Origin of the sequence: Uliginosibacterium sediminicola (assembly GCF_039631295.1) — a bacterium.
GTDB lineage: Bacteria > Pseudomonadota > Gammaproteobacteria > Burkholderiales > Rhodocyclaceae > Viridibacterium > Viridibacterium sediminicola.
On the sequence record NZ_JBDIVE010000013.1, the window covers coordinates 1 to 57,671 of the forward strand.

At 62.4% G+C, this 57,671-nt stretch carries 45 protein-coding genes and 1 tRNA gene (1 of these 46 running past the window's edge); 26 read left to right on the forward strand and 20 right to left on the reverse strand.

What is annotated here, in order from left to right:
* Positions 1–4,282: beta strand repeat-containing protein (locus ABDB84_RS18080; protein ID WP_345921178.1), on the forward strand; the 4,282-nt coding region annotated here is incomplete at its 5' end.
* A 323-nt stretch (positions 4,283–4,605) separates the two neighbouring features.
* On the opposite strand, the gene ABDB84_RS18085 is transcribed toward ABDB84_RS18080, so the two are convergent.
* A complete protein-coding gene (locus ABDB84_RS18085) occupies positions 4,606–6,540 on the reverse strand; it encodes an EAL domain-containing protein (protein WP_345921179.1) in 1,935 nt (644 codons plus the stop codon).
* Positions 6,541–6,621: 81 nt separating this feature from the next.
* Complete coding sequence (locus tag ABDB84_RS18090; protein WP_345921180.1) at positions 6,622–7,296, reverse strand: transglutaminase-like cysteine peptidase; 675 nt, start codon at positions 7,294–7,296, stop codon at positions 6,622–6,624.
* Positions 7,297–7,546: 250 nt separating this feature from the next.
* Between ABDB84_RS18090 and ABDB84_RS18095 the strand changes: the two genes are divergently transcribed.
* The gene (locus tag ABDB84_RS18095; RefSeq protein WP_345921181.1) at positions 7,547–9,343 is read left to right on the forward strand and encodes a TolC family outer membrane protein; all 1,797 of its coding nucleotides are present in this window, start codon (positions 7,547–7,549) and stop codon (positions 9,341–9,343) included.
* Positions 9,344–9,469: 126 nt separating this feature from the next.
* Here ABDB84_RS18095 and ABDB84_RS18100 read toward each other — a convergent pair whose 3' ends face one another.
* Together ABDB84_RS18100 and ABDB84_RS18105 are read right to left on the reverse strand one after the other, a co-directional pair.
* The gene (locus tag ABDB84_RS18100) at positions 9,470–9,676 is read right to left on the reverse strand and encodes a SlyX family protein (protein WP_345921182.1); all 207 of its coding nucleotides are present in this window, start codon (positions 9,674–9,676) and stop codon (positions 9,470–9,472) included.
* Between the two features lie 43 nt (positions 9,677–9,719).
* A complete protein-coding gene (locus ABDB84_RS18105; protein WP_345921183.1) occupies positions 9,720–13,370 on the reverse strand; it encodes a DUF748 domain-containing protein in 3,651 nt (1,216 codons plus the stop codon).
* Between the two features lie 119 nt (positions 13,371–13,489).
* Between ABDB84_RS18105 and ABDB84_RS18110 the strand changes: the two genes are divergently transcribed.
* From ABDB84_RS18110 to ABDB84_RS18120, 3 genes are all read left to right on the forward strand, one after another.
* The gene (locus ABDB84_RS18110) at positions 13,490–14,335 is read left to right on the forward strand and encodes a 23S rRNA (adenine(2030)-N(6))-methyltransferase RlmJ (protein ID WP_345921184.1); all 846 of its coding nucleotides are present in this window, start codon (positions 13,490–13,492) and stop codon (positions 14,333–14,335) included.
* Positions 14,336–14,414: 79 nt separating this feature from the next.
* Complete coding sequence (locus tag ABDB84_RS18115) at positions 14,415–14,687, forward strand: hypothetical protein (protein WP_345921185.1); 273 nt, start codon at positions 14,415–14,417, stop codon at positions 14,685–14,687.
* Between the two features lie 80 nt (positions 14,688–14,767).
* The gene (locus ABDB84_RS18120) at positions 14,768–15,250 is read left to right on the forward strand and encodes a glutathione peroxidase (protein ID WP_345921186.1); all 483 of its coding nucleotides are present in this window, start codon (positions 14,768–14,770) and stop codon (positions 15,248–15,250) included.
* 12 nt (positions 15,251–15,262) lie between these two features.
* On the opposite strand, the gene ABDB84_RS18125 is transcribed toward ABDB84_RS18120, so the two are convergent.
* Both ABDB84_RS18125 and ABDB84_RS18130 read right to left on the reverse strand, forming a co-directional pair.
* Positions 15,263–16,246: a hypothetical protein gene (locus ABDB84_RS18125; RefSeq protein WP_345921187.1), complete on the reverse strand. Its 984-nt coding sequence runs from the start codon at positions 16,244–16,246 to the stop codon at positions 15,263–15,265.
* Between the two features lie 288 nt (positions 16,247–16,534).
* Complete coding sequence (locus ABDB84_RS18130; RefSeq protein ID WP_345921188.1) at positions 16,535–17,716, reverse strand: M20 aminoacylase family protein; 1,182 nt, start codon at positions 17,714–17,716, stop codon at positions 16,535–16,537.
* Positions 17,717–17,854: 138 nt separating this feature from the next.
* On the opposite strand from ABDB84_RS18130, the gene ABDB84_RS18135 reads away from it, so the two are divergent.
* From ABDB84_RS18135 to ABDB84_RS18160, 6 genes are all read left to right on the forward strand, one after another.
* Positions 17,855–19,702 carry an extracellular solute-binding protein gene (locus ABDB84_RS18135; protein WP_345921189.1) on the forward strand — a complete coding sequence of 616 codons (1,848 nt, stop codon included), beginning with the start codon at positions 17,855–17,857 and terminating at the stop codon, positions 19,700–19,702.
* 1 nt (position 19,703) lies between these two features.
* Positions 19,704–20,744 carry a microcin C ABC transporter permease YejB gene (locus tag ABDB84_RS18140; protein WP_345921190.1) on the forward strand — a complete coding sequence of 347 codons (1,041 nt, stop codon included), beginning with the start codon at positions 19,704–19,706 and terminating at the stop codon, positions 20,742–20,744.
* On the forward strand, positions 20,744–21,799 hold the full coding sequence (locus ABDB84_RS18145; protein WP_345921191.1) for an ABC transporter permease: 1,056 nt from the start codon (positions 20,744–20,746) through the stop codon (positions 21,797–21,799). The genes ABDB84_RS18140 and ABDB84_RS18145 overlap by 1 nt, the downstream gene beginning before the upstream one ends.
* Positions 21,796–23,379, forward strand: a complete 1,584-nt coding sequence (locus ABDB84_RS18150) for an ABC transporter ATP-binding protein (RefSeq protein WP_345921192.1) — start codon at positions 21,796–21,798, stop codon at positions 23,377–23,379. Before ABDB84_RS18145 ends, ABDB84_RS18150 begins: the two co-directional genes overlap by 4 nt.
* A gap of 41 nt (positions 23,380–23,420) precedes the next feature.
* On the forward strand, positions 23,421–24,227 hold the full coding sequence (locus ABDB84_RS18155) for a helix-turn-helix domain-containing protein (RefSeq protein ID WP_345921193.1): 807 nt from the start codon (positions 23,421–23,423) through the stop codon (positions 24,225–24,227).
* A gap of 359 nt (positions 24,228–24,586) precedes the next feature.
* The gene (locus ABDB84_RS18160; protein WP_345921194.1) at positions 24,587–26,038 is read left to right on the forward strand and encodes a GDSL-type esterase/lipase family protein; all 1,452 of its coding nucleotides are present in this window, start codon (positions 24,587–24,589) and stop codon (positions 26,036–26,038) included.
* Positions 26,039–26,099: 61 nt separating this feature from the next.
* Here the strand turns inward: ABDB84_RS18160 and ABDB84_RS18165 are convergent, their stop codons facing one another.
* From ABDB84_RS18165 to ABDB84_RS18175, 3 genes are read right to left on the reverse strand one after another with little or no spacing between them, the layout of a single operon-like run.
* Positions 26,100–26,384, reverse strand: a complete 285-nt coding sequence (locus ABDB84_RS18165; RefSeq protein ID WP_345921195.1) for a hypothetical protein — start codon at positions 26,382–26,384, stop codon at positions 26,100–26,102.
* Between the two features lie 38 nt (positions 26,385–26,422).
* Positions 26,423–27,355 (reverse strand): electron transfer flavoprotein subunit alpha/FixB family protein, encoded by a 933-nt coding sequence (locus ABDB84_RS18170; protein ID WP_345921196.1) that lies wholly within the window; start codon positions 27,353–27,355, stop codon positions 26,423–26,425.
* Between the two features lie 11 nt (positions 27,356–27,366).
* The gene (locus ABDB84_RS18175; protein WP_345921197.1) at positions 27,367–28,116 is read right to left on the reverse strand and encodes an electron transfer flavoprotein subunit beta/FixA family protein; all 750 of its coding nucleotides are present in this window, start codon (positions 28,114–28,116) and stop codon (positions 27,367–27,369) included.
* 216 nt (positions 28,117–28,332) lie between these two features.
* Here ABDB84_RS18175 and ABDB84_RS18180 point away from each other — a divergent pair, with 216 nt between their 5' ends.
* The 3 genes from ABDB84_RS18180 (at position 28,333) to ABDB84_RS18190 (ending at position 30,392) form a co-directional block, all read left to right on the forward strand.
* Entirely contained in the window at positions 28,333–28,893 is a 561-nt protein-coding gene (locus tag ABDB84_RS18180; protein ID WP_345921198.1) for an EF-hand domain-containing protein, read from the forward strand.
* 119 nt (positions 28,894–29,012) lie between these two features.
* Complete coding sequence (locus ABDB84_RS18185) at positions 29,013–29,531, forward strand: disulfide bond formation protein B (RefSeq protein ID WP_345921199.1); 519 nt, start codon at positions 29,013–29,015, stop codon at positions 29,529–29,531.
* A 45-nt stretch (positions 29,532–29,576) separates the two neighbouring features.
* Complete coding sequence (locus tag ABDB84_RS18190) at positions 29,577–30,392, forward strand: IclR family transcriptional regulator (protein ID WP_345921200.1); 816 nt, start codon at positions 29,577–29,579, stop codon at positions 30,390–30,392.
* Here ABDB84_RS18190 and pbpG read toward each other — a convergent pair.
* From pbpG to ABDB84_RS18230, 8 genes are all read right to left on the reverse strand, one after another.
* The gene (pbpG, locus tag ABDB84_RS18195; protein WP_345921201.1) at positions 30,389–31,354 is read right to left on the reverse strand and encodes a D-alanyl-D-alanine endopeptidase; all 966 of its coding nucleotides are present in this window, start codon (positions 31,352–31,354) and stop codon (positions 30,389–30,391) included. The two genes, ABDB84_RS18190 and pbpG, sit on opposite strands and share 4 nt — an antisense overlap.
* 209 nt (positions 31,355–31,563) lie before the next feature.
* Complete coding sequence (locus ABDB84_RS18200) at positions 31,564–33,831, reverse strand: NADP-dependent malic enzyme (RefSeq protein WP_345921202.1); 2,268 nt, start codon at positions 33,829–33,831, stop codon at positions 31,564–31,566.
* Between the two features lie 165 nt (positions 33,832–33,996).
* Positions 33,997–34,776 carry a transglycosylase SLT domain-containing protein gene (locus ABDB84_RS18205; RefSeq protein ID WP_345921203.1) on the reverse strand — a complete coding sequence of 260 codons (780 nt, stop codon included), beginning with the start codon at positions 34,774–34,776 and terminating at the stop codon, positions 33,997–33,999.
* 486 nt (positions 34,777–35,262) lie between these two features.
* On the reverse strand, positions 35,263–36,333 hold the full coding sequence (locus ABDB84_RS18210; protein ID WP_345921204.1) for a hypothetical protein: 1,071 nt from the start codon (positions 36,331–36,333) through the stop codon (positions 35,263–35,265).
* A gap of 192 nt (positions 36,334–36,525) precedes the next feature.
* The gene (locus tag ABDB84_RS18215) at positions 36,526–37,689 is read right to left on the reverse strand and encodes a ribonucleotide-diphosphate reductase subunit beta (RefSeq protein WP_428715105.1); all 1,164 of its coding nucleotides are present in this window, start codon (positions 37,687–37,689) and stop codon (positions 36,526–36,528) included.
* 401 nt (positions 37,690–38,090) lie between these two features.
* Entirely contained in the window at positions 38,091–40,964 is a 2,874-nt protein-coding gene (locus ABDB84_RS18220; protein WP_345921205.1) for a ribonucleoside-diphosphate reductase subunit alpha, read from the reverse strand.
* A gap of 329 nt (positions 40,965–41,293) precedes the next feature.
* Positions 41,294–41,851: a 1,6-anhydro-N-acetylmuramyl-L-alanine amidase AmpD gene (gene ampD / locus ABDB84_RS18225; protein WP_345921206.1), complete on the reverse strand. Its 558-nt coding sequence runs from the start codon at positions 41,849–41,851 to the stop codon at positions 41,294–41,296.
* Positions 41,848–43,341 carry an NAD(P)H-hydrate dehydratase gene (locus ABDB84_RS18230; protein WP_345921207.1) on the reverse strand — a complete coding sequence of 498 codons (1,494 nt, stop codon included), beginning with the start codon at positions 43,339–43,341 and terminating at the stop codon, positions 41,848–41,850. The genes ampD and ABDB84_RS18230 overlap by 4 nt, the downstream gene beginning before the upstream one ends.
* 169 nt (positions 43,342–43,510) lie before the next feature.
* Between ABDB84_RS18230 and cobA the strand changes: the two genes are divergently transcribed.
* Entirely contained in the window at positions 43,511–44,269 is a 759-nt protein-coding gene (gene cobA / locus ABDB84_RS18235; RefSeq protein ID WP_345921208.1) for a uroporphyrinogen-III C-methyltransferase, read from the forward strand.
* Positions 44,270–44,284: 15 nt separating this feature from the next.
* On the opposite strand, the gene ABDB84_RS18240 is transcribed toward cobA, so the two are convergent.
* Positions 44,285–45,241 (reverse strand): alpha/beta hydrolase, encoded by a 957-nt coding sequence (locus tag ABDB84_RS18240; RefSeq protein WP_345921209.1) that lies wholly within the window; start codon positions 45,239–45,241, stop codon positions 44,285–44,287.
* A gap of 68 nt (positions 45,242–45,309) precedes the next feature.
* Here ABDB84_RS18240 and ABDB84_RS18245 point away from each other — a divergent pair, with 68 nt between their 5' ends.
* The 4 genes from ABDB84_RS18245 to ABDB84_RS18260 all read left to right on the forward strand — a co-directional run bounded on the left by ABDB84_RS18245 (position 45,310) and on the right by ABDB84_RS18260 (position 49,339).
* Complete coding sequence (locus tag ABDB84_RS18245; RefSeq protein WP_345921210.1) at positions 45,310–45,909, forward strand: transglutaminase-like domain-containing protein; 600 nt, start codon at positions 45,310–45,312, stop codon at positions 45,907–45,909.
* Between the two features lie 548 nt (positions 45,910–46,457).
* A complete protein-coding gene (locus ABDB84_RS18250) occupies positions 46,458–47,444 on the forward strand; it encodes a TRAP transporter substrate-binding protein (protein ID WP_345921211.1) in 987 nt (328 codons plus the stop codon).
* A gap of 102 nt (positions 47,445–47,546) precedes the next feature.
* Positions 47,547–47,996: a TRAP transporter small permease gene (locus tag ABDB84_RS18255; protein WP_345921212.1), complete on the forward strand. Its 450-nt coding sequence runs from the start codon at positions 47,547–47,549 to the stop codon at positions 47,994–47,996.
* A complete protein-coding gene (locus ABDB84_RS18260; protein ID WP_345921213.1) occupies positions 47,987–49,339 on the forward strand; it encodes a TRAP transporter large permease in 1,353 nt (450 codons plus the stop codon). The genes ABDB84_RS18255 and ABDB84_RS18260 overlap by 10 nt, the downstream gene beginning before the upstream one ends.
* A 134-nt stretch (positions 49,340–49,473) precedes the next feature.
* On the opposite strand, the gene ABDB84_RS18265 is transcribed toward ABDB84_RS18260, so the two are convergent.
* Positions 49,474–50,220, reverse strand: a complete 747-nt coding sequence (locus tag ABDB84_RS18265) for a FadR/GntR family transcriptional regulator (protein WP_345921214.1) — start codon at positions 50,218–50,220, stop codon at positions 49,474–49,476.
* Positions 50,221–50,456: 236 nt separating this feature from the next.
* Positions 50,457–50,541, reverse strand: a tRNA-Leu gene (locus ABDB84_RS18270).
* 81 nt (positions 50,542–50,622) lie between these two features.
* On the opposite strand from ABDB84_RS18270, the gene queA reads away from it, so the two are divergent.
* The 7 genes from queA to ABDB84_RS18305 form a co-directional block, all read left to right on the forward strand.
* Entirely contained in the window at positions 50,623–51,678 is a 1,056-nt protein-coding gene (gene queA, locus ABDB84_RS18275) for a tRNA preQ1(34) S-adenosylmethionine ribosyltransferase-isomerase QueA (protein WP_345921215.1), read from the forward strand.
* A complete protein-coding gene (tgt, locus tag ABDB84_RS18280; protein ID WP_345921216.1) occupies positions 51,675–52,787 on the forward strand; it encodes a tRNA guanosine(34) transglycosylase Tgt in 1,113 nt (370 codons plus the stop codon). The genes queA and tgt overlap by 4 nt, the downstream gene beginning before the upstream one ends.
* Before the next feature lie 89 nt (positions 52,788–52,876).
* On the forward strand, positions 52,877–53,212 hold the full coding sequence (yajC, locus tag ABDB84_RS18285) for a preprotein translocase subunit YajC (protein WP_345921217.1): 336 nt from the start codon (positions 52,877–52,879) through the stop codon (positions 53,210–53,212).
* 73 nt (positions 53,213–53,285) lie between these two features.
* Positions 53,286–55,130 carry a protein translocase subunit SecD gene (gene secD / locus ABDB84_RS18290; protein ID WP_345921218.1) on the forward strand — a complete coding sequence of 615 codons (1,845 nt, stop codon included), beginning with the start codon at positions 53,286–53,288 and terminating at the stop codon, positions 55,128–55,130.
* Positions 55,131–55,151: 21 nt separating this feature from the next.
* Positions 55,152–56,090, forward strand: a complete 939-nt coding sequence (gene secF, locus ABDB84_RS18295) for a protein translocase subunit SecF (protein WP_345921219.1) — start codon at positions 55,152–55,154, stop codon at positions 56,088–56,090.
* A 182-nt stretch (positions 56,091–56,272) separates the two neighbouring features.
* Positions 56,273–57,229, forward strand: coding sequence for an AraC family transcriptional regulator (locus ABDB84_RS18300; RefSeq protein WP_345921220.1), 957 nt, complete (start codon positions 56,273–56,275; stop codon positions 57,227–57,229).
* Positions 57,230–57,376: 147 nt separating this feature from the next.
* Positions 57,377–57,671: the 5' portion of a (2Fe-2S)-binding protein gene (locus ABDB84_RS18305; RefSeq protein ID WP_345921221.1), read on the forward strand. The gene runs 164 nt beyond the window's last position; only the first 295 of its 459 coding nucleotides appear in the window; the start codon lies at positions 57,377–57,379; its stop codon lies beyond the right edge, outside the window.

Genomic DNA, 57,671 nt, shown 5'->3' on the forward strand with positions numbered 1-57,671 from the left:
GGCAGGTTCGGACTACAGCACGACACCAAGCTTCAGCAACAACGTGACCTACGCCAATGGCTTCGTCACTGTCCCGGCCAACGTATCCAGCTTCACCGTGAGCGTGCCGACGACCGACGATTCCATCATCGAATCGACCGAAACCTACACACTGAGTGTCGGTGGCAAGGTCGGTACCGGCAGCATCCTCGACAACGACACCCTGAGCGTCTCCTCGGTCAGCAGCGCCTCCGCTGTTGAAGGCACGGCAGTGATCCACACCGTCACCCTCAACAGTTACTCGACTGCAGGCAGCACCACCTTCGCGCTGAGCCTGGCCGATGTCAGCGCTACGGCAGGTTCGGACTACACGACCACGCCGAGCTTCAGCAACAACGTGACCTACGCCAATGGCTTCGTCACTGTCCCGGCCAACGTCTCCAGCTTCACCGTGAGCGTGCCGACGACCGATGATTCCATCATCGAGTCGACCGAAACCTACACGCTGAGTGTCGGTGGCAAGGTCGGCACCGGCAGCATCCTCGACAACGACACCCTGAGCGTCTCCTCGGTCAGCAGCGCTTCCGCAGTGGAAGGCACGGCCATCGTTCATACCGTCACCCTCAACAGCTACTCGACCGCGGGCAGCACCACCTTCGCGCTGAGCCTGGCCGATGTCAGCGCGACGGCAGGTTCGGACTACAGCACGACGCCAAGCTTCAGCAACAACGTGACCTACGCCAATGGCTTTGTCACCGTCCCGGCCAATGTATCCAGCTTCACAGTCAGCGTACCGACGGTCAACGACACCATTGTGGAGCAGACGGAAACCTACACCCTCAGCGTTGGTGGCAAAGTCGGCACCGGTTCGATCCTCGACAACGACACTCTGAGTGTCTCCTCGGTCAGCAGCGCGACCGTTACAGAAGGCACAGCAGTCGTCCATACCGTAACGTTCAATAGCACGGCAACGTACGCCACAAGCTTCGCATTGAGCCTCGCCGACGTGACCACGTCCGGTACGGCGGACTACACTGCGCCGACCTTCAGTGCTGGCGTGACCTTCGCCAATGGCTTCGTGACCGTCCAGCCCAATGTATCCAGCTTCACCATTACAGTACCGACAGTGGATGACACCATCCACGAATCGACGGAAACCTATACGGTCACGGTGGGTGGCGTAAGAGGAACAGGTACGATCCTCGACAATGACACGGCCAACGATACGGCTACGGTGAATGAAAGTGCGCTGTCGACCGGTACCGGTGGAGGAACCACGACCGCGATAGGTAATCTGCTGAGCAACGATGGCAGCGGCACCAGCATCACTAGCGTGGCCAGTGTGACTGATGGCGGCACCGGTGACCTCGACTCGCGTGCCGGCTACATTCAGGTAGCAGACGTTGAAGGTGGTAAAACCATCGGCTTCCTGACGGTCGATACCGCGGGCACTGGCGTGGGTGATTACACCTATACCTTGACTGCGGCTGCAGACAACAGTGCCACGGCCAACAACAGCAGCATCACCTCTAACTTCAGCTACGTTACGGACACGCTGACGGCTTCGCTCGGAGTCACCGTCGTGGATGACACCCCGTTGGCATACAGCCGTACGGTCGAAGTTGCTGCGACGACGGCCCCGAGCTACAACCTGGTTCTGGTTCTCGACATCTCGCGCTCGATGACTGAAGCGTTTGCCGGCGGTGAAGTACTTGAAGAGTCCTCCACTGCGGGTGTTGATGAGGTCACGACGCGTCTGGAAATGGCCAAGACTGCACTGATTGCACTGGTCAAGGCCTACTATGCCCTGACTTCTGACGTCTCGGTCAAGATCGTGACCTTTGCGGGTACAGCCAGCATCCTCAATAACAATACGGCCTACGCCAGTGAAGCTGCAGTCATCGCGGCCATCACCGCCATCACGGTCTCGACTGTAGGGGGTACCAACTATCAGGACGCCTTGGTCGACGCCACGACGGCCTTCGGCACCGTGGATAGCAGCGTAACTAACATTGCCTACTTCGTATCGGATGGTGCACCGACCGCATCGAACGGCAACAATGTGACGACAGATACCACGAGCGCAACATCCTCTTGGTCGACCTTCACGGCCACCAACAGCATTTCCTCGTACGCTGTCGGTATTGGTCAAGGCGTGTCGAACACGACTTACCTCAATGCCATCAACAATATCGACTCCGACAAGAACGGAACGAAGGACGCAGCAACCCTGGTGCCCGACCTGAACGATCTGTCCGAAACCCTGACCAACTCGGTCAACTCGACCTTGTCGAAGGGCAATCTGCTGACTGGTTCGCTGAACAGCACCTTCGGCGCCGATGGCGGTTATATCCAAAGCGTTTCGCTGAAGCTCGACACCAATGGAGATAGCGCTACGACGACGGCTGACGGTACGGTGACCTTCACCTACAACCCGACCACCAACCAGATCACCTGGACGACAGTTGGCAGCATCGCGGCAGGTACGGTCAGTGGCAGCACGCTCACGCTGGATGCCAGCAACGGCTTCACGCATGGCACGCTGACCATCAACTTCGCGACCGGCGATTACTCCATTGCAGCCACCACCGTGGGCGACAGCTATAGCGTCAGCTTCGTTGCCCGCGACAATGACGGTGACACATCCAGCGCTACGCTGAATGTCGGCGTGGTCAATGGCGCTCCGACGGCACGTAATGACTTTGACACCTTGCTGCCGACCGAAACCGCCTTCACCGGTAACGTGATCACCGGCATGAGCGAGGATCCGGGTCGCCCGATCAACGCCTCGGCAACGCTCTTTACCTCGACGACCGGCAATGGCGCTGACACAATCACCGACGATGCCAAGGTCACATCGATCACCTTTGCAGGTCAGACCATCAGCCTCACCAGCGCCAGCTCCGGAACCCTCAGCGGCGGCACCTACACAGTGACTGCAGCAGGCGTACTGACCTGGAGTAACACCACCACGGGCGCTTCGCTGACCTTCAACAAGGAAGGCTATTACAGCTACACGCCGGCCACCGCAGACCGTCCGACGCAAACCCTGGGTACGACGCATAGCGTATCGCTGACCAATTCCGCCACGGCCGCGACCAACAATGGTCTAACTGTCACCGCTGTGGGCATCAACACGGCAACCACACCCGACACGACGACGACCGGCACCGTAACGTACGGCAGCGTCGGGGTTGGCGTATCGGGTAGCGGGGTGACGACGACCAATGAGGACAACATCTCAGACAGCACCCAAGTAGACAATCTGGAGTCGCTGATCTTCACCTTCTCCAGCGCAAGTTACGCACAGGGCGTGGGCAACGTCGTCTTCACGATCAATGCCAACTCCAGCAATCTGGGCAGCACGACGGCCAACGGCGGCTCCTCGTCGCTGACCTACTCGATCTACTCAGTAGATGGCCACTTGCTGGGCCAGGTGACATCGACAGCCGAGGGAACCGTGGCACTGACTGGCTACACCAACATCGGCTATATCGAAGTGCAGACTTCGAGCGATGCGGAAGCCATCATCTCGGCCATCAGCTTCCAGGGCGTTTCGCTCGATACCACCACGACAGGTGTCACGCCGGTCGATATCACCTACACGCTGACCGACAGCACCGGTGACACATCGACCGCCACCCTGGAACTGACGACGATCAACAACCTCATCCATGGTAGTGACACCACAGCCAACACCATCACAGGAACCAGCGCCAACGACGAAATCACCGGCGGGGCTGGCAATGACACGCTCAGTGGCGGTGGCGGCCATGACATCATCAGCGGCAAGGCCGGCAATGACAGCATCACAGGCGGCTCTGCGGGTTACAGCAAGCTGTATGGCGACGAAGGCAACGACACTATCATCGCCCTCGGCGGTCACAACCACATCGAAGGCGGTGCGGGCAATGACACCATGACGGCCAGCTCGGCAGGTGCAGATACTTTCGTCTGGCACCTTGGCGACCAGGGCAGCGTGGGCACCCCGGCGGTTGACACCATCATCGGCTTCAACAGCTCGACCTCGGCAAATGTGCTCAATCTGCAGGATCTGCTGCAAGGTGAGTCGCACACCGGAACCAGTGCCGGTGACCTGACGAACTACCTGCACTTCACGGTCAGCGGTGGCAACACCACGATCCACGTGTCAACGGCCGGCGGCTTCGTTAATGGCTACAGCTCGGCACTGGATAATCAGCAGATCGTGCTGCAAGGCGTCGATCTGACCAATGGCGGAACGACAACCGACACCGCCATCATCCAGGCGCTGCTGACGGCCAACAAGCTGGTCACGGACTAAGCCACAAGCTGAACCCTGCTCAAACCGGACCACATGCTCACGCATGCGGTCCGGTTTTTTTATGTCTGCCCAATTGCCAGGCCCGATCAAGACGCACACTCAAAAGCCAGGCGCAGCGAGGCCGCAAAGACGCTGCACGCAACACTTGCACAGCAAGCCTACGCTACATCAGCAGCTTCACTCGAAGACCCACGTCATTCAGAGCAGCTCACTCAAACGCTCCGCTAGGCACTGCTCGACCCAGACGCGGGCAGAAAAAACCCGCCAGCAAACGCCGCAAGCATGCGGCGCCCAGTGGCGGGCCTGGATAAGCAGTGGAAAGATCAGGACGCTGCGGACAAGCGCTGTGTAACAGCCGGACCGGTGACGCCATAAACCCCCAAATCACGTAAGGCCTGCCATTCCGCCTCGCTACCCACACGCTCAGCGATCACGCGCATATCCATGCTGCTCGCGACGCTAACCACTGAGCGCACGAAGCGCTGGTTGCCCGCATGACTATCGATACCGGCGACAAATGCGCCGTCCAGCTTGACGTAATCGACTTGGATCTCATGCAGGCTGGGCAGCGCCGCAAAGTAGCGGCCAAAGTGCTCGACCCCCAGCTTGCAGCCACATTGCCGCGTTAGCTCAGACAGCGCCTTGAGCGCCTGCAGGCCGAGTTCGTCCATCAAAGTGCGCTCCGACACTTCAAGCCACAGCCGTTTGGCCTGTTCCGGTGCAGCGTTCAAACGCGTAGCAAATGCGCTCACAAAGCCAGCGTCATGCAATGAGGCTGGCGACAAATTCAGCGCGATATCGTGCGTCACACTGGCCAGGCGCTCAATCGCGAGATCCAGCGCCAGCAAGTCGATCTCGACCTGCCGCCCTTGGCGCAACACAGCGGGCATGAACAGGCCGGCCGACATCCTCACCCCATCATCGCCAATCAGTCGCAGCATCACCTCATCATGCAAGAGCTGACCGTCGATCAGCATGACAGGATAGGCCGACAGCTCGAAATGTCGATGCGCCAATGCCGTATCGACAGCCGTACGCCAGGCGGCGCCACTCAGTACGCCGGGACCATCCGAACGATCAACGCCCGCGATCGGCGGCTGCGCCGACTCTGCCATCATCAGCGCCGTATCCAGACGAGCCATGATGGCACTGACGCCGTCACCACGCGCATAAAGCGTCCAGCCCAGCGCAGCGGCGGGCAAGCGGTCAACCATTTCACGCTGGAACAAGCTCTCGACTTCGGCCAGCAGCGCCTTGCAGACGCTAGCAGCCTGCTCGGCATCCGCCCCAGTCAGCAGCAAGGCAAATTCAGCACCACCCAGACGCCCAAATACGGGCTCTTCTACACGCGTAGCGGCGCGCTTGAAAATATCGCCACAGGCCTGCAGGAGCGCATCGCCCCGCTCGCGGCCAAGACGACGGTTGATACCATCCAGATCCTGCACACGCATCGCACACAACACGCCGGACGGCGAGCGATCTTCATCCTCCACCATCTGACGCAGACCGGCGACAAAGAACTCGCGGTTCGGCAAGCTGGTCAGCGCATCGCGACTCGCCTCGGTACGCAGCTGATCGATACGCGCCGACTGCTCGGCAAACATCGCCTTGACGCGCTCAACCATCGCGTTCATGGCGCGCGAGACGATGCGCAGCTCCTTCACCGGCGGCTCCGGTGCGGTCAGGAAGCGCCGCTGGCCGATTTCTTCCGCCTGATGCACGATGACCATCAAAGGCCCCTTGAGCCAACGCATCAGGAAGGTCACCACCACGCCCAGCAGCAAGCCCACCACGGCCAGCGTCACGGCCAGACGCTGACTGCCTCGCCACAGGGCGCCATAGGCATAGCGTGCGCTGGCCCGCACCTCGACACTGCCAGCCTGCTTCCAGCCGTCGGACACATTGGCCAGACCCGGCTGCGCCACAATGGGCACCCAGCGCACAAAAACATCCGGAGCATCAGCCAGTTCGACGCGATTATGTCGCTCCACCACCACACGACCATTTACATCGCGAAACACGATGCTCTCGAAATGCCCGGAGTCGAACAGCGCCGACACCAGCAATTCACTCATCGCAGCATCCTTGCTTTGCTGCGACATCGACAAGGCCAGCGACGCGGCATTATCGGCGGCCTGTGCATACAGCTGCTGCGCGATGTAATCGCGAGCGGTCAGTACGCTCACCACGAAACTACCCGCCAAAGCGAGCAGCATGGCGCTCAGAACCCCAATCCACAAGCGCGTCAATAAAGACATGTGCACACCTCCAAAACATCAAAAACAACAAAAACGTCTTTTTCTATATTTAATTCATTCACAGAATCATTCACACCAAGCTCAAGGCGCATAACCCTCAGCCCGCATGCGCAGCAATAAATCCTTCCAGCGTGACAAGCGATCCACGGGCGCCGTAGGCTGTTCAGCCCCGGCCATCCACAAACCATCGGAATTGAAACTGAACACAGGCGTCAGATCTGTGCGCCGGCTGGCTGGCCGGATCTCCGCGAGCAAATTGTCCAGAATCAGCGGATCGGCCTGTGGCTGCGCGTAATAGCCCAGCACCATGTGGGCCACGCTGACCGTGCTGCCAGGGCCACCAAAACGCGCCCGAACATAAATCAGGCGCATGCGTGAAGCGGGCACCCCCAGTTCAATCAGGCTGAAATATTTGGCAATTGCGTAATCCTCACAATCACCGCTGGCACGACCGAGAAATTCCAGCGGTGTCGCCCAATAATCATCCTGCCCCCAGACGACGGTATCGTCTTGAAACTGGATATGACGGTTGAAAAAATCGTTGATCCCCTGCAAACGCTCCGACTCGCCCTGCCCCGTCAGGCGCGCCACAGACTCGCGCCAATCACGCACATTACGCACCGCCGCTGCGCCAAAACGCCCCTGAACATAAGTTCTCAGGCGATCTTCATCGATTGCGGCAATAGCCAATACGACTATGAAAAAGCTCGCAATAATAGTCAGCAGCCAGCGCGAACGGGAGCGCAAGTCAGTCATGTGTCTTAGCTGGCCTGGTTAAAAAAACTAAAATTCAGCAAAAAAATTTTCCGCACGTGTTCTAATCCAGCTCAAAGAAACTATAGAATCGTCTTGCAAAACATAAATTCTACGGGGACATCGGCCGGATATGACTTGCAAACCCCCCGTTTAGGCAAGCTTATCTTGCTAGCAGCACCTAGTCGCACGCGTAGTCCAGTTTAAAAAAATCAATTACTTGCTCAGAAAATCAGCCAGTCTGGAGAAACCGATGTATTCAAAACTGTATGTTGCTGTAGCACTTGCTCTCGCGCAAGTCGCCGTCGAAGCAGCCACCCTGAATGAAGTCACCGAACGCGCCCTGGCACGCAGCCCTGACGTGCAAGCCCGTTTGAGTGAATTTCTCTCGGCCTCCCAGGAACGGGATGCCACCACGGGTGCCCTGAAGCCGCGCGTCGACCTGGAGGGCTACTACGGCCGCGAACGTTTGGACGATAACATCGGTGGCGCTGTGAAGTTCAACCACCCCGGCGTTAATCTGCAATTGCGCCAGTTGCTCTACGATGGCAGCGCAACCCGCAATGAAATCCGTCGCGCCGGCCACACCAAGGCGACGCGCTATTACGAGCTGCTGGCTACCACGGATGACATGGCGCTCGAAGCCGCACGCGCCTACCTCGACGTGCAGCGCTATCGTCAGCTGACCCAGCTGGCACAAGACAACTGGGGCGTGCATAAGGAAACCTACGATCAGATCGAACAGCGCGTCAAAGCCGGTGTCGGCCGTCGCGTCGATCTGGAGCAAGCAGCAGGTCGTGTCGCACTGGCACAGTCCAACTGGCTGACTGAAACCAGCAACCTGCACGATGTCGGCGCGCGCTTCGAACGCGTCGTCGGTGAAACGCCGCCGGTGCTCGTCGACGCACCGAAGGTCACCGACAAGCTGCCGCCTGAGAAAGATGTCATCCTGACCTCGATCCAGAACAACCCCAACTTCCTGGCTGCGGTTTCCAATCTGCGTGCCGCACGTGCGCAAACCGCCGTGCGCCGTGCAGCCAATTCGCCGACCTTCGAACTGCGTGGCTCGCACAGCCTTGAGCGCAACCACAGCGGCGTGCCCGGCCACTACTCCGACACCGTCGGCCAGGTCGTCATGAACTACAACATCTTCCGCGGTGGCAGCGATCAGGCACGTATCCGTGCCGCGGAACAATCTTTTAATGCGGCGGTCGCCCAGCGTGACAAGTCCTGCCGCGATCTGCGCCAGACCGCCGCCATCGCCTGGCATGACATCGGCAAGCTGCGCGAACAGCTGCAATACCTGGAACAACACGTCCAGGCGACCGAAAAGGCGCGCGACGCCTATCGCCAGCAGTTCGACATCGGTCAGCGCAGTCTGCTTGACGTGCTGGACACCGAAAACGAACTGTTCGAAGCACGCCGTGCTCTGGTGCGCGCCCAGTACGATCTGAAGCTCTCCGAATTCCGCGTCCTTGCCGCCAGCCACCGCCTGCTGCCGGCGCTGGGTCTGGCATCGAGCAACGAGGCCACACTGGAGAGCCAGAACGACGAAAACGCCAATGATGCCGACGTCACCTGCAACACCGAGCTGCCCAAGTACGACGCGCTCGATACCGCTGCAGCCATGGCTGGCCGCACGCCGCGTCCGATCGTGGTGCCCCCGCCTCCGCCGGCCCCCGCTCCGGTGCAGACCCTGTCTGAGCAGTGCGCATTTGCCGCCAATGACTGGGCGGCAGCCTGGTCGGCCAAGGATCTGAACAAGTACCTCGGCTACTACTCGGACAACTTCCAGCCGCTGACCCGCGCTGACCGTGCTGACTGGAAGCGCTTCCGCGCCGAACGTCTGAACAAGCCGAGCATCTCGGTCAGTCTCGAAAAGCTGGGCGTGCGCCAGCTCAGCGAGAATAGCTGCGAAGTCTCGTTCAACCAGAGCTATCGCTCCAGCGACTACAACGACGATGTCGCCAAGAAGCTGGTGCTCGCCCGCGAAGGCAAGAGCTGGAAGATCATTCGTGAAATCGCGCCCAAGCGCGCCAGCACGAACTAAGCGTCCGACTCCGGCAAAATACAAAAGGCACCTGCGGGTGCCTTTTGTTTATCTGGCGAGCCGAAAATTGCCTGCTCGTCGAAGTGTTGATCGAATCAAATCCGTGGGCGTACGGTACAGGCCGTATTAATAATGCGGCGGGATATCCTCGCGCAGATCACGCCGCTCGGCGCTCCCCGCGCTGGCCGACTGCAATTGTTCATAGAGCACGCGGATCTGCTGCTGCAGACGGTCGATCTGCTCCTGCTGACGAAACACCGTGGTGTTGAGGGTTTCGAGCATATCCTCGGCAAAGGCGAGTTTGCTCTCGATGCTGATCAGACGTTGTTCCATGCAGAGGCTCCAGCTTGCCCAGCCCTGATATGGGCTGGACGATTTATTTGAGTGAAAAGATGACGCGCGCTGCGGCGCTCTCAGCCGAATTGGGCGAACTACCCACGACAAACACGCGCGCCAGGGCGACCTTGCCTTCGCCGACCAGCCAGTCGCGCACCAGAGCCGCACGGCGGCTGGCCAGCGCCTGCAAATCCTCCATGCTGACAGGGATATTGCTCAGCATAAGGGTCTCCATTTGTTCCGTCGGCAAGCTGCGGGTGATGCCCAGTACGTTGCGCGGCTTGTCGAATTTCTCTTGCTTGAACACTTGCTCAAGCAAGAGCGGATATTCCTCGCGGCTGATCCGCAAGGCATCAACCTCGCCCACGCTGTCGCCGCGCTTGACCATATTGGCCGCCTTGGCTGCACGCAGTTTGCTGTCCAGACGTTCGCGACGGATGCCATCCGCATCACGCTGCGGATCAGCGCTGCCGGTGATATCCACACTCAGCGCCGGCCGCGCATTGAGCGCCTTGGCCAGCGCGGCGAGCTTGGTGATGCCGGCCGGCGACACGCTGGCGCGGCCCGACTCGAAATCGAGATAGGACAGCTCGTCGCCCCCCTCGACCAGTGATCCCAGCAGCGCGAACGGCGAGCTCACCGCCTTGCTGACCAGATTGACCAGCACGCGCACGATCACGCTGCCAACGCTGAATTCCGGATCGTCGAGCGTGCCGCTGATCGGCAGATTGAGATCGATGACGCCACTGCGGTCCTTGAGCAGGGCCACCGCCAGCAAGACCGGCAAGCGCGTGGCGTCTGGACTGTCGATGCGCTCACCGAAGGTCAGCTGGTCGAGCGTGACGCGATTTTCCGCGCTGAGCTGGCGGTCGCGAATGCGGTAATCGACATCCATCGACAGCTTGCCCTTGCTGATGCCATAGCCGACATAGCGTGCGGCATAGGTGGACACGCCGGTGAGGTCGACGTCCGCCACGCGCGCATGGATGTCCATGATGCGGTCCTGGCGCAGGGGATTGAGCTGGCCCTGGATATCGACCGGCGCGCTGTGATCGAGCGCAGCCTTGAGCGCCAAACTCGCCACCGAATCCTCGCTGGAGGAGAGTCCATTGAGGCTGCCCGCCAGATCCGTGAGATTGGCGTTGTAATTGGGTTTGATGAAGCGGTCGCTGTAACTGACACTGCCGCCTGACAGCACGATGCGTTCGATATTGATTTTCGGCGCCGGGCCAGCCGCTGCCGGCACAGCGCTGGCGGCACTGCTGCTGGCCGCCGCAAGGTCCGCGCCCTCCCGGCGTGCGCCGCTCTGCACCAGCTCGCGCAGATTCAGGCGGCCCTGGCCATCGAGAATCAGGCGGGTGTAGAAATCCTCCAGCCGCAACTGGGCCGCGCTCAGTTCAAGTGGTTGGCTGCGCAGCTTGAGCTGACTCAGCGCCAGACGCTTCCAGCGCACGAAGTCGCTGGCATTGAGCTGGTCGAAAGAATTGAAATCCTTCACCGCCAGATCGCCGGTCCAGCTCACTTGCGGCGCCTGCGGCGCACTCAGATCGAAACCCAGCGTGCCCTTGGCATCGAGCGCGCCCTGGGTCAGCAGAACCTTGGTGAGATTGCTCAGGTAGGGCTGCGCGAACAAGAGTTCAACGCCACTGGCATCGAGCTGCAGTTTGCCGCTGAGCGGCGCCAGCCCCACATCACCCGCCAGCTTGAGACGTCCGCGCCGATTGACGCCCATCTCCAGCGCCAGCTGCGCCTTCTGGTTTGTTGCATTGGAGAGATTCTGCACGCGCAACTGCAAGGCATCGAGATTGAGGCGCAAGGGCTCGGCCGCGCTACGGTCTTCGAGGCTGGCACGCCAGCCAGCAATATCCAGCTTGCCCAGGCTCAGCTGCCAGGGCGGCGGCGCCGTGCCGGCGGGAGCGGCGGGAGCGGCAGCCACCGCTGCCACCGCCGGCGGCGCATTCACCGCAGTCGTCTGCGGATGACTGAACTGCCGCAGGAGATTGATGCCGTCCGCATCGCGCACCAGGCGCCATTGCGCGTCGCGGCTGCTGATTTGCGCCAGGGCCAGGCTGCGCTTGGCCAGATCGAGCTTGAGCCCGTCGAGCTTCAGGCTCGCCAGCTGCACGATGGGCTGCTTGTTGCCCGCTTCAGGCAGGCTGAATTCGCTCAGCTGCAGCGCACCCTCACTCAGCTGCAGGCCCGAAGCTGGCGCGTAATCCAGGTTCAGGCTGGCCGCCACTTGGCCGCGCGGCTGGGCGCTGCCCAAAGCGTCCTGATAATACGGGCGATACGCGGCGATCTGCAGGTCTGCCAGTTGCACACGCAAGCGCGCCGCGCTGCGTTGCGCGTCGAGTGTGCCGTCGAGCTGCACGCGGCCGCTGCGCTCCAGCTGCACGCTGCCCTGCAGCGTGGCTGGCGTGCTGGCGCCGCTGTCATACGCGCTGAGCTTGAGGTCGATTGGCGAGAACTGGCTGCTGAACCGCGTCGGCAGCGCATCGTCCTGCCAGCTCACGCGCCCCTTGCTGATCTGCAACTGGGCGACGGCAATATGCGGTGCACTCGCTTTGCTGCTGGCCGCCGCCGGCGCGCTGGCGTTAGCGGCAAGCGGTGAGGCATCGTCCGTGCCAAACAGGCGCGCCAGATCGATGCTGCCATCAGGCAGGCGACGCAGACGCAGCGTCGGTTCGCTCAGCGTGATCTGGCTGAAGCGCAGCTGCTGCGGCGTCGCCAGCGGGCGCAGGTCCTGCAAGCCGATCTGCAGGCTTTTCCAGGACGCCAGCGGCGCACCGGCGCGGTCCTTGAAGCGGGCATCGTGAATCGACACTTCGCCGCGCAGGCTCAGCGATTTCTGGCCGCTGGCCTGCTCGGACCAGACGCATTCCAGATGCGTGGCCAGCAAGGCTTGCTCAATTTTCAGCGGCAGCTTGGCGGGCACATAAGCCAGGTATGGCGTGACGTCGAAGGCATCGAGATCGAGCGCCAGCGTCGCCTCGCGATGCGCGGCAAACGGGCGCATCTTGCCGCTGAGTTCGAATTCGGTGCCATTGATGGTGGCCGACAGACGCGGCTCGACCTCCAGATGCACTTGCGAGGGCACGGTGGAGACGAAGGGCAAGCCGATACGCAGCGTGTCGACCACGTGATGGAAGTGCTCGGGCTGATCGTCGAATTCGATGTGGCCGCCATCGAGCTGGATATTGTTGATCGCAAAACGCAGCGGCTCGGCGTCCGTGGGCTTGGGCTGCGCGGCGAAGCGATCGAGGATGTCGCTGAAACTGAAACGGTGCGCATCCAGGCGCGCGAAATACAGCTGCGGCGAGACCACGCGCAGGGAGCGCAGCACGGGTCCGCGATGGAACAGCGAAGCCCACAGTTCCAGATTGGCCTCGACGCGTGCGACCTCGACGAAGCGCCCCTTGCCATCTGCGTCGGCAATGCGCAAGCCATCCAGCGCTGCACTCAGCGCAAAAGGATTGAGCTGCAAACGCTCCAGGGTGACAACGCGGCCCAGCGCCGCGCTGGCCTGCTGCTCGACCACGCCGCGCAAGAGCGGTGGCGCCACCAGGAAACCGAGCACCGCAACGAGGCTCAACACGCCCGCAGCGATCCACAGGATGCGGCGCGTACGCGGCCGTCCCAGCTGCATCCTCAGCGCGCTGCGCAAGGCAGCCAATGAAAGGGCGATCTTCATGCGGCGCAGGCTAACACAGAGCCTTGATGACCACTACGGCCGTTCGGCACTGCTCTGCAAAGCCTTGCAAAATTCTTCGCCACAGCCCTTTTGCCACGCCGAATCACTACAATCGGGGCATGCTCAGTTATCGCCATTCCTATCACGCCGGCAACCATGCCGACGTTCTCAAGCACCTGGTGCTCGTGCAACTGCTGCGTTACATGACGCAGAAAGACAAAGCCTTCACCGTCGTCGATACCCATGCCGGCGCCGGCGCTTACGCGCTCGACTCCGAACACGCCACCAAGCTCGGCGAATTCCGCGGCGGCATCGGCCGTCTGTGGGAACGGAACGACCTGCCGCCGGCCATCGCCGCCTATGTGGCCGAGGTGCGCGCCCTCAACGGCCCCGGTGCCCTGCTACGCTACCCCGGCTCGCCCTGGCTCAGCCAGCATGGCCTGCGCGAGCAAGATCGGCTGCGCCTGTTCGAGCTGCACAGCAGCGATCAGCGCATCCTCGCCAGCCTGTTCGAGGACGATGCCAAGCGTGCCATCGTCTATGCCGATGACGGTTTTGCCAGTCTCAAGGCCTTGCTGCCGCCGCCCTCGCGGCGCGGTCTGGTGCTCATCGATCCGTCCTACGAGCTGCGCGAGGACTACGGCCGCGTGGTGCAGGCGGTCCGCGAGAGCCTGGAACGCTTCGCCACCGGCTGCTATGCCGTGTGGTACCCGCAGCTGCTCAAGCCCGAGGCGCGCCAGCTACCCGAGCGCCTGCAGCGCCTCGGCGCGAAGAACTGGCTGCATGTCACGCTGGCCGTGCGCAAAGCCTCAAGCGATGGCTTCGGCATGCACGGCAGCGGCATGTTCATCATCAATCCGCCGTGGACGCTGGCTGCCACGCTGGCCGCCGAGATGCCCTGGCTGCGCGATGCGCTGGCCGAAGACGCGGGCGCCAGTTTCACGCTGGAGCACGAATCGAGCTGACACATTTGTGCCGAGCCCGCCCGTTACAATGCACGGGCAATACATTGCCCGTCCCACCACCCAAGCAAGGAGTTTCACCATGCGTAAGCTGATTGTTCTGGTTGCTGCAGCGTTTGCCGCCAATATCGCCTTTGCCGCCGATTCCGGCTGTGAAGCCAAGGCCATCGACAAGAACGGCAAGGCCCTCGCCGGCGCAGCCAAGAGCGCCTTCCTCAAGAAGTGCGAGGCCGATGCCAAGGGCAGCGATGCCACCGCCGCCTGTGAGGCCAAGGCCATCGACAAGAACGGCAAGGCGCTGGCCGGTGCCGCCAAGAATTCTTTCGTCAAGAAATGCGTCGCTGAAGCCAAGTAAGCGCTGCACAGGCCGGCGTGAAGGGCCCCGCTCTCACGCCGGCCGTTCTTTTCCCGCATCAACCTCTGACAGGTCAAGCCATGTCCTCGCCGCTCTACGATATTGAAGTCCTTACCCTCAAGGGTGAGGCCACCACCCTGGCCAGCCACGCCGGCAAGGTCTTGCTGATCGTCAATACCGCCAGCAAGTGCGGGCTGACACCGCAGTACGAAGGCCTCGAAAAGCTCCATCGCGATTACGCCGAGCGCGGTCTGGTGGTACTCGGCTTCCCCTGCAACCAGTTCGGTGGCCAGGAGCCGGGCGATGCCGAACAGATCGCCAGCTTCTGCTCGCTCAAGTACGACGTGACTTTCCCGCTGTTCGCCAAGATCGATGTGAACGGCGCTGACACGCACCCGCTCTACCAGTACCTCAAGTCGAAGGCGCCCGGCCTGCTCGATACCGAGGCAATCAAATGGAATTTCACCAAGTTCCTGGTCAGCCGCGACGGCCAGGCCATCGAGCGCTTCGCGCCGACCACCGAACCCAAGGACCTCACTGCAGCCATCGAAAAGCTGCTTTGAGCAGGCCCGCGCTCAGCCGAGCTTGATCGGTTTGAAGGGCTTGATGATCTGCGCCATACAGGGGTAGGCGGCGCGGTAGTTACGGCAGCGCGCGAGGATGTCATCACTGCTCTTGGGCATTGATACTCGTGCGCGCGTGATGTCACAGACCAGGCCGCGCACCTGGCGCGCCAGACGCACACCATGTTCGGCCTGGCGCTGCTGCAGCTCGCTCGGCAGCTCGGGCAGATGCGGCTGGAAGTTGCGCAGATGCTCGCCGGCGACCGCGAAATTCGACCAGACATCGAAGATCTCGGCATCGGTACGCAAGGTCTCGGTCTTGATCTTGGCGGTGTGCGCAAAGCGCTCGATCACCGGAATGATGCCTTCGAACATGGCATCGTTGCTGAAGGTCTCAATCAGGTGGTGGGTAATCGCGTCGATGTCGCGCATGGCTTGCGCGATCTTGATGTAGCGACTCTCGTAGAAAGCTTCGACGGGAATCGAAAACGCCTTGAACGGCTCGCCCCACAGCTCGTCGATGCCTTCTTCGCCGCTGCGGTGGAAGACGGTCTTGCCCAGTTCCAGCGCTTCCTGCAGGCAGCGCCCGCATTCGCGCATCAGCGCGTTGTCGCTGGCGATCTCGACACCCGCCGCTTGCAGCTCGACCAGTTTGGTGAAGATATCGGTGGCACGGTTGAACATCGCACCGGCAAGCATCGCGCCCTTGACGCGGCGCTTTTCCAGATCAGTCTCTTCGTTGTAGGCCACGCGCGCCTCGTTGAGGCGGTAGCCCGGCACGTTCACGCCATGCTCGACGTGGTTGAAGAGACGTCGGGTCAGCGCCTCGATCAGGCGCTTCTTGGTGCCCAGGGTGTCGGCCGGCACCTGGTAGGTTTTGACCCAGTAACCGTAGTAATGCACGCGCTCCTGGCCGTCGATGACGCGCTTGGTCCCGAACGGGACCACCTCGGCAGCAGCCCCCTCGGAGCGGGCTTTGGATACGTCTTCACTCATGGGCGATCAGCACAGTCGGCAAAAAGGAACAGGTTCATCATCGGCCACCCTCGGGTGCATTACATCATCAATCATCACGGGCCTTGCGGCAGCGCAATATTGCCTTTGTTCAGAACATGGAGCAATTGCAGGCTGCAGAAAAATGACGCACTTCATAGCGGAATTCACGAAGTTTGCATCACCTCAGCGGCGCGCATTTTGCCAGACAGAGCGTTGCGGCTGAACCACCTGGGTCAACATGCCAAACCTCAGTCTCCTGCGCCGCGCTGACGCCTCACTGACGCACGCTCAGGCCAAAAAACGCTCGACCAGGCGCACCCAGTAGCTCACCCCGAGGGCGATGGCATCGTCGTTGAAATCGTATTGGGCGTTATGCAGCATGCAGCCGCCCGACTCGCCGCGCGTCGCGCCGTCATTGCCCAGCCAGACGTAGCAACCGGGCCGCTGTTCGAGGAAATGGGCAAAGTCCTCGGCACCCATGCTCGGCCGCAAGGCCCAGTCGACCGCATCGTCGCCCACCAGACTGCTGGCCACGGCACGGCACAGCTCGGCTTCTGCCGGGGTATTCACGGTCGGCGGGTAGCCTTCCATGATCTTGATCTCGATGCTGACCCCGCAGCTGAGCGCCACACCATCGCAGACGCGCTGGATAGCGGCCCATACGGCGCTGCGCACCGCCGGCGTCAGCGCACGCACCGTGCCACTGAGCCGCGCTTGCTTGGGGATCGCGTTATACGCCTCGCCCGCATGCATCTGCGTCACCGACAGCACCACCGGATCGAGTGGATCGCTGCTGCGCGAGACGACGGTTTGCAGCGCGAGGATCAGCTGCGCCGCCGCCACCACCGGATCAATGCCCTGATGCGGCATGGCGGCATGTGCGCCGCGCCCGCCAATATGGATGTCGAAGCGGTCGGTGCTGGCCATCACCGGCCCCGGCGTCACGCCAAAGCGCCCGACCGGCATGCCCGGCCAGTTATGCATGCCGAACACCGCATCGATCGGGAAGCGCTCCAGCACGCCGTCGGCAATCATCGCCGCTGCGCCGCCCAGGCCTTCTTCGGCCGGCTGGAAGATCAGCACCACGCGGCCATTGAAATTGCGATGACGGGCCAGGTATTCAGCCGCGCCGAGCAGCATGGTGGTGTGGCCGTCATGGCCGCAGGCGTGCATGCAGCCGGGGTGCTGCGAGCGATGGGCAAAGGTATTGAGTTCTTCAATCGGCAGCGCGTCCATGTCGGCCCGCAAACCGATGCCGCGCGTACTGTTGCCGGCCGTGCCCTGGATCACGCCCACCACACCGGTCTTGCCGATGCCGCGATGCGTTTCGATGCCCAGCGCTTCGAGTCGCTCCGCCACCAGTGCGGCGGTGCGCAGCTCTTTGAAGGCCAGCTCGGGGTGGGCATGGATGTCACGTCGGACAGCGGTCAGGGCCGCTGCGCTGGCAGCAACTTCAGGAATGATCTGCATGGTTTCTGGCGGCAACGCGGAGGTGATGATCTTACACGCGCCGGGAATCTTGTCGATTCCCTCCTTGCATCAGCATTGCGTTGCGCGAAACTGCCACAAGGACGGTTAGACTACGCAAAACTGACTCGACCGTCGCGCATGAAGCACCTGCTCCGCTCCCTGCTGTGCTGCCTGGCCCTTGCCCTGCCCGGCATGCCGGCCGCCCTCGCCGCACATGCCTACGCACAGTTTGGCGACATCAAATACCCGGCCGGCTTCGATCACTTCGAGTGGGCCAACCCCGCAGCGCCCAAGGGCGGCACGCTGCGCATGACGACCAACAGCACCGATACCAGCTTCGAGAAATACAATCCCTTCACGCTCAAGGGTTCGGCGGCGCCCGGCCTGATCAGCGCTGACAGCAGCATCTACGGCAACATCATGTTCGAATCCCTGCTCACCAGCAGCATGGATGAGCCGGCCACCGGCTACGGCTTGCTCGCAGACGATGTCACGGTGGCGCCCGACAAGCTCTCGGCCAGCTTCCACATCAATCCCAAGGCGCATTTCCAGGATGGTTCGCCGGTGCTGGCGCGGGACGTGAAATACAGTTTCGAGCGCCTCACCAGCGCCGAGGCCTGGCCGCTGGTGCGCTCGCAGCTCTCCGACATCAAGCAGGTCGTCATTCTTGACGAGCGCCGCGTGCGCTTCGACTTCCACAGCGCGGGCGCCGATCTGCCCCTGGTAGCGGGCAGCATGCAGATCTTCAGCCACAAATGGGGGGCCGGCAAACGCTTCGACGAAGTCATCACCGATATGCCGATCGCCAGCGGGCCGTACAAGATCGCACGCGTCGACTTCGGTCGCGAAATCACCTACGAACGCGACCGCAATTACTGGGCGCGCGACCTCAATGTGCGACGCGGGCTCTACAACTTCGACCGCATCAACTACCGCCTCTACAAGGACACCACGGCGCAGACCGAAGCCTTCATGGCCGGCGAGTTCGACTTCATCCAGGTGTTCATCTCGCGCGAATGGAACCGCCGCTACAAGGGGCCAAAATTCGACTCCGGCGCCATCGTCAAGAAGCTCTTCCCGATGGGTGGCGCGGGCAATTTCCAGGCCTTCATGCTCAATAACCGGCGCGACAAATTCAAGGACATCCGCGTGCGCCGCGCCATCGGTCTGGCGATGGATTACGAGTGGATGAACCGCCAGCTGTTCTTCAACGCCTACACACGCATGAACAGCTATTTCGCCGCCAGCGACTACGAGGCCAAGGGCCTGCCCGATGCCGCCGAGCTGGCCGTGCTCGAACCGCTGCGCAGCAAGCTGCGCCCCGAAGTGTTCACCACGCCGGCGCCGCTGCAACCGACCACCACACCGCCGGGCAGCCTGCGCGACAATCTGCGCCAGGCGCGCGCCCTGCTCGCCGAGGCTGGCTGGACCTATCGCGACGGCGCGCTACGCAATGCCAAGGGCGAAGTGTTCCGCGTCGAATTCCTCGACGAAGCGCTAAGCCACGGCCGCTACATCACCCCCTTCATGCAGGCGCTGAACAAGCTCGGCATCGAAACCACATTCAAGGTCGGCGACTTTGCCTCGGTCAAGCGCCGCTATGACGCCTACGACTTCGACATTGCCACGCTCTCTCTCGAAGGCTTCAACACGCCCGGCAAGGAATTGCCGGATCGTTACGGCTCGAAAGCCGCCGCCACCGAGGGCACTTACAACTACGCCGGGATCAGCGACCCGGCCGTCGATGCGCTGATCGAGCTGGTGCAAAAGGCACACGCGCGCGACGAGTATGTCACCCGTCTGCGCGCCCTGGACCGTGTCTTGCGTCACGGCTACTACATCGTGCCGCACTGGTTCGTGAGCAATTTCCGCAGCGCTTATCGCGGTGGCAAGTTCGCCTATCCTGCGGTGTCGCCGCGCTACTACATGGTCGACAGCTGGGTCATCACCACCTGGTGGCAAGACCCCAAGGCCGGAGCACACTGAGATGTATGCCTATATCCTCAAACGCCTGCTGCTGATGCTGCCGACCCTGTTCGGCGTGATCTGCATCACCTTCTGCGTGATCCAGTTCGTGCCCGGCGGTCCGGTTGAACAAGTCATCGCCGAAATGCAGGGCAAGGGCGCACGCGGTGGCGAAGCTGCGGCATCGGGCGGCGCCTACCGTGGCCGCCAGGGCGTCGATCCCAAACAGGTGGAAGAGATCAAGAAGATCTACGGCTTCGACAAGCCCGCGCCGGAACGCTTCTGGCAGATGATCGGCCAGTTCGCGCGCTTCGATCTGGGGCGCAGCTTCCTGCACAACAAGAGCGTGTGGGCGCTGATCAAGGAGAAGCTGCCGGTGTCGATGAGTCTCGGCCTGTGGACCTTCTTCTTCGTCTATCTGATCTCGATTCCGCTGGGCATCCTCAAGGCGGTGCGCGCCGGCTCGCGTTTCGATACCGCCAGCACCTTCATCGTGCTGCTCGGCCATGCGGTGCCCAGCTTCGTGCTCGGCGTGGTGTTGCTGGTACTGTTTGGCGGCGGCAGCTTCGTGCAGTGGTTCCCGTTCCGCGGCCTGGTGTCCTCCAACTGGGAAGAGCTGAGCCTGCTCGGCCGCATCACCGACTACCTGTGGCACATCACCTTGCCGGTGACGGCGATGGTGCTGGGCAGCTTCGCAGTGACCACCCTGCTGACCAAGAATTCGGTGCTGGAAGAAATCCACAAGCAATACGTGCTCACCGCGCGCGCCAAGGGTCTGGGCGAAGGCCAGGTGCTGTGGCGGCATGTGTTCCGCAATGCGCTGATTCCGATCATGACCGGTTTTCCGGCCGCCTTCATCGGCGCCTTCTTCACCGGCTCGCTACTCATCGAGACCCTGTTCTCGCTCGATGGTCTGGGCCTGCTGTCGTATGAATCGGTCATTCGCCGCGATTACCCAGTGGTGCTCGGCAGCCTGTTCCTGTTCACCCTGATTGGCCTGTTCACCACGCTGATTCGCGACCTCGCCTATCTGTGGGTGGACCCGCGCGTGAGGTTCGACTGATGGCGCCCGGCATCGCTTCGCCTCAAACCCCGGCCCGCCGCGCCTGGCGTCGCTTCCGCGCGCACCGCATCGGCTTTTACAGTCTGTGGATCTTCCTCGCGCTGTTCGCGCTGAGCCTCTGCGCGGAAGTCATCTCCAATGACAAACCGCTGCTGGCGCGCTACGAGGGACACTGGTATCTGCCGATTTTCCAGAACCTGCCGGAAACCACTTTCGGCGGCGACTTCGAAACGCCGACCGATTTTCTCGACCCCTTCATCCAGCAGCAGTTTGCCAAGCCCGGCAATCTCGCCTTCTACCCGCCCAATCGCTACCACTACAGCACCATCAACTACTTCGCGCCGGTTCCCAACCCGGCGCCACCAGGCGCGACCAATCTGCTCGGCACCGATGATCGCGGCCGCGATCTCTTTGCGCGCCTGCTCTATGGCTTTCGCGTCTCGGTGCTGTTCGCGCTGGCGGTGACCGGCGTCTGCGCGGCCTTCGGCATTTTCTACGGCGCGCTGCAAGGCTATCTGGCGGGCTGGACCGACATTCTCATGGAGCGCTTCGTCGAAATCTGGAACGCCATGCCCACGCTGTACATGCTGATCATCTTCTCGGCGCTGTTCTCGCCCAGCGTGTGGCTGCTCATCGGCCTGCTTGCGCTGTTCGGCTGGATGGGCATTGCCGCCTATGTGCGTGCCGAGTTCCTGCGCAACCGCACCCTGGACTACGTGCGCGCGGCACGCGCGCTGGGCCAGCGCAATCACATCATCATCTGGCGCCACATCCTGCCCAACAGCCTGACGCCGGTGGTCACCCTGATTCCCTTCGAAATGGCCGCCTCGATTGCCGCACTGACCAGTCTGGATTTCCTCGGCCTCGGCGTGCCGCCCGGCACTCCCAGCCTGGGCGAGCTGCTCAACCAGGGCAAGGAAGGGCTCGACGCCTGGTGGATCTCGCTGTTCACCTTCGGCGTGCTGGCCACCACGCTGTTGCTGCTGATCCTCATTGGTGACGCACTGCGCGATGCGCTGGATCCGCGCAAGCAGATTGCCGAGGTCGCGCCATGAGCCTGCTCGAAGTACGCAATCTGGATGTATTTTTCGGCGCTCGCCAGGTCGTCAAGGATGTCAGCTTCAGCCTAGAAGCCGGCGAAAAGCTCGCTCTGGTCGGTGAGTCCGGCTCAGGCAAAACGGTCACCGCGCAATCCATCCTGCGCCTCGTCGAGGGCGCCCGCCTCGCCGGCCAGATCAACTTTGCCGGACGCGATGTACTGACGATGAATACGCCGCAGCTGCGCGCCCTGCGCGGCGGCGAAGTGGCGATGATCTTCCAGGAGCCGATGAGCGCGCTCAACCCGGTGATGAGCATCGGCGCGCAGATCATGGAAGTGCTGCAGCTCCACAAAGGTTTGACGCGCAGCGAGGCACGCGCCGGCGCAATCGCGGCGCTGGAGCGTGTCGGCGTGCCCGAAGCAGCGCGGCGCATCGAACAGTTCCCGCACCAGCTCTCGGGCGGCCAGCGCCAGCGCGCGATGATCGCCATGGCCCTGGCCTGCGAACCCAAGCTGCTGATCGCCGACGAGCCGACCACCGCGCTGGATGTGAGCATCCGCCTGCAGATCCTCGAACTGCTCGATCAGCTGCGTGCCGAAACCGGCATGGCGATCCTGATCATCACCCACGACCTCAACCTGGTGCGCCGCTTTGCCGACCGCGTCGCGGTGATGGAGCGCGGCGTCCTCGTCGAGCAAGGCCGCCGCGAGACGGTGATGGAAGCGCCGCAGCATCCCTACACCCAGCGCTTGCTGGCCAGCCGTCCGCAGCGCGATGTCGGCGCCGTGGGCGCAGGCTGCGTGCTCAGCGCGCGCGAGCTGTGCGTCGATTACCCGGTGCCGCGTCCGGGCCTCTCCGGCTTGTTCAGGCGCAATCAGTTCCGCGCCGTCGATCGGGCACAGCTTGAACTCGCCCCCGGCGAAACGCTGGGCATCATCGGCGAATCCGGTTCGGGCAAAACCTCGCTGGCCCTGGCCCTGCTCGACCTGCTGCCATCGACCGGCGAGATCCGCATCAAGGGCGAGCCCTGGCGCGCGGACGATGCGGCAACACGACGCGCCTTACGACGCACCGTGCAAGTGGTGTTCCAGGACCCGCTCTCCTCGCTGTCGCCGCGACTCTCCATCGCGCGCATCGTCGGCGAGGGCCTTGAAATCCACGAACCGGGCTTGTCGGCGGAAGCGCGTCGCGAACGTGTCGCGCAAGCCCTGCTCGATGTCGGCCTGTCGGAAGACGGCGCGACGGCCGCGCTGCTCGAACGCTATCCGCACGAATTCTCCGGCGGTCAGCGCCAGCGCATCGCGATTGCGCGCGCCCTGGTGCTGCGCCCCGACATCGTGGTGCTCGACGAACCGACCAGCGCCCTCGACGTGACCATCCAGCAACAGGTGCTGCAACTGCTCGGCGCGCTGCAGCGCAAGTACGGCCTGGCCTACGTGCTGGTGACGCATGACATCGATGTGATCCGCGCCATGGCGCATCGCGTCATCGTCATGAAAGACAGCCAGATGGTCGAGAGCGGCCCGCTCGACGAGATCCTGCACCACGCGCAGAACCCCTACACGCGCAAACTGATTGCAGCCAGTTTGCGCTGAGTCCATAGTTCGACGATGCGACTTTCTGCCACACTGTGCCCATGCAAGTCACACGTCTGACCCGCCGGCTGATTCATCTGCGCCAGGTGGCCCAGCACATCGATCAGCAGCTCGATAGCGCGCTGAAGCTGGGTGATCTGGCCGACATCGCCCATCTGTCGCGCTTTCATTTCGAGCGGGTGTTCGCCCACTACGCCGGTGAAAGTCCGCTGACGCGCGTACGCCGTCTGCGTCTGCTGCGCGCGCGCCAGCGCATCGAGCAAGGCGAAGTGAGCAGCTTGCTGGAGCTGGCGCTGGACAGCGGCTACAACTCGCCCGAAGCCTTCTCGCGCGCCTTCCGCGCCCAGTTCGGCTGCGCGCCGTCGCAATGGCCGCGCGCGGCAGCGCCCGAGACGCCACGCTTCCGCGTCACGCACTTGCCTGCCTTCGCCATCCAGTACATTCCCTTTCGCGGCAGCCTGCAGGACAGCCTGCACCCCTTCGACGAACTGCGCGCACGCGCCATGCTGCAGGACATCCCGCGCGAGCGGCGCAAAGGCTGGTGCGTGCAGTACTCGGGCCTGCATGCTGGCGAGACCGTGGAGCTACACGCAGCCCTGCTCTCCGAGCGCCTGGGCACGCGCATCAAGCAGCTCTCGCTGGGCGAACTGCCGGGCGGCGAGTATGCGGTGATCAGCCTGCAAGGCAGCTATGCCCTGCCCGATCCGGCCACGCTGGCCGCGCGCATCTTGCAGGACACCGGCCGGCGAGCGGGCAACGGCCCGCTGTTGCGCAGTTTTCACAATGCGAGCTATCTGCCGGCCGAATTCGAAAAGCGCAGCGAGCTGTACGTCCCGCTGGCTAGTTAGGGCGTGTTCACATTCACCCGGCGGATTGCGTTGAAGTGCAGGGCTTGCCAAAAGCGGGCGTGCGACACAGTGCAGGGAGGCCCCCTGCACAAGGAGCGCAACGCAGTATGGCGAGCCCTGCACTTCAACCCTACGGGCGGGTACTGAATTGGCCGCAGCACAGCGTTGCAGCTCCTCGTCAGGGGGCCACCCTGACAGCGTCGCTGCGCCTTGTTCTGCGCCCAATTCAGTACCCGCGCAACCGTCGCGTGAATCTGAACACGCCCTAAAGCGCAATTGCAGTCATGCATCAAACAGCCACTTGGCCGATGATGCGACAATCAAGGCCGTACCCAAAAAAACCAGATCCAGGAGACAGCGTGAATACCACGATCGATAAAGTCCTCATCAGCGCCTTCTGCCTGTCGCTCAGCGCCGCCGCGTTGGCCGACGTGCAACTGAGCGGCAAAACGCTCGCCGGCGCGAGCATCACACTGAGCGACAGCCAAGCCAAACATTTGAGCACCACGGCCGATGCACAGGGCAACTACAAGCTCAACATCGAAGGCCTCAGCGCCCCATTGATGCTGGTTGCCGAAACCAGTGACAAGCAGTTTGTCAGCATCGTGCCCAGCCTCGCCGCCGGCACCGCCAACATCAATGCGCTGACCGATCAGATCGCTTCCGATGTAGCGCAGGAATTCAAATTCGTCGGCCCCGTCGGGCTGGCCAAGTCGGGCAAGGCACCGGCCGTCAGCGTCGACTCGATCAAAGCCAAGACCGCTGCGCTGCGTGTGAGCCTGGCGCCGGCCCTGCAGGAGAGCGGACTCGATGCCAACAGCTTTGATCCGCTCAGCGCGCCGGTGCAAGGCGCGCTGGCCGACATCCTCGCCATCCTCGGCCACAACCGTGGTTACGAGCCCAAGAGCGGCGAGCGCGCCGACACCAGCCTCTACGACCCCTACTTCCGCGAAGTCACGCGCTTTGCGCCGTTCAGCCTGAAGAAGGCGCAGGCCGATCTACGCGACATCAATGCCAAGGACGTGGTGCGCGTCTTCATCGCCGGCGACTCGACGGCCAGCAATTACGATCCGCAAGTGCTGCCGCGCATGGGCTGGGGTCAGGTGTTCCAGCGCAAGATCAAGGACGGCGCGGCGGTGCGCGTGGTCAATGTGGCGCAATCGGGGCGCAGCTCGCGCAGCTTCATCAACGAGGGCTGGTTCGGCATGATTGCCGCCAACATCCGCAAGGGCGACTATCTGCTGGTGCAGTTCGGCCACAACGACGAGAAGTGCGGCAACAATCCGGTGGCGCCGCCGCCCGCACGTGATGGCATCGACATCGCCAATCTGTGCACCTATCCGGGCAACAGCGCCGACATCCCGGCCGAGATGTCCTTCCGCAAGACGCTTGAAAAGTACATCAAGCTGGCGCAAGACAAGGGTGCCACGCCGGTGCTGATCACCCCGGTGACGCGTCGCAGCTTCAAGAGCGGCCAGATCGGCGGCACCACCCACACCTACAGCAAGGGCCTGTTCCCCGGCGATTACTCGCAAACCATCCGCGACACCGCCCAGGCCAACAAGGTCGCCCTGGTCGATCTGGATGCGCGCAGCATGGCGTTCTTCAATCAGGTCGGCGAAGAGGCCTCGCTCGACTACTACCTGGCTGTCGACACCACCAAGTATCCGTACTACGTGGGTCTGACCGGCGCACGTAACAAGCCGGACAATACCCACTTCCAGGAACGTGGCGCCGAAACGGTGGCCGGCCTGGTGGCCGATGGTCTGCGCGAAGCCGGCCTGCCGCTGGCCAAGGAACTCAAGCCCTGATCGCTTAAGGGCATGAAAAAGCCAGCCGCGCAGGCGGCTGGCTGTGCAAGATCAGGCTGAGTCAGGACTTCAGCAAAGCCTCGACGGCGGCCAGCGAAGCAATCTCGCTTTGCGGATGCATGCCACGCACCAAGTGCATCACCTGCGGCAAGCTGCAACTCCCGCACGACGCCCAGGGGCGCAGATAGGCACCGCCGCCGGGTAAATCACTGCGCCGCAGCGCGCTGCCATCGGCGGCGAAGAACAGCACCTCGCTACCCGCCGCAGCAGCTGCCACAAGCGCCTGCGCTTCGCCGTCAAACGCGCCGAGCACGGCATCATCAACCGAATAGGTGAAGATCAGCATCTGCTGTCGCGCCGCTTTTCAGCAGCGCGCCCTCGCCATCAAAGTGCCGCGCTGAGCTGCGGCACGAGCTCGAACAGATCGCCGACCAGGCCGTAGTCTGCAACCTGGAAGATGGCGGCATCCGGATCCTTGTTGATCGCCACGATCACCTTGGAATCCTTCATACCCGCCAGATGCTGGATCGCCCCGGAAATGCCGATGGCAAAATACAGCTCGGGCGCCACCACCTTGCCGGTCTGGCCGACCTGGCTGTCGTTCGGCGCAAAGCCGGCATCGACCGCCGCACGCGAGGCGCCGACGGCGCCACCGAGCTTGTCGGCCAGGGGTTCGAGCAGGGCATGGAAATTCTCTGCGCTGCCCAGGGCACGACCGCCCGACACCACCACGCGCGCCGCACCGAGATCCGGCCGCGCCGAGACGCTCAGCTCGCGGTCGAGCAGACGCGTCACGCCCAGATCCGGGCCTGCCGGCGCCGCTTCGATGGGCGCTGCGCCGCCTTCGGCAGCCACCGGATCAAATGCAGATGTGCGCACCGTCAGCAGCTTGACCGGCTCGGCACTCTGCACCGTGGCAATCGCATTGCCGGCGTAGATCGGCCGCACGAAGGTGTCGGGCGCTTCGATGGCGATGATGTCGGAAACCTGGGCCACATCCAGCAAAGCTGCCAGACGCGGACCGAGGTTCTTGCCGAAGCTGCTCGCCGGCAAGAGCACATGGCTGTAACTGCCGGCCAGCTGAGCCAGGGCGACGGCGAGGTTTTCAGCCGTCTGATCGGCGTAGTGCGGCGCATCGATGACGCGCACCTTGGCAAGGCCCGGAATCTTGGCGGCGGCCTCGGCAGCCGCCGCGCAAGCGCCGCCGGCCACCAGCAGATGGATCTCGCCACCCAGCTGCTGCGCCGCGGCCAGGGTATTGAGTGTTGCCGCATGGATGCGGCTGTTGTCGTGTTCAGCGATAACCAGGATCGTCATTTCATCTCTCCTCAGATCACTTTGGCTTCGTCACGCAGGCGCGCCACCAGCTCGGCAACGCTGGCCAGCTTGACGCCCGCCGCGCGCACCGGCGGTTCAACTACGCGCAGGGTCTTCAGACGCGGCGTGACATCCACACCCAGCGCCTCCGGCGTCAGTGTGTCGAGCGGCTTTTTCTTGGCCTTCATGATGTTCGGCAGGCTGGCGTAACGCGGCTCGTTGAGGCGCAGATCCGCCGTCACCACGGCCGGCAGGCTGATCTGCAGGCGTTCCAGACCGCCATCGATCTCGCGCGTCACGGTCAGCTGTCCGTCACCCGGAACCAGCTTGGAGGCAAAGGCGGCCTGTGGCCAACCCAGCATCGCCGCCAGCATCTGGCCGGTCTGGTTGGCATCGTCATCAATCGCCTGCTTGCCCATGATCACCAGCTGCGCGGCTTCCTTGAGCGCCACCGCCTTGATCAACTTGGCCACGGCCAACGGCTGCAGCTCGGCAGCGGTCTCGACCAGCACGGCACGATCGGCGCCCATCGCCATGGCGGCGCGCAGCGTGTCCTGGCAAGCGCCAATGCCGCAGCTGATCACCACGACCTCACTGGCGACGCCGGCTTCGCGCAAGCGCATGGCTTCCTCGACGGCGATCTCGTCGAAGGGGTTCATCGACATTTTCACGTTGGCCAGATCAACACCGCTCTGATCAGCCTTGACGCGGATCTTCACGTTGTAATCGACCACCCGTTTGACTGGCACCAGCACTTTCACTTCGTTCTCCTGATCGGCTTGTTGCGCACGAAAGCGGCAAGTATCGCACCGCAGCAGGAGCCAAGGCACATAACCGCGCGTTATCGATCAATCCCGATACCTCAAGCCTTTACAAATCGACACACAAGCTTTCCTGGCCGCAACACACCTCAACAAGGCACAGGCATACGATGAGCTCCTCAGATTTCCCATCACATCTATTCAAAGAGGATGATTATGAAAACCACACACACCCTCGTTTCAGCAAGTCTGCTGGCGCTCTTCGCCAGCACGGCTGCGCTGGCCCAGCAATCTGCTCCGGCCAGCGACGCACCGGTTCGTCATCGTGTCGAGATTCGCATCAAGGATGCCGACACCGACAAGGACGGCTTCATCTCGCGCGCCGAAGCTGAAAAAGGCCTGCCACAGCTGTTCGCCCACTTCGACGAAGTCGATACCAACAAGGACGGCAAAATCTCGGCCAGCGAGCTCAAGGCCATGGCCCGCCGCATGCCGCCGCGTAAGGAGCCCGGACCGCAGAGCATGCCTCGGATGCATGCCATGCACATGATGCACGGCATGCCCGGTGGGCCAGGCATGTACGGCATCGGCCAGGTCATCACACGCGAAGAGCTGGTGCAACGCAATCTGCGCATGCTGCAGGACTTCGATGAAGCCGACACCGACAAGGACGGCAAGCTCAGCCGTGAAGAAGTGAGAGCCTGGCACGAGAAGATGCGTTCAGAGCTGCCGCGCCCGCCGCAAGGTGGCGAGCTGCCGCCCCCGCCCCGCAAGTAATTGCGCTGGCGCAAATACGCTGCAGCGCAAGCGCGGCAAACAAAGCGCTCAGATAGAATGAACTGTCTCTGCCTTGGGTAGTCCCAATCGCAGTCTGTTCATCCTATCTGACACCTCACATGATCGCCTTGCGCCTGCTTCCGCCCCGCCTCGTCTTTCTGGCCGTCTTCCTCGGCTGTGCAGCCCTGCTCAGCTTCGGACTCTATCTGCAGCATGCCAAAGGTATCGAACCCTGTCCGCTGTGCATCCTGCAACGCTATGCCTTTGCCAGCGCCGGCTTGATTGCTTTGCTGGGCGCACTGCTCAATCCGCGCGGTCTCTTGCTCAAGACCTGGGGCATCGTGCTCGCGGCCAGCGCACTTGCGGGTGGCAGCGTGTCGGTGCGACAGATCTGGCTGCAGCACAATCCGCCCTCGGTCAGCACCTGCGGTCCTGACCTGAGTTACATGGTCAGCCGCTTCCCGCTCTCTGACGTACTTCCCAAGCTGTTCCGTGGTGAAGGTGATTGCGCCAAGATTGACTGGACCTTCCTCGGTTTCTCGATCGCCGAATGGTCTGTGCTGTGCTTCTCCGTGCTGGTCCTGATCGGCCTCTGGCAAGCCCTGCGCAACCCCCTTGCGGCGCACGCACGGCGCTAAGAATTTCACATGGCGCAACGCAGTCTTCTCCAGTAAGATTGCGCGATGCGAAATTCAAAACAAGATAGCCCCCCCGAAGAGGACACAGAGAGCAAGGAAGCGCGCGGCTCGATCCAGGTGATCGACCGCATGATGAGCCTCATCAATACCCTGGCCAGCGAGCCCGAACCGCTCGGACTCAAACAGCTGGCACTGGGCACCGGCCTGCATCCATCGACGGCCCACCGCATCCTGGCAACACTGGGCAACAGCGGTTTCATCGAACGCACCGACGCCGGGGCCTACCGCCTCGGCATCCGCTTGCTGGAGCTGGGCAATCTCGTCAAGTCACGCATCTCGCTACGCGAAACCGCCATGGCCGCGATGCTGCGCTTGCATGCGCAGACCGGCGAAAGCATCAATCTGGGGATGCGCAACGGCGATGAGATTGTCTATGTCGAGCGCACCTCCAGTGGCCGCTCGGCCGTACGCATCGTGCACATCGTCGGCGCACGCGCGCCACTGCATGTCACGGCAACCGGCAAGCTGTTCCTGGCCGAGGAAAATGCCGAGAGCAATCGCGCCTACGCCGAGCGCACCGGCCTGCCGGCCAGCACGCAGGCATCGATCACCTCACTGAGCGAGCTGCAACAGGAGCTTGAACGTGTCCGCCGGCATCGCCTGGCGTATGACATGGATGAGGTGGAGGTCGGGGTGCGCTGCATCGCTGCGGGTATTCGCGACGACAGCGGCACCTTGATCGCCGGACTGTCGCTGTCTACACCCAGCGAACGCTTCAACCCAGACTGGGCGCCGGTGGTGCGGGATACAGCGCTGGAGATTTCCCGCGCGCTGGGCTACATCCCGCCCGACAAGACTTAGTTAACGCGGCTGGCGGTCGTGAGGCTGGCCAGACGCGCCGGCGTCATCGCGTTCTCGACCCAACGACGGATGCGATTGGCATCGGCAACACGGGTGTAGCGCCCCCAGGAGTCGAGCAGCACGATCGCCGTGGGGCGATTGGCCAGCATGGCATTCATCACCAGGCACTTGCCCGATTCGTTGATATAACCGGTCTTCGACAGATTGATCTGCCAGTCCGAATTACGCACCAAGGCATTGGTGTTGTGGAAGCTGCGTTCACGACCATTGAGCTTCACCGAGTACTCAGCCGTGGTCGTGAAATTGCGGATCAGCGTGTAACGTGACGCGGCGGTAGTCATCACCACCAGATCACGCGCCGAGGCGACATTGTTCTTGTTGAGACCGATGGAGTCGTAAAACCGCGTCTCGTGCAAACCCAGTGACAGCGCCTTGCGATTCATCGCTTCAATGAAAGCACTCAGGCCGCCGGGGTAGGAGCGTCCAAGCGCCGAGGCCGCGCGATTCTCGGAGGCCATCAGCGCCAGACGCAGCATGTCTTCACGACTCAGACGCGTGCCCACCGGCAGGTGCGAGCTGGTGCCCTTCAAACGGTCAACGTCATCATTGGTAACCGTCAAGATTTCATTCATGTCGAGGTTGGCATCGAGTACCACCATGGCCGTCATCAACTTGGTGATGGAGGCAATCGGCTGTGCCAGATCCGCGTTTTTCTCCAGCAGCACCTTGCCCGAGCTAAGGTCCTGCACGACAAAAGCGGATGAACGGATCAGCGGATTGCCTTCACTATCCACATCACGCTCGACCGGACGACGTGCAGCGCTCTTGCGCACGGACTCCGGCGCGCGACTGCGCGCGCGCTTGACCACCGCAGGCTTGATGACACGTTCATGACGAACCTTGCTTTGACTCTTGCGCGGCGCGGCATCTGTTTCTGCAGACCAGACTGCAGTAAGCGCCACAAGTGCACTCAACATCAAAGACAGGGTTCTACTCAGGGACATGCTCAACCTCTATGAAACAACAAAGCCGCCAAATTGTAGCAATACTTAAGAAAACTAGACACATAGAAGTCATAGTTCGTGCACTTTCAAAACACTGACGACGCACAAAAACAAACGACCGTCACAAGCGGACGGTCGTTTGCTGCAGACGCTGCGGGCGAAGTGCTTCAGCGGCCGGCTTCCGCCACGGTGAGTGCAGTCATGTTGACGATGCGACGCACTGTCGCCGTTGGCGTCAGGATGTGCACGGGCTTCGATGCGCCAAGCAGGATCGGACCGATGGTCATACCCTCGCCCGCGGAAGTCTTGAGCAGGTTGAAGGCAATGTTGGCCGCATCGAGCGTGGGGAAGATCAGCAGGTTAGCGTCCTCGCGCATCTTGGCATTGGGGAAGATCTGCAGACGCGTGCTTGCATCCAGCGCCGCATCACCATGCATCTCGCCCTCGACTTCGATGTCCGGACGCCGAGCCTGCAGCAGCTGGAAGGCCTCGCGCATCTTCAGTGCCGTGGGTGTGTCGTCGGTCCCGAAACTTGAATGCGACAACAGGGCCAGCTTGGGCGTGATGCCGAAGCGGCGCAGCTCTTCGGCGGCCAGGCAGCTCATCTCGAAAATCTGCTCTGCACTGGGATCGTAGTTGACGTAGGTATCGCACAAAGCCACCGTGCGGCCTGGCAGCACCAGCAGGTTCATCGCGTAAAAGTGCTTCACACCCTCGCGACGCCCCAGCACAGTATCGATCAGCTTCAGATGCTGGTTGTGCATGCCGTAGGTGCCACAGATCATGCCGTCTGCGTAACCGAATTTGAGCATCAGCGCACCGATCAGCGTGGTGCGGCGACGAACCTCACGCTTGGCGTACTCCACCGACACACCCTGGCGTTCCATCAGACTGTGATAGTGCTTCCACAGCTCACGGTAACGCGGATCGGAGTCCTGATTGACGAGCTCGAAATCGATCTCCGGGCGCATGCGCAAACCGAAACGTTCGATGTACATGTTGATCACGTCAGGACGCCCGATCAGCAGCGGCCGGGCCAGGCCCTCGTCCACCACCGCCTGCACCGCACGCAACACGCGCTCGGACTCGCCCTCTGCGAAAATGATGCGCTTGGGCGAACGCTTGGCGGCGGAAAACACCGGCTTCATGATCAAGCCAGACTGCCAGACGAAATTATTGAGCTGTTGGGTGTACGCCTCCCAATCCTCGATCGGCCGCGTCGCGACGCCCGACTCCATGGCTGCGCGAGCCACGGCGGGTGCAATCTTGACGATCAGGCGCGGATCAAAAGGCTTGGGAATGATGTATTCGGGACCGAAGGCACAGGCCTGGTTGCCATAGGCCGCAGCAACGATATCGGAAGCCTCGACCTGGGCCAGCTCGGCAATGGCGCGCACAGCGGCGAGCTTCATCGCATCATTGATCGTCGTCGCGCCAACATCCAGCGCGCCGCGGAAGATGAACGGGAAGCACAGCACGTTGTTGACCTGGTTCGGATAGTCCGAACGCCCTGTCGCGATGATCGCATCAGTGCGCACAGCCTTGGCCTGGTCGGGCAGGATCTCCGGCACCGGATTGGCCAGCGCGAAAATCAGCGGGCTCGGCGCCATCTTGGCCACCATCTCGGGTTTGAGCACCCCCGCGGCCGAGAGCCCGAGGAATACGTCAGCGCCCTCGATCACCTCGCCCAAGGTCCGCGCGTCCGTCACCTTGGCGTAACGCGCCTTGATCGGCTCCATTTCCTCGATGCGGCCCTCGTACACCAGGCCCTTGATATCGGTCACCCAGATGTTCTCGACGGGGATGCCGAGCATCACCAGCAGGTCCAGACAGGCCAGCGCAGCAGCACCAGCGCCGGAGGTCACCACCTTGACCTCATCAAGCCCCTTGCCCATCAGGCGCAGGCCATTGAGCACCGCCGCGCCGACCACGATGGCCGTGCCGTGCTGATCATCATGGAACACCGGAATGCTCATGCGCTCGCGCAGCTTGCGCTCGATGTAGAAGCACTCGGGCGCCTTGATGTCTTCCAGATTGATGCCGCCGAAAGTCGGCTCCAGCGAGGCGATGATGTCGATGAGCTTGTCAGGATCGCGCTCGTCGATCTCGATGTCGAAGACGTCGATACCGGCAAACTTCTTGAACAGGACGCCCTTGCCTTCCATCACCGGCTTGGCCGCCAGCGGGCCGATGGGACCAAGTCCCAGCACGGCAGTACCATTGGTGACGACACCAATGAGATTGGCGCGCGCAGTCAGCTCGCTGACCTGCTTGGGATCATCGACGATGGCGTCGCAAGCGGCGGCAACACCCGGTGAATAGGCTAGAGAGAGATCGCGCTGATTGGTCAGAGCCTTGGTCGGAGTAACCGAGATTTTGCCGGGGCGGCCCTGGCGGTGGTATTCCAGCGCTGCCGCGCGAATTCTTTCATCCATGAAGCACCTCTTTGATCATTGGCGAGTGCGAGTGCACGCACGCATACTGGCGCGCAAGCGCGCTAACGCCCGATCATTGTACGGTCTGCATGGGCCGGCTTCCACCCGATAGCCTTGTTACATCGTGGAAATCCACACCTTGCTACCGCGAACCGCTTGGCGCGATCAACCCGGATTAGCCACCGCAACCGCTTGTGCAGCCGGTGCCCGCACCGCGGCCGGCGCGGCATTCTCGGCCAGCTCGGTGCGCACCGCACCGAACTTCATGATTTGACGGAAGCGCTCAAGCTCGTTCATCACCTTGCTTGCGTAGGCCATGTCATTGACATCCGAAACGCCGCCATACTGCTGCAGCGCGGGCTCCAGCGCGCCAGCACTGCGCAGGTAGTCACGCAGGATACGGGCGCCGACACGGATGTTCTCGGCAGGCTCCAGCAAGGCGGTTGCGCCGCGTGCGGCGTCGATCTTGTCCTGATGGAAGCGTGGAATGATTTGCATCAGCCCCTGCGCGCCGAACACGCTTTCAGCCATCGGATTGAAACCCGACTCCACTGACGTGACCGCCAGGATCAGCACCGGATCGACATGGGCCAGACGGCCCTCGTGAATGGCGGTACGAACCAGCTGCTCAAGGCCCGAACCAGCCACCTTGTGGCGCTTGGCAATGTACTGCACGAGCCGGCTGTATTCAGCGGGCAGCTTGGCCACATCGGGCGTTGCTTCCAGCTCGGCGCCGGCGCTGGCTTCGGCCAGATCACTGGCAGCCGACTTCTCGGCATCAATCCAGGTGCGCGGATCAAAACCTGCCACACCATGCAAAGCGTATTGATAACTGGCGGCGACCGCCACCATGATGCCCACCACCAGCAAACTACCATGGGCGAAGTTGAGGACAAAGCTGGCGGCGTAGCGCGCAAACTGTTGCAAGTATTTACTGTCAGTCATGCAAACTCCACGAGTCCATGCCGCTGCGCTTGCGCACAGGGAGAACCCGATCAACAAACGACCGGGCACAGCATGGACAGATCAGGACAGATGTACCCGGCAAAAACACAGGCCTCTGTCTCGTTTTGAAACACACAGTCCACTGCCTTGCAGTGACCGGCCGATTGACAAGGACGCTCGAGAACCCGCTTGCCGCGTCAGCCGCGTTGCTTCACGGATACTGGTTGCACTGCGCGGAGATGACCGCCACAAGCAACTCGTTTGTCATTTTTTTGACTTGCCCGCATCAATACGAGCGCTTTGAAGATGAGAGTAGTTTATTGATTTGATTAAGGATTGTCAATCGGCCCGGAACGCACGACATAGCGTCACCTATGATATTGACATTACCCCAAAAGCGCTGCCACTAAGATGAAAACGCGGCATCAGCGGAAATAAAAAGGGGATGCACATGCATCCCCTTTTTTTGGCTCACCGCAGACTCGCTCAGGACGGACGCGAACCCGAAGGGAACGGCCACGCAGCCGTCGGATTGAGCGAAGACTTCAGGCCCGGCGTTGCTGCAGTCGAGGGCGTCGGCTTGGCAGCTTCTGCTGCAGCGGGCGCTTCGGCAGCAGGCGCTGCTTCGGGTGCAGGAGCGGCCGCGGCAGGAGCTTCAGCAGGCGCTGCCGGCGCAGGCTCCGATTTGGGCGCAGCGGCCTTCTTGGTGGCAGCCTTCTTCGGTGCCGGATTCTTGGCAGCAGGCTTCTTCACCGCAGCAGGCTTGGCTGCAACCTTCGGCGCAGCAGCAGGCTTGCTGGCAGCGGGCTTGGTAGCAGCCTTCTTGGCGGCGGGCTTGGCAGCCTTGGCCGGCGCCGCCTTCACTGCAGCCTTCTTCACCTCCGCCTTGGCAGGCTTGGCGGCCTTGGCAGGTGCAGCAGCCTTCGCAGCCGGCTTGGCGGCGGCCTTCTTCACAGCAACGGGCTTGGCGGCAGCTTTAGCCGGCGCGGCCTTCTTGGCAGCAACAGGCTTGGCGGCCTTGGTGACCTTAGCAGCCTTGGCGGGTGCTGCGGCAGCCTTCTTGGCGGCCGGTTTTGCGGCGGGCTTAGCAGCAGCCTTGACAAGCTTCGCTGCCTTGGCGGGCGCAGCGGCCTTCTTGGCGGCAACCGGCTTGGCAGCCTTCACGACCTTGGCGGCCTTAGCAGGCACTGCAGCCTTCTTGGCGACCGGCTTGGCGACCTTGGCAGCCTTGACCGGAGCCGCCTTCTTGGCGGCAACAGGCTTGGCAGCCTTCACGACCTTGGCAGCCTTGGCGGGCGCTGCGGCGGCCTTCTTGGCGACCGGCTTGGCGGCCTTGACCGGAGCGGCCTTCTTGGCGGCGACGGGCTTGGCGGCCGGCTTGGCAGCTTTGACCGGCTTTGCTGCGGCCTTTGCGACCACGGCCTTCTTTGCCACGGCCTTGACCGGCGCAGCCTTCTTGGCAGCGGCCGGCTTGGCGGCGGGTTTGGCTGCAGCTTTCGCTGCAGGCTTGGCCACAACCGTCTTGGCCTTGGGCTTGCTGGTGGACTTCGTTGCCATAACACACCTCCTTTGCTAGTCGCCGGGTTGCACACCCAACACGAGGAAAGCACTGCCAGCCTGGCGAGCTGGAAGCACGTTTGCCGCGCTACCGCGCAGCGCTGGAAAAGCCGTCAAAAACACAAAAGCGGTACGCCGGGCGCCTCGCATGAGACACCACGACGTACCGCTGTTGAAAAATACTTGAAAGAATCAGTCCCAACTCAAGGTCCCGCCCGTCTGATACTCGATCACACGGGTCTCGAAAAAGTTGCGTTCCTTCTTGAGGTCGAGCATTTCGCTCATCCACGGGAAGGGGTTTTCTGCGCCCGGGTAGATCGCATCGATGCCGATCTGCTGGCAACGGCGATTGGCAATGAAGCGCAGGTATTCCTTGAACATCGATGCATTCAGACCCAGCACACCACGCGGCATGGTGTCTTCGGCATAGCGATATTCGAGCTCGACACCATGCTGGATCAGCTCACGGATTTCCTGACGGAAAGCAGCAGTCCAGAGGTGCGGATTTTCAAGCTTGATGGTGTTGATCAGGTCGATGCCGAAATTGCAGTGCATCGACTCGTCACGCAGGATGTACTGGTATTGCTCAGCCGCGCCGGTCATCTTGTTCTGACGGCCCAAGGCGAGAATCTGTGCGAAGCCCACATAGAAGAAGATGCCTTCCATGATGCATGCGAAGACGATCAGTGAGCGCAGCAGGGTCTGATCGGCCTCGGGCGTGCCGGTCTTGAAATTGGGATCGGTCAGCGTATCGATGAAGGGCACCAGGAATTCATCCTTGGCGCGGATGCTCGACACTTCATGATAGGCATTGAAGATCTCGCCTTCGTCCAGACCCAGCGACTCGACGATGTATTGGTAGGCATGCGTGTGGATGGCTTCTTCGAAAGCCTGGCGCAGCAGGAACTGACGGCACTCGGGCGCCGTGATGTGACGGTAGGTGCCCAGCACAATGTTATTGGCAGCCAGCGAATCAGCAGTGACGAAGAAACCCAGATTGCGCTTGACGATGCGGCGCTCGTCTTCGGTCAGGCCGTTGGGATCTTTCCACAGCGCGATGTCACGCGACATGTTGATCTCTTGCGGCATCCAGTGATTGGCGCAGGTCGACAGATATTTTTCCCAGGCCCATTTGTACTTGAAGGGCACCAGTTGATTGACGTCGGTCGCGCCGTTGATGATGCGCTTGTCAGCGACATTGATGCGACGCATTGCCTCGGCATCATCGGCAACTGCGGCAGACGACATCGCCCCCGTCGGCGTACGCGTTGCCTGCGGCAGGGAGGAAACATTTTGCAGCCCGGTCTTCAATGAATCGGGGCTTGCAAGATCGAAGTCGTTGTCGAAGTTCAGCATGCCATTATCCTTTAGATGATTTTGCATTCGAATGCAAATAATTTCTACACCAACTTGCAGGCCAATCGCCAAGCCTGGCGCGGCTCTCCGGGCAGCTTACCCGATTATCATAAGCACCAAACTCACCAAGACCCGCATGAAGCAATGCTTTGCACAAAAATCGCAGGTGCAACACAGCTTTGCAAACAGGTTTGGAAGGAATTTGCGCTAGACACAACACTTACGTGACCAGTTCGAACGCTCGCGAAATTTCTCTCGCGCGCACACGCGCTACGAACAGTGCGTGTGAGACAGCAGATTTGCATCGGCATGACCTGCGAGACGTAGCGCAAACCTGCTTCGCGAGAAGTCTTGCCGACACCGGCAAGACCTCTCGCTGTGCCTCAGTCATGCACGGCAGATCACTGGCAGGCTTCGCACTCGGGGTTGTCGATCGAGCAGAACTTCGCAGCCTCTGACGCGCCCTCGCCCGCCCCTGCCGCCAGCGCACCGCCGCTGACCGGCACAGCATTGAGCTCGCCGCCACGACCCGTAGACTTCTCGGCCGAGGTGGCACCCATGGCGCGCAGATAGTAGGTGGTCTTGAGACCGCGCAGCCATGCGAGCTTGTAGGTCTCGTCGAGCTTGCGACCCGAAGCACCGGCCATGTAGATGTTGAGCGACTGCGCCTGATCGATCCACTTCGAGCGACGTGCGGCCGCTTCGATGATCCAGCGCGTGTCGATCTCGAATGCGGTTGCATAGAGGCGACGCAGCTCTTCGGGAACACGGTCGATCTTGGCCAGCGAACCATCGAAGTACTTGAGGTCGGCGACCATGACTTCGTCCCACAGACCCAGCTTCTTCAGGTCTCGCACCAGGCTCTCGTTAGCCACCGTGAACTCGCCGGAGAGATTGGATTTGACGAACAGATTCTGGAAGGTCGGTTCGATGCAGGCATCCACCCCAACGATGTTGGAGATGGTCGCCGTCGGTGCGATCGCCACGCAGTTGGAATTGCGCATGCCAACCTGGGCGATACGGCTGCGCAACGCCTCCCAGTCCAGCGTCGTGCTGCGGTCGACTTCGAGGTAGCCGCCACGCTCCTGCTCCAGCAGGCTCAGCGTGTCGAGCGGCAGGATGCCGCGATCCCACAACGAGCCCTTGAACGAGGAGTAGCGACCGCGCTCTTCGGCCAGATCGGTCGATGCCCAGTAAGCGTAGTAGCACACCGCTTCCATCGAGCGGTCGGCGAACTCCACCGCAGCCTCCGAAGCGTAGGGAATGCGCTGTGCGTGCAGGCAATCCTGGAAGCCCATGATGCCCATGCCGACCGGACGATGCTTGTAGTTGGAGTTACGCGCCTTGCCAACCGCATAGAAGTTGATGTCGACCACGTTGTCGAGCATGCGCATGCCGATGCGGATGGTGCGCTGCAGCTTGTCGTGATCGAGCACCTTGCCGCCCTGGCCGTCATCCTTGAGGTGGGCCAGCAGGTTCACCGAACCGAGGTTGCAGACGGCGATCTCGGTGTCCGAGGTGTTGAGCGTGATCTCGGTGCACAGATTGGAGCTGTGCACCACGCCGACGTGCTGCTGCGGCGAGCGGATGTTGCAAGGATCCTTGAAGGTGATCCAGGGGTGGCCCGTTTCGAACAGCATCGACAGCATCTTGCGCCACAGCTGCAGTGCCGGCATGCGGCGGAACAGCTTGATCTCGCCACGGTCGGCCTTGCGCTCGTACTCGACGTAGGCCGATTCAAAGGCCTTGCCGAACTTGTCGTGCAGATCCGGCACGTCGGAGGGCGAGAACAGAGTCCACTCACCGGCTTCCATCACCCGCTTCATGAACAGATCGGGAATCCAGTTGGCGGTGTTCATGTCGTGCGTGCGGCGACGCTCGTCACCGGTGTTCTTGCGCAGCTCGAGGAACTCCTCGATGTCCAGGTGCCAGCTCTCCAGATAGGCGCACACCGCGCCCTTGCGCTTGCCACCCTGATTGACGGCGACCGCCGTGTCATTGACCACCTTGAGGAAGGGAATCACGCCCTGGCTCTTGCCATTGGTGCCCTTGATGCGTGCGCCCAGCGAACGCACCGGCGTCCAGTCATTGCCGAGGCCGCCGGCAAACTTCTGCAGCATGGCGTTATCCTTGATCGCGCCATAGATGTCGTCGAGGCTGTCTTCCACCGTGGTGAGATAGCACGAGGACAGTTGCGAATGCAGGGTGCCGGCATTGAACAGGGTCGGCGTCGAGCTCATGAAGTCGAACTTCGAGAGCACGTTGTAGAACTCGATGGCGCGCGTTTCGCGGTCAATCTCGCCCAGCGCCAGACCCATTGCGACGCGCATGAAGAAGATTTGCGGCAGCTCGATGCGGCGCTCTTCGATGTGCAGGAAGTAGCGGTCGTAGAGCGTTTGCAGGCCGAGGTAACCGAACTGCAGATCGCGCGAAGCATCCAGCGCAGCGGCCAGGCGCGGCAGATCGTATTCGCCCAGGCGACGATCAAGCAGCTCAGCCTGGATGCCCAGCTTGATGTAGCGCGGGAAGTACTCGGCGTAACGCGCCTGCATGGCGTCCTGCAGGACTTCCTCACCCAGCACTTCAAGGCGGATTTCATGCTGTTGCAGACGGGCCGTGACGTAGTTGTAGTCCGGGTCCTTTTCAATCTGCGTGCGTGCAGCCAGCACCAGCGCCTTGCGCACTTCTTCGCCCGGCACGCCATCGTAGAGATTGCGCAGCGCGGCATCGAGAATGGTCTCGGCGCTGACGTGATCACCCAGACCGACGCAGGCCGACTCCACCAACTGACGCAGGGCAAGCAGATCAAGCGGACGGCGCTCGCCGTTTTCGACAACATGCAGCACCGGTTCGGCCGCCACAGTCTCGGCAGCCGAGGCCGCACGTTCGGCGGAGCGCTTCTCGCGATACAGCACGTAAGCACGCGCCACGTCGTGCTCGCCGGCACGCATCAGCGACAGCTCGACCTGATCCTGGATGTCTTCAATATGGAAGGTGCCGCCGTTCGGCTGACGGCGCACCAGGGTGCGCACCACCGCGTCGGTGAGCTGGGCGACCACGTCGCGCACGCGGGCCGACACGGCGCCGTGCGAACCTTCAACCGCGAGAAAAGCCTTGGTCAGGGCAACTGCAATCTTGGCCGGCTCGAAATGCACGACAGCGCCATTGCGGCGGATGATCTTGTAATCGCTGTATTCGGACTGGCTGGTCGTGGCAGGAACAACGCCAGTCTGCGCGACAAATGACTGCTGTTGCGCTTCGGTCGCAAGCTGCATGGATTTCTCTCCCTGTGGTTCCTGATCGCCCCTCGCCGGTATTTCCGGCGCTTGTGTCAATCAGGCGTTTTACGATGCAAAGCTACTAGATGTAGTAGCAATGTGACTCTGTGCGACTAATTCTAGTGGGGAGCTTCGGAACTGACAAGCAGGATTTTTGATTCTCTGGCGTCACGCCGCTGCCGTTCGTCGGGGCATTCGCGCAGGCGCCAGCAAGGACGCGGGCGAGCGGAAAACGCTTGTTTCGTCAAGACGTACTGAGGAACTGAACGGTATCAGGCTGGCGCACCAAGGAGCCGCGCGAAGCTCGCCTCAAGCTACTCGCGGATTCAAGTCGTGGCGCGGAGGGAGGCCAGCAAGGCGCGCAGGCGCGGCCACTCGAAACACGGGCCGGGATCGGTCTTGCGGCCGGGCGCGATGTCGCTGTGGCCACAGATCTGGGCGGCGGGGAACTCGCGCAGCAACTCCGCCAGCAAGCGCGCCAGGCGCTCGTATTGTTCGACGCGAAAGGCCAGCGTGTCGCAACCTTCCAGCTCGATTCCGAGCGAGAAGTCATTGCAGCGCTCGCGCCCTTGCCAATTCGACACGCCGGCATGCCAGGCGCGCAACTGGATCGGCACGAACTGGATCAGACTGCCGTCGCGACGGATGAAAAAATGCGCCGACACACGCAGCTGATGGATGCCTGCGTAATACGGATGGGCAGCCGGATCGAGGCGATTGGTGAACAGCTCGACCACGCCCGGACCGCCGAACTGATCGGGCGGCAGACTGATGGCGTGAATCACCAGCAGATCAACGCCGGCCGCAGCCGGGCGCTCATCACAATTGGGCGAAGCGATCTGCGTGGCGGCGCGATGCCAGCCGGCGGCGTCGAACACACTCATCCGCGCCCCCCGCTGCGCTCGCTGACCCAGGCATTGAGCAGGCGGCGCGCAGCAGGTGCCAGCTCGCCGGCCGTCATGCCGATCGGGCCAATGCCTGCCTCGAGCAGCGCGTCGGCCGCCGCGCCATGTAGATAAACCGCGCAGGGCAAAGCCAGTTCGGCCTCCCAGCCTTGCGCCAGCAGTGCGAGCACGATGCCGGTCAGCACATCGCCACTGCCCGCCGTGGCCAGACCCGCATTGCCGGTGACATTGATGAATAGACGCCCGTCAGCCAGGCAGACGATGCTGCCCGCGCCCTTGAGCACCACATGCGCGCGATAGCGACGCGACAGTTCGCGACACGCGGCCAGCCGGTCAGCCTGCACTTCGGAGGGTGCGCACTGCAGCAGACGCGCCGCCTCCGCCGGGTGCGGGGTGAGGACGCTTGGCGCATCGCGCTGCGTCAGGCGTGGCTGCAGATTGGAACTGGCCGCGATGAGATTGAGCGCATCGGCATCGAGCACCAGCGGGCCGGTGAAACCCAGTGCGCGCTTCATCTGCAGCACCGCCGCTTCGGACTGTCCGAGGCCGGGGCCGATGGCCAGTGCGCTGCAGATCAGATGCAGGTCGCCCGGCGGGCGCAGCATCAATTCGGGCTGGACGATATCGAGCATCGGCGCCAGCGGATCGAGCAGGCCGACATAGACGCGCCCCGCGCCAAGCAGCAAGGCACTGCGCGCGCTCAACAAGGCCGCGCCGACCATGCCAACCGCGCCACCGATGACGCCAGCCTGGCCGAAGGTACCTTTGTGCGAATTGCTGGCGCGCGGCTTGAGGCGCGGCGCGAAACTGGCCAGCGTGAGCACCTGGGCGCCGCTATCGGCCACGCTCAGATCAAGTGTGTTGAGCATCAGCTCGCCACACAGTTCGCTGCCATCATGCGTGAGCAGGCCTGGTTTCCAGGCGATGAAGCTGACCGTATGGCTGGCCCGTACCGCAACGCCCGGCGCACGGCCGGTGTCGGCATCCAGCCCGGAGGGCAGATCGAGCGAGAGCACCGGCGAGTTGAGCTGGTTGAGGCGGGCGATCCACTCGGCATAGCGCCCCTCGGGCGCACGCTTCAGACCAATGCCGAAAATCGCATCAACCACCAGCGCCCAGTTGCTGCCGAGAAAATCCGGCACCACCTGGCCGCCCGCCTGCTGCCAGGCAAGGCGCGCGGCGCGTGCATCGGCAGGCATCTGCTCGGCCTCGACCGTGCACACCACCACCACCTCGCGGCCGGCTTCACGTAATAGGCGGGCAACGACAAAACCATCGCCGCCGTTGTTGCCGGGGCCGGCAAGAATCAGCACGCAGCCACTGCGCCCCTCAAGGATGCGCAAAGCCACCTCGCTGGCCGCCTGCCCCGCGCGCTCCATCAAGGGCACACCAGCCGCCAGGTACTGGCGCTCGATGCTGCGGATTTCGGCGCTGGTGAGGATGGGGCCGGCTGCGGGATTCAGATGCATGAGACCTTCTTTTCAACGTTCACAAATTGCTCGCGCAGCGGGCACAGCACCCGGTCTTGCACCGAGCCCCGAATATAGCAAGCGCAGCCACAGGCGTGAATCAGATTGCGCGCAGCGACGCACGCAGCAGCAAGCCGTTACAATCGCGGCACCAACGGAACCTGATCCCATGACCGAATCCCATCCTCGCAAAGGCAGTGTCGCCCTGGTCGGCGGCGGCCCCGGCGACCCCGACCTGCTCACCGTCAAAGCCGTCAGACTGCTGGCCGCGGCGGACGCCATCGTGCACGACCATCTGGTCAGCGACGAAGTACTGGGCCTCTGCCGCGCCGATGCCGAGCGCATCTACGTCGGCAAGCAATCAGGCAAGCATACGCTGCAACAGGAGGCGATCAACGCCTTGCTGATCAAACTGGCGCAAGAAGGCAAGCAGGTGGTCCGCCTCAAGGGTGGCGACCCGTATATTTTCGGTCGTGGCGGTGAAGAGGCACAGGCGCTGTACGCCGCGGGCGTCGCCTTTGAAGTGGTGCCGGGCATCACCGCCGCCTGCGGTGCCGGCGCCTATGCGGGCATTCCGCTGACGCATCGCGACCACGCGCAATCGGTGGTCTTCGTCACCGGCCATCTGCGTGACGACAGCTGCGATCTGGACTGGCTGGCGCTGACCCGCCCGCAACAAACGGTGGTGATCTACATGGGCGTGCTGGCCCTGCCCGACATCAGCCGCCAGCTGATCGCCCACGGCATGCCGCCGGACACCCCGGCCGCCTGCATCCGCCGCGCCACCCATGCCGATCAGCGCAGCGTGATCAGCACCATCGCAGAACTACCCGCCGCCGTCATCGCCGCCAGCCTGCGCCCGCCAGCCTTGCTGATCATCGGCAGCGTGGTCGCGCTGCGCGAGCAGCTCGACTGGTTCGAACACTGAGCCGCCCAACACCACTCAGGCAAACGCCTGACGCAGCGCAGCGGCAATCTCGCGCTGAGCACGGGCCGCGTCGGGCAGGATGCGATCCATGGTCAGGAAGCCGTGAATCATGCCGGCGTACTCGCTGTACTGCGTCGACACGCCGGCCGCTTGCAGCGCCTCGGCATAGGCACGTGCGTCATCGCTCAGCGGGTCGTGCTGCGCAGTGAGGATCAGCGCCGGCGGCGCAGCGCCCAGATCCGGCGCCAGCAAGGGCGATGCGCGCCAGTCATAGCGGTCAGACTCGGCCGGCAGGTAGTTGCGCTGGAACCACTCGATCGAGGCGCGATCAAGAAAATAGCCCTCGGCATAGCGCTCATGCGAGGCGCGCGTGCTGGTCTGGTCTGTCGTCGGATAGACCAGCAGCTGCAAACGCAGCGGCGCGACCTGGCCCGCCTGCACGCGCTCACGAGCGAGCAGACTTGCCACGGCAGCCAGATTGCCGCCCGCCGAATCGCCGCCGATGGCGATGCGTTGGGCATCGAGCCCCAGCGCAGCGGCCTCGCGTTGCAGGTAAGCCAGGGCGTAGCAGGCATCATCCAGCGCGGCCGGAAACTGATTCTCGGGCGCCAGCCGATAGTCCAGCGCGAGCACCGCGCACGCCGCCTGCGCGCAGAACTGGCGACACAGCACGTCGTAGCCGGCCAGATCGCCCAGAGTCCAGCCGCCGCCATGCAGCCACAACAGCACCGGCAGCGGCGATGCAGCCTCCAACGGGGTGTAGAGGCGGGCCTGCAAAGCGCCGCCGGCGAACTCGCGGCGCGGCACACTCAAGCTGCGCGCTTCGGCAATCGGCGGCGCTTCGCCACGGTAGGCATAGAGCAGCTTGTGGAAATTGCGCCGCGCGAATTCAAGCGGCTGTTCCTGCAGACGCGGTGCTTCAACGCGCCCGAGCATGTCGAGCAACTGGCGGACTTCGGGGGGTAAGGACATCGGCAGGTCGGCAGACAAAACCACATATTACAATCGCCGCTCCTCCGCCGACGCCCCAGAGCTGCAGCATGAAGCCGGTCGCCCCGCTGAGCGCCTATCTGGCCAGCTCGGAACACATTGATGCCACGCATCCACTGATTGCCGCCCGTGCGCAAACCCTGGCGGCGGGCGCTGGCGACGAACGGGAGGTGGCGGCGCGCTGCTTTCACTTCGTGCGTGACGAAATCCGCCATAGCTGGGACTTCCGCCAGGGGCCACTGACCTGCAGCGCCTCCGCCGTACTACGCCACGGCACCGGCTACTGCTATGCCAAGAGCCACCTGCTGGCCGCCCTGCTGCGCGCCAACGGCATCGCCGCCGGCCTGTGCTACCAGCGTCTGTCGGTCAATGACAGCGGGCCGCCGTACTGCCTGCACGGACTCAATGCCGTCTTGCTGCCGGAGCATGGCTGGTACCGCCTCGATGCGCGTGGCAACAAACCCGGCGTTGCGGCGCACTTCACGCCGCCACACGAAGCGCTGGCCTTCGCGCTGCGCGAGGCAGAGGAATGCGACTTCGCGGAGATCTGGCCTGAGCCTCTGCCTGTTGTCGTCGAAGCGCTCCTTAGCGCGGGCGACATCGAAACCCTGCACGCAGCACTACCGGACCAGCCGCCGCAAGGCCGCTGAAGCCGCCCTTCCGCACGCCTCGCCGCCAGCGGCGGCACTGACGACGCAGCAGCCAGGCGCTTCGCATCGCCGATGCTTTACCGCAAAGCAACATTTTTGGAATACGTTTTCCTTAAATTTCAAAATCTTAGCCGGTGGCAAGCGGCGCGCCGAAGCTGCGTTTTCCAGAGGCGATTTCTGAGGTTTTGAGCAGCATCACAAAGTATGACAACAATGATGCACAAAATTCAATTGCCTGACATTTGTCAACAAATTCGCACAATTACGTCACGAATAAGGCAGCAAGTTGTGTGACTCGTTGACAACATTGCTCACATGTCAGGCAAAATGCGCCCATAAGTTTTCCTGAATGACTTATTTCAAAAGCGAATGGCGCGGATGCAAAGCAGTCCTCAGGGCCTGCGGCCGATCTATCCAGGCGCGATCAGGGAAGCTGAAAACCGTGTCGCCAGTTGCAGCGCACAACATCTGAAATGAGCAACTGGCGGCTATTCAGAACCTGTTTCCGGGAGACATCCCGTCTCCACTACTTCAACCGAGGAGGATGCATGAAGCCGAATTTCGTAAAAATGCTGGGGGTCGTTGCAGCAGTGAGCTGTGCCGTGTTGTCGATGTCGGTACAAGCACGTGAATTCCGTTCTGCCGATGTCCACGCCAAGGACTTCCCGACCAACCAGGCCGTGGCCTTCATGGGTCAGCAACTCTCGCAAGAGACCGGCGGCAAGGACAAGATCAAGGTCTTCGGCGACAGCATGCTCGGCTCGGAACAGGACACCGTCGAACAAGTGAAGATCGGCGCGCTGGACATGGTTCGCGTGAGCAGCGCCACCTTCCACGGCATCGTGCCGGAATCGCTGATCCCCGCACTGCCCTTCCTGTTCCGCGACATCAATCACTTCCGCAAGGCGATGTACGGCGCTGAAGGCGACAAGATCCTCGCTGCCTTCGACAAGGCCGGCTTCGTTGCCCTCGCCTTCTATGAGAGCGGTGCCCGCTCGGTCTACGCCAAGAAGCCGATCAAGACCGTCGCCGACATGAAGGGTCTGAAGATCCGCGTGCAGAACTCGGACCTGATGGTCAGCCTGGCCAGCGCACTGGGCGCCAGCCCGACGCCGATGCCGATGGCCGAGGTCTATACCGGCCTGAAGACCGGTCTGGTCGATGCCGCCGAGAACAACTACCCGTCCTACGACGAAGCCAAGCACTACGAATCGGCACCGGTCTACAGCGAAACCCTGCACGTGATGATGCCGGAAGTGCTGGTCTTCTCGAAGAAGGTCTGGGACACGCTGAGCAAGCCCGAGCAGGACGCACTGCGCAAGGCCGCCAAAGCTTCGGTGCCCTACTACCAGAAGCTCTGGGAAGCCAAGGAAGTCGCTTCCAAGGCGGCTGTGATCAAGGGTGGCGCGAAGATCGTGTCGGCCGCCGAGATTGATCGCGCCGGCTTCGTGAAGGCCGAAAAGCCGGTGTGGGACAAGTTCGCCAACACCCCGGCTCTGAAGGCGCTGGTGCAGGAAATCGTCAACGTCAAGTAATCCTTGATTGTCAGGACAAACCCCGTGGCCTTGCTGCGGGGTTTTCGGAGATCGGTAATGAATTGGCTTACTGCACTGAATTCCAGGCTATCGCGATGGTCGATGTATATCGCCAGCGTCTGCCTGGTCGGCCTAGTGGTCGTCGTCGATTACGGCGTCATCATGCGCTATGGCTTCAATGATGCGCCCCCGTTCATGGAACAGGTGGCCTTGCTGCTGGTGATCTCGGTGGCCATGTTCGGCGCTTCAGCCGGCGTGCGCGATGCCGGCCACATCGGCGTCGAATCCCTCGTCGGCCTGCTGCCGGAGCGTCCCAAGTTCTGGGTGGGCGTACTCGCTGGCCTGCTGACCACCGCTTTCGCCGTGATCCTGTTCATCGGCTGCGGCAGCATGGCGCTCAATACCTACGAGCACAGCATTCCCATCCTTGGCATTCCCGAAGCGACGCGCTATGTGCCGCCGATGATTGCTGGCGTGCTCATCGTGCTGTTCTCCATCGAGCATCTGATTGCCATGTTTACTAAAAAGAAGGTGGTTCCATCATGGCACTGACCGTACTCTGTCTGGGCTTTATCTTCTTCATCATCGTCGGTGTTCCGGTCGCCTTCTCGATCGGCCTGGCCTGCCTGCTCACCTATATGGTTGAAGGCCTGCCGCTGAGCACCGCATTCCAGATGATGATCTCCGGGATGAACGCGTTCTCCTTCCTGGCGATTCCGTTCTTCATCTTCTCCGGCGAGCTGATGCTGCACGGCGGCGTGGCAGACAAGATCGTCAATTTCGCGCGTACCCTGGTCGGCCACTGGAAAGGCGGCCTCGGCATGGCCAACGTGGTGGCCTGCACGCTGTTCGGTGGCGTCTCCGGCTCGCCGGTGGCCGACACCTCGGCAATGGGCGGCGTGATGATCCCGATCATGAAGCGCGAAGGCTACAGCGCCGACTACGCGGTGAACGTCACCACGCACGCCTCGCTGTCCGGCGCGCTGATGCCGACCTCACACAACATGATCATCTACGCCTTCGCGGCGCAGACGGCCGCCGGCATGATCGGCGACCAGGTGATCAAGGGCGTGTCGATCGGTGACCTGATGTTCGCGGGCCTGGTGCCGGTGTTCTGGATCATGACCTGCTGCCTCTCGGCCGCTTACTACCAGGCCGTCAAGTGCGGCTTCCCCAAGCGCGCCGATGGCACCTCGATGGTCAGCGTGTTCCCCGGCTGGATGGCGGTTACCCGCTCCCTGGTTGCGGCACTGCCCGGTCTGGCGATCATCGCCATCATCCTGGTCTGCGTGATGGAAGGCATCGCGACGGCCACCGAAGCGGCGGCGATTGCGGTGACCTACTCGCTGTTCCTGACCGGCGTGCTGTACCGCACCCTGAGCTGGCAAAACCTGCTCAAGGCGCTGGCCAAAGCGGGCAAGACCACCGGCGTGATCCTGCTGCTGATCGGTGTGTCGAACATGCTGCGCTGGCAAATGGCCTGGCTGGAGATTCCGGAAGCGATGTCCGAAGCCCTGCTCTCGGCCACCCATACGCCTTGGCTGATGCTGCTCTACATCAACATCATCCAGGTCTTCCTCGGCATCTTCCTGGACATGGCTGCGCACATCCTGATCACCGCGCCGCTGTTCCTGCCGCTGGCGATCCAGATGGGTGTCGGTCCGGTGCAATTCGGCATGATGCTGCTGCTCAACTGCGCACTGGGCCTGGTTCACCCGCCGGTCGGCACGGTGCAGTTCGTCGGTTGCGCGATTGGCGAAGTGTCGATCGGGCAAGTCATGAAGACGGTGTGGCCGTACTACCTCGCGATCTGGACGGCGATCCAGCTGGTGACCTACGTCCCCTCGTTCTCAACCTGGCTACCCACCCTGATCACCGGGCACGTCGTCCTCTAGCGGAGACGAAGCAACAAGAACGAAGCAACACAAAACGCCGCCGGCATGCAAATGCCGGCGGCGTTTTTATGTGTAGGTAGCGGGATCAAACCGACAAAGAAAAACGGCAGCGCATGGCTGCCGTTTCAGACAATTCAGAAAGTGCGGCCTTGCGGCAGATTCGGCCCTTCGAACAGGCGCCGCCGCGCATTGCCCAGATGAAAGCGCATCGCCTCAGCGGCATCCATCGACGAACCCTTTTCGATGGCGGTGAGGATTTCGCGGTGCTCGATCTGCACCATCTCGCGCCACACGCGCTCGCGCTCCAGCGACAGATTGAGCGCCAGACGCATGCCGACACGCATCTGTTCGATGATCAATTCCAGCGCGGTATGGAAGAAAACGTTCTGCGAAGCACGGGCGATGGCCAGATGGAACTGCAGATCGGCATCGACGTATTGCGCGTTGTTGTCGGCCGCACGGGCGCCCTCGAGCACCTCGAACTGGTTGCGAATCTCCTCCAGATCACGCGGGGTGCGCAGATCGGCGGCCAGCCCCGCACCGGCCGGCTCCAGCGCCATGCGGAAGGCAAAACAGCGCTGCACGTCGGCAATGCTTTCGATGGCGCCAAAGCGGCGGATGTTGCGGTCAGGCCGGCGCAGCACATAGCTGCCGGAACCGCGCCGCGAAGCGACCAAGCCGTCAAGGCGTAGACGCGAGAGCGCCTCGCGCACGGTCGGCCGCGACACGCCGTACTTCTGCGCCAGTTCCGCCTCGGTGGGCAGGCGTGCGCTCTCGGCGTACTCGCCGCTGGACATTGCCTCGATGATACCCGCATAGACGGTATCGACTCTGTTCTTACCGGCGCCTGAGGCTGCCTTATCTGATGCTGTCTCGACCATTGTTCCTCCCTAGGAAGAACCCGTATTCTGCCCTAGATTCAAGCGCCTGCTTTGATCCTGCGCGTTCGCTTGCCTCAGGTATGGGCCTTCAGCCACAAAAATGGTAGATTCCGGGCGCCCTGCATGACAAGGCAAGCGGCAAAACGCCACCCGCCCGACAAGCGCCCTGATGCGCGCCGTGCTGCGTTATGTATTTTGCTCTGGGAATACCTGCTTCAGAACTGAAACAGGATAACTGGTGCCGGGAGAGGGACTCGAACCCTCGCGCCTTTCGGCGGCGGATTTTGAATCCGCTGCGTCTACCGATTCCGCCACCCCGGCAGGGGGAGGCCGGATTATCCCTGAAGCGCAGCGCCGCAGCAAGCGGCGCCCGATTGTTTTTTTATACCGTGCAAGAAGCTGATGTCCCTGACCCTAGACGATTTCGATTACCACCTGCCACCTGAGCTGATCGCCCAGACCGCCCTCGCCGACCGCGCCGCCTCGCGCCTGCTCGTCGTCCAGAATGATGCGCTGGACGACCGCGTGTTCCGCGATCTGCCCAGCCTGCTGCGCGCCGGCGACCTGCTGGTGTTCAACGACAGCCGCGTGCTGCATGCCCGCCTGTTCGGCCACAAGGAGAGCGGCGGCCAGGTCGAGGTGATGATCGAGCGCCCGCTCGGCGACCACGAAGCACTGGCGATGATCCGCGCCAGCAAGTCACCCAAACCCGGCAGCCGCATCCGCCTGGCCGAAACCTTCGAGGTCGAGGTGCTAGGCCGCGCCGGCGAGTTCTTCCATCTGCGTTTTCCGGCCGACGACACGGCCGTCAATTACATCGAGCGCTTTGGCAAGCTGCCACTGCCACCCTATATCGAGCACGCCGCCACGGCGGGCGACGAATCGCGCTACCAGACGGTTTATGCGCGCGAACTGGGCAGCGTCGCCGCACCGACCGCCGGCCTGCACTTTGACGAAGCGCTGTTCGCCGAGCTTGATGCGCTGGGCGTGACGCGCGCCTTTGTCACCCTGCATGTCGGCGCCGGCACCTTCCAGCCGGTACGCGAGCACGATCTGTCGCGTCACCAGATGCATCGCGAGCTGTACAGCATTCCAACGGAAACCGTCGCCGCCGTGGCGCGCACGCGTGCCGCCGGCGGTCGCGTGATCTGCGTCGGCACCACCTCGCTGCGGGCGCTCGAATCGGGCGCACAAACGGGCCAGCTCGTCGCCGGCAGCGCCGAGACCGGCATCTTCATCATGCCGGGCTACCATTTCCAGGTCGCCGATGCGCTGATCACCAATTTCCACCTGCCCAAATCCACCTTGCTGATGCTGGTCTCGGCACTGGCCGGCCGCGATACCATCCGCCGCGCCTATGCCCACGCCATCGCCCAGCGTTACCGCTTCTTCAGCTACGGCGATGCGATGTTCCTCGCGGGCCTGAGCGACAGCCTCACCGAAAGAAAGTCCGCATGAAATTCGATCTCCTCAAAACCGACGGCCAGGCCCGTCGCGGCCGCCTGCAACTGGCCCACGGCACGGTGGAAACACCGGTGTTCATGCCGGTCGGCACCTATGGCACGGTCAAGGCGATGAGCCCTGATGAACTCACCGACATCGGCGCGCAGATCGTGCTCGGCAACACCTTCCACCTGTGGCTGCGTCCCGGCCTGGAGGTGATGAGCAAGTTCGGCGGCCTGCATGACTTCATGCAATGGAAGAAGCCGATCCTCACCGACTCGGGCGGCTTCCAGGTGTTCTCGCTGGGCGCGCTGCGCAAGATCACCGAGGAAGGCGTCAAGTTCTCCTCGCCGATCGATGGCCGCAAGCTCTTCCTCACACCCGAGGAATCGATGCGCATCCAGCACGGCCTCAATTCCGACATCGTGATGATCTTCGACGAATGCACGCCCTACCCGGCCACCCACGAGGAAGCCGCCAAGTCGATGCGCATGTCGGCACGCTGGGCACGGCGCTCGCGCGACGCGCATGACACGCTGGGCAACAGCAATGCACTGTTCGGCATCGTGCAGGGCGGCATGTATGAAGACCTGCGCGATGAATCGCTCGCCGGTCTGGCCGAGATCGGCTTTGACGGCTTTGCAGTCGGCGGCCTGTCGGTGGGCGAGCCCAAGGAAGAGTTCTACCGCGTGCTGGCCCACACCGGCCCACGCCTGCCGGCTGACAAGCCGCATTACCTGATGGGCGTCGGCACGCCGGAAGACCTGGTCTATGGCGTCAGCCAGGGCATCGACATGTTCGACTGCGTGATGCCGACCCGCAACGCGCGCAACGGCTGGCTGTTCACCCAATGGGGCAATCTGAAGATCCGCAATGCCGTGCATCGCGATGATCCGCGCCCGCTCGACGAGGACTGCGGCTGTTATACCTGCCGTAATTTCTCGCGCGCCTACCTGCACCATCTGGACCGCGCGCAGGAGATGCTGGGCCCGCGTCTGATGACCATCCACAACCTCTATTACTACCAGCAGCTGATGCGCGAGATCCGTGAAGCCATCGATGCGGATCGTTTTGCGCAATTCGCGGTCGAATTCGCCGCACGACGCGCCCGTGGTGTGGCCTGACGTCTGTCAAGCACATCGCAGCGCAATAAGTACGAACTGCCCGGCCTGCTATACTCGCCGGCTTCCGATTGATGTTGCTGGAGTAAAACGTGTTCCTGATCTCTGACGCTGTTGCACAAACCACCGCCGCCGCCGGCGATACCTCAAGCCTGCTGGCTGGCCCGCTGCCGATGTTGGTGGTCATGGGTCTGGCCATGTATTTCATGATCATTCGCCCGCAATCGAAGCGCGCCAAGGAGCTCAAGGCGCTGATCGACTCGCTCTCCAAGGGCGACGAAGTGATGACCCAGAGCGGTCTGGCGGGCACCGTTGTCGAAGTGCGTGACAACTTCGTCAAGCTGGAAATCGCCGACAAGGTCGAAGTGCTGCTGCAAAAGTCCGCCGTGGCCGCCGTCCTGCCCAAGGGCACGCTGAAGTCCGTGTGAGCGCGCCGGGCCGTCCAGCATCGCGCTGGCACGGCCCTTCGTCTCTGCCCTCCCCTCTCATTCCTCGCTCACCATGAATCGTTATCCGCTCTGGAAGAACCTGTCGATCCTGCTGGTGCTGATCGTCGGTCTGCTCTACACCTTGCCGAACTTCTTCGGCGAAGTGCCTGCCGTGCAGGTGTCCTCAAGCCGCGCCACCGTCAAGATCGATGCCGCAGTCGAGACACGCGTGCTCGACGCACTCAACCAGGCGGGTATCAAGAACACCGGCAGCCTGCGTGACGAGACCAGCCTGCGCGTACGCTTCAGCGACACGGATACCCAGCTCAAGGCGCGCGACCTGATCGAGCACACGCTCAATCCGGACCCCAAGGACACCAGCTACGTCGTTGCGCTCAACCTGCTGTCGGCCAGCCCGCGCTGGATGACTTCGATCAACGCGCTGCCGATGTACCTTGGCCTGGACTTGCGCGGCGGCGTGCACTTCCTGCTGCAAGTGGACATGAACGGTGCGCTGACCAAGCGCCTGGACGCCACCTCGGCCGACCTGCGCACCCTGCTGCGTGAGAAAGACATCCGCCAGGGCGGCATCCGCCGCGATGGCATCACGCTGACGATCCGCTTCGCCGATGCCGCCGCACGCCAGAAAGCGCGCTACGCGATCAGCGACAACCACCCAGACCTGACCCTCAGCGAACGCAGCGAAGGCAACGACCAGCTGCTCATCGCCAGCCTCTCGCCGACCGAACAAAAGCGCATCCAGGACGAGGCGATCAAGCAGAACATCACCACCCTGCACAACCGCGTCAATGAACTGGGCGTAGCTGAACCGGTGATCCAGCAGCAAGGCGCCGACCGCATCGTCGTCGAACTGCCCGGCGTGCAAGACGTGGGTAAGGCCAAGGACCTGATCGGCCGTACCGCCACGCTGGAAGTGCGTCTGGTGCAGGAAGGCGCGGACCTGAGCGACCCCTCGTTGTCGGGCGCCGAGAGCTTCCCGGAAATCCGTGATGGCGTGAGCTACCCGGTGTTCGTCAAGAAGCAGGTGGTGCTCACCGGCGACCGCTTCGTCGGCGCCGGCGCCAGCTTCGACAGCAATCAGAACCCCGCCGTGTCGGTGCAACTGGATGCCGCCGGCGGCCGCATCATGCGCCAGGTCACGCGTGAGAACATCAAGAAGCGCATGGCCATCCTGCTGTTCGAAAAGGGCAAGGGCGAAGCCATCTCGGTGGCCACCATCCAGAGCGAGTTCGGCAACCGCTTCGAGATCACCGGCCAGTTCTCCACCGAAGAGACCAACCGCCTGGGCATCCTGATCCGCTCCGGCTCGCTGGCTGCGCCGATGGACATCATCGAAGAGCGCACCATCGGCCCGAGCCTGGGTGCTGACAACATCAAGAAGGGCTACGAATCGACGCTGTGGGGCTTTGTCGCCATCGCCGTGTTCATGTGCTTCTACTACATGCTGTTCGGCCTGATCTCGACGCTGGCGCTGGGCGCCAACCTGCTGCTACTGGTCGCCCTCCTGTCGATGCTGCAAGCGACGCTGACCCTGCCGGGTATCGCCGCTATCGCGCTGGCACTGGGGATGGCCATCGACTCCAACGTGCTGATCAATGAACGCATCCGCGAAGAACTGCGCAACGGCGCCAGCCCGCAAGCGGCGATCAACGCCGGTTACGAACGCGCCTTCGGCACCATTCTGGACTCCAACGTCACCACGCTGATCGCCGGCCTGGCGCTGTGGATCTTCGGTTCCGGTCCGGTACGCGGCTTCGCGACGGTGCACGTGCTGGGCATCCTGACCTCGATGTTCAGCGCGGTGTTCGTCTCGCGCATGATCACCAACTTCGTCTACGGCCGCCGCCGCAAGCTCGACAAGCTCGCGATCGGTCAAATCTGGAAGGCCGGCGCCTGACAAGGCGGCGGGAGAGAAACCATGGAATTTTTCCGCATCCACAAAGACATCCCGTTCATGAAACGGGCCCTGGTCTTCAACGTCATCTCGTTGGCGACCTTCATTCTGGCGGTGGCCTTCATCCTCATCCGCGGCCTGCATTACTCGGTGGAATTCACCGGCGGCACGGTGATGGAGGTGGCCTACCAGGAAGCGCCGCAGCTCGATTCGCTGCGCGGCGCGCTCAACCAGATCGGCTACCCCGATGCGCTGGTGCAGAACTTCGGCACCTCGCGTGACATCATCATCCGCGTGCCCAACCGCGCCGATGAAAGCTCGGCCAAGGTCTCGGACAAGATCATGGCCAGCATCAAGGCGGCAAGCAGCGGCCACCCCGAGCTGCGCAGCGTGTCCTTCGTCGGCCCGCAGGTCGGCAAGGAGCTGGCGCAGGACGGTTCGATGGCCCTGCTGGTGGTGGTGGTCGGCATCATGATCTACCTCGCCCTGCGCTTCGAATGGCGCTTCGCGCTGTCAGCAATCATCGCCAACCTGCATGACGTGGTGATCATCGTCGGCTTCTTTGCACTGTTCCAGTGGGAGTTCTCGCTACCGGTGCTGGCCGCCATCCTGGCCGTGCTGGGGTACTCGGTGAATGAATCGGTGGTGGTCTTCGACCGCGTGCGCGAAACCTTCAAGAACAGCCGCATGCGCGCCCTCAGCGTACCCGAAGTGCTCGACCACGCCATCACCAGCACCATCTCGCGGACCATCATCACCCACGGTTGTACGCTGATGATGGTGCTGTCGATGTTCTTCTTCGGCGGCCCGACCCTGCACTACTTCTCGCTGGCCCTGGCCATCGGCATCTGCTTCGGCATCTACTCCTCGGTGCTGGTCGCCAGCCCGCTGGTGATGTGGCTGGGCGTGTCGCGCGAGCAGTTCATCAAGCCGGTCAAAAAGAAAGAAGAAGCCGTCGTCTGAGCCCACGCTCCGACGCAGCACTGCACAGATCGGCCACCGCATCATCGGTGGCCGATTTTTTTGCCACCCGCAGCAGCGAACAATCCTCCGTATTTCTTGCCTGATCCTCCAATCTGCACGCCATATTCAGGACAAACCATGCGCTGCCGATTACATTGGCAAGGGCTGATCACGGAGGCGACATGGCGCTCGATACCCATTCACAGACCACACAGTGCAGCGCCTTGCATCAGGCGCTGGCGGCGGCAATTGCCAAGCGCACAACGGGCGACGAGGATCTGTGCACGCGCATCCCCGCCCTGCTGTTCTTCCGCCGCGAGAAGATCACCCAGCCCTGCGCCTGTATGGTCGAACCCAGCGTGGTGCTGGTGTCCCAGGGCGCCAAGCAGATGCTGGTCGGCGATGACGCCTACCCCTACGACCGCGAACGCTTCCTGATCAATTCCATCGACTTGCCGGCCAGCTCGCAGGTGATCGAGGCGAGTACGGAAGAACCCTGTCTGGGCCTGGTCTTGAAACTCGATCTGCGCATCATGGCCGAGCTGATCGCCCAGGGCGGGCTGACCCCGCCGCTGGAGCGTGGTGCCAATCGCGGTGTCGCCCTGGGCACCACCACGCCCGATTTGCTCGAACCGATCAAGCGCCTGGTCGATCTGCTCGACGAGCCCGATGCGATTGCCGTGCTGGCCCCGCTGATCCAGCGCGAAATCCACTACCGCCTGCTGTTGAGCGACCAGGCCGAACGCCTGTGGCAAATCGTCTCATCAGGCAGCCAGAGCCAGCGCATCTCGCGCGCCATCGACTGGCTGAAGGCGCACTATGCCGAGCCGCTGCGCATCGAGGAACTGGCCGCACGCATCCAGATGAGTCAGTCCAGCCTGCATCACCACTTTCGCCAACTCACGGCGATGAGCCCGCTGCAGTACCAGAAGTGGCTGCGCCTCAACGAGGCACGCCGCCTGATGCTCAACGAGCATGTGGATGCCGCCAGCGCCGCCTTCCAGGTCGGCTACGAGAGCGCCTCGCAATTCAGCCGCGAGTACAGCCGCCTGTTCGGCGCACCGCCCAGGCGCGACATCGAAAGCCTGCTCAAACGCCCGGTCCGCCCCAGCCGTGCCAGCGCACGCGTGCCAGCCTGATATGCCGTTCGGCTAGCACCCTAATGGTTTGCCCTGATTCGACCTGGCTTTGGAGAATCAGGCAAGAACCGAGCAGGATTGAGCTAACTCATCGGCTGGCCTCTGCGCAGAATGCATACCTGCATTCCTGCGCCCACGGAGACCCCAATGATCACCCTCAACATCAACGGTAAAGCCACGCGCGTCGACGTGGCGCCTGACACCCCCCTGCTGTGGGTGCTGCGCGACACGCTGCAGCTGACCGGCACCAAGTTCGGCTGCGGCATGGCCCTGTGTGGCGCCTGTACCGTGCATATGGATGGCCAGCCGATCCGCTCCTGTGTCACGCCGGTATCGGTCGCCGCCGGGCACAAGATCACCACCATCGAAGGCGTCGACAAGCAGAAGGTCGCGCAAGTCGTACAGGAAGCCTGGAAGCGCCTCGATGTCGTGCAGTGCGGCT

What these genes read in the sequence shown, in the direction of transcription:
- ABDB84_RS18155 (WP_345921193.1), top strand. Translation starts at nt 23,421, where the DNA reads ATGCAAGTCACACGTCTGACCCGCCGGCTGATTCATCTGCGCCAGGTG.
- secD (WP_345921218.1), top strand. Translation starts at nt 53,286, where the DNA reads ATGAATCGTTATCCGCTCTGGAAGAACCTGTCGATCCTGCTGGTGCTG.
- ABDB84_RS18095 (WP_345921181.1), top strand. Translation starts at nt 7,547, where the DNA reads ATGTATTCAAAACTGTATGTTGCTGTAGCACTTGCTCTCGCGCAAGTC.
- ABDB84_RS18180 (WP_345921198.1), top strand. Translation starts at nt 28,333, where the DNA reads ATGAAAACCACACACACCCTCGTTTCAGCAAGTCTGCTGGCGCTCTTC.
- ABDB84_RS18090 (WP_345921180.1), bottom strand. Translation starts at nt 7,296, where the DNA reads ATGACTGACTTGCGCTCCCGTTCGCGCTGGCTGCTGACTATTATTGCG.
- ABDB84_RS18210 (WP_345921204.1), bottom strand. Translation starts at nt 36,333, where the DNA reads ATGGCAACGAAGTCCACCAGCAAGCCCAAGGCCAAGACGGTTGTGGCC.
- ABDB84_RS18260 (WP_345921213.1), top strand. Translation starts at nt 47,987, where the DNA reads ATGGCACTGACCGTACTCTGTCTGGGCTTTATCTTCTTCATCATCGTC.
- ABDB84_RS18110 (WP_345921184.1), top strand. Translation starts at nt 13,490, where the DNA reads ATGCTCAGTTATCGCCATTCCTATCACGCCGGCAACCATGCCGACGTT.
- ABDB84_RS18250 (WP_345921211.1), top strand. Translation starts at nt 46,458, where the DNA reads ATGAAGCCGAATTTCGTAAAAATGCTGGGGGTCGTTGCAGCAGTGAGC.
- ABDB84_RS18220 (WP_345921205.1), bottom strand. Translation starts at nt 40,964, where the DNA reads ATGCAGCTTGCGACCGAAGCGCAACAGCAGTCATTTGTCGCGCAGACT.
- ABDB84_RS18215 (WP_428715105.1), bottom strand. Translation starts at nt 37,689, where the DNA reads ATGCTGAACTTCGACAACGACTTCGATCTTGCAAGCCCCGATTCATTG.
- ABDB84_RS18125 (WP_345921187.1), bottom strand. Translation starts at nt 16,246, where the DNA reads ATGAGTGAAGACGTATCCAAAGCCCGCTCCGAGGGGGCTGCTGCCGAG.
- ABDB84_RS18115 (WP_345921185.1), top strand. Translation starts at nt 14,415, where the DNA reads ATGCGTAAGCTGATTGTTCTGGTTGCTGCAGCGTTTGCCGCCAATATC.
- ABDB84_RS18150 (WP_345921192.1), top strand. Translation starts at nt 21,796, where the DNA reads ATGAGCCTGCTCGAAGTACGCAATCTGGATGTATTTTTCGGCGCTCGC.
- ABDB84_RS18245 (WP_345921210.1), top strand. Translation starts at nt 45,310, where the DNA reads ATGAAGCCGGTCGCCCCGCTGAGCGCCTATCTGGCCAGCTCGGAACAC.
- ABDB84_RS18120 (WP_345921186.1), top strand. Translation starts at nt 14,768, where the DNA reads ATGTCCTCGCCGCTCTACGATATTGAAGTCCTTACCCTCAAGGGTGAG.
- ABDB84_RS18145 (WP_345921191.1), top strand. Translation starts at nt 20,744, where the DNA reads ATGGCGCCCGGCATCGCTTCGCCTCAAACCCCGGCCCGCCGCGCCTGG.
- ABDB84_RS18170 (WP_345921196.1), bottom strand. Translation starts at nt 27,355, where the DNA reads ATGACGATCCTGGTTATCGCTGAACACGACAACAGCCGCATCCATGCG.
- ampD (WP_345921206.1), bottom strand. Translation starts at nt 41,851, where the DNA reads ATGAGTGTGTTCGACGCCGCCGGCTGGCATCGCGCCGCCACGCAGATC.
- ABDB84_RS18100 (WP_345921182.1), bottom strand. Translation starts at nt 9,676, where the DNA reads ATGGAACAACGTCTGATCAGCATCGAGAGCAAACTCGCCTTTGCCGAG.
- ABDB84_RS18205 (WP_345921203.1), bottom strand. Translation starts at nt 34,776, where the DNA reads ATGACTGACAGTAAATACTTGCAACAGTTTGCGCGCTACGCCGCCAGC.
- ABDB84_RS18085 (WP_345921179.1), bottom strand. Translation starts at nt 6,540, where the DNA reads ATGTCTTTATTGACGCGCTTGTGGATTGGGGTTCTGAGCGCCATGCTG.
- tgt (WP_345921216.1), top strand. Translation starts at nt 51,675, where the DNA reads ATGAAATTCGATCTCCTCAAAACCGACGGCCAGGCCCGTCGCGGCCGC.
- ABDB84_RS18135 (WP_345921189.1), top strand. Translation starts at nt 17,855, where the DNA reads ATGAAGCACCTGCTCCGCTCCCTGCTGTGCTGCCTGGCCCTTGCCCTG.
- ABDB84_RS18265 (WP_345921214.1), bottom strand. Translation starts at nt 50,220, where the DNA reads ATGGTCGAGACAGCATCAGATAAGGCAGCCTCAGGCGCCGGTAAGAAC.
- secF (WP_345921219.1), top strand. Translation starts at nt 55,152, where the DNA reads ATGGAATTTTTCCGCATCCACAAAGACATCCCGTTCATGAAACGGGCC.
- ABDB84_RS18130 (WP_345921188.1), bottom strand. Translation starts at nt 17,716, where the DNA reads ATGCAGATCATTCCTGAAGTTGCTGCCAGCGCAGCGGCCCTGACCGCT.
- ABDB84_RS18200 (WP_345921202.1), bottom strand. Translation starts at nt 33,831, where the DNA reads ATGGATGAAAGAATTCGCGCGGCAGCGCTGGAATACCACCGCCAGGGC.
- ABDB84_RS18190 (WP_345921200.1), top strand. Translation starts at nt 29,577, where the DNA reads ATGCGAAATTCAAAACAAGATAGCCCCCCCGAAGAGGACACAGAGAGC.
- ABDB84_RS18140 (WP_345921190.1), top strand. Translation starts at nt 19,704, where the DNA reads ATGTATGCCTATATCCTCAAACGCCTGCTGCTGATGCTGCCGACCCTG.
- cobA (WP_345921208.1), top strand. Translation starts at nt 43,511, where the DNA reads ATGACCGAATCCCATCCTCGCAAAGGCAGTGTCGCCCTGGTCGGCGGC.
- ABDB84_RS18105 (WP_345921183.1), bottom strand. Translation starts at nt 13,370, where the DNA reads ATGAAGATCGCCCTTTCATTGGCTGCCTTGCGCAGCGCGCTGAGGATG.
- ABDB84_RS18255 (WP_345921212.1), top strand. Translation starts at nt 47,547, where the DNA reads ATGTATATCGCCAGCGTCTGCCTGGTCGGCCTAGTGGTCGTCGTCGAT.
- queA (WP_345921215.1), top strand. Translation starts at nt 50,623, where the DNA reads ATGTCCCTGACCCTAGACGATTTCGATTACCACCTGCCACCTGAGCTG.
- ABDB84_RS18240 (WP_345921209.1), bottom strand. Translation starts at nt 45,241, where the DNA reads ATGTCCTTACCCCCCGAAGTCCGCCAGTTGCTCGACATGCTCGGGCGC.
- ABDB84_RS18185 (WP_345921199.1), top strand. Translation starts at nt 29,013, where the DNA reads ATGATCGCCTTGCGCCTGCTTCCGCCCCGCCTCGTCTTTCTGGCCGTC.
- ABDB84_RS18230 (WP_345921207.1), bottom strand. Translation starts at nt 43,341, where the DNA reads ATGCATCTGAATCCCGCAGCCGGCCCCATCCTCACCAGCGCCGAAATC.
- ABDB84_RS18300 (WP_345921220.1), top strand. Translation starts at nt 56,273, where the DNA reads ATGGCGCTCGATACCCATTCACAGACCACACAGTGCAGCGCCTTGCAT.
- ABDB84_RS18165 (WP_345921195.1), bottom strand. Translation starts at nt 26,384, where the DNA reads ATGCTGATCTTCACCTATTCGGTTGATGATGCCGTGCTCGGCGCGTTT.